Below are 57,240 nucleotides of genomic sequence, written 5' to 3'. Positions count from 1 at the left end.
GCGGAGCCACCGGCCGACGGCTTCACCGGGGACGCGTCGCTGCATGCGGTGACGTTCCGCTACGACGGTGCGGCGTCGAACGCCCTGTCCGACGTCGACCTCGACATCGCGCCGGGGACGTCGCTGGCACTCGTCGGACAGACGGGGGCGGGCAAGTCGACGATCGTGAAGTTGCTGGCCCGGTTCTACGACACGACGTCGGGGTCGGTGCGCATGGACGGCACCGACATCAGGGACTTCACGCTGCGCGGGTATCGACGTCGGCTCGCCGTCGTACCGCAAGAGCCGCACCTGTTCACCGGAACCGTCGCCGACAACATCGCCTACGGGAGGCCGGACGCGTCGCACGCCGACATCGTCGACGCCGCGCGGGGCGTCGGGGCACTGGACATGATCGCGGGACTCGACGGCGCGATGACGCACCGGGTGGGTGAGCGCGGACGCGGCCTGTCGTCGGGGCAGCGCCAGCTCATCGCGCTGGCTCGGGCCGAATTGGTGCAACCCGATCTGATCCTGCTCGACGAGGCGACCGCGACCCTCGACCAGGCGACCGAGGCGCGCGTGCTGGCCGCCGGTGAACGGCTCACGCGCAGCCGGACGTCGGTGATCGTGGCACACCGGCTGGCCACCGCGGCGCGTGCGGATCGGATCGCCGTCGTCGACGGCGGACGGATCGTCGAACTGGGCACCCACGAGGAATTGCTCGCCGAAAACGGTCGCTACCAACAGTTCTGGCGGGACGGTTCGACACCCGACGCCGACACCTGCCCGGTGGCCGCACGAGCATGAAGGTGACACGCAACACTATCGGCAACTTGTGATACCAGCCACTGGGCACAACCGGCAGTCATACGCGTAGCATCCTATGGTGGTTCACCTGCAACGGAGCCACGAGCTTCGCCATGGAAACCACCGCGTACCCGACACGCTTGAGGGAATTGAGGCGAAATACCGCTGTGAGCAGCTCGACATCAGACTTCGGACAGAACACTTGGCTGGTCGAGGAGATGTACCAGCAGTATGTGAAGGATCCCAACTCGGTTGACCCGAGCTGGCACGAGATTCTGAAGGAATACAGCCCGAACGGGACCAACGGCACCGCACCTGCCGCCGCAGCAGCACCCGCTCCGGCCCCGGCCGCAACTCCCGCACCCGCGACTCCCACACCCGCACCCGCAACTCCCGCCGCTGCCCCGGCTGCGCCCGCCACCGCCCCGGCGCCCAAGCCCAACACTCCGGTGACCCTCGACACCGAGCCCGCCCGCGCCACCGCCCCTGCCCGCAAGGCCACCCCGGTCCGCGAGGGCCAGGCCACCAAGGCCGCCTCCGGTCGCAGCATGACCGAGGCCGTCCGGGCGCCCGCGCCCGCTCCCGTGAAGGCACAGGCCCCGACGTCGGGCACCGAAGAGACCAAGGTGCTGCGCGGAGCGTCGGCCGCCGTGGCGAAGAACATGTCGGCATCGCTGACGGTTCCGACGGCCACCAGCGTGCGCGCGATCCCCGCCAAGGCGATGATCGACAACCGCATCGTCATCAACAACCACCTCGCCCGCACCCGCGGCGGCAAGATCTCCTTCACCCACATCCTCGGCTACGCGATCGTCCAGGCGGTCAAGGCGTTCCCGAACATGAACCGCCACTTCGCCGAGGTCGACGGCAAGCCCAACGTCGTCACCCCGGCGCACACCAACCTCGGTCTGGCCATCGACCTCGCGGGCAAGGACGGTAGCCGCTCGCTGGTCGTCGCGGCGATCAAGAACTGCGAGACGATGTCGTTCGCGGAGTTCCACACCGCCTACGAGGACATCGTGCGCCGCGCGCGCGACGGCAAACTGACCGCCGAGGACTTCGCCGGCGTGACCATCTCGCTGACCAACCCGGGCACCATCGGCACCGTGCACTCGGTGCCCCGCCTGATGAAGGGGCAGGGCGCGATCATCGGCGCGGGCGCGATGGAGTACCCCGCCGAGTTCCAGGGCGCGAGCGACGAGCAGATCGCCGAGCTGGGCGTCGGCAAGCTGATGACCCTGACCTCGACCTACGATCACCGGATCATCCAGGGCGCCGAGTCGGGCGACTTCCTGCGGACCATCCACAACCTGCTGATCGACGACCGGTTCTACGACTCGATCTTCATCGCCTTCCACATCCCCTACGAGCCGATCCGCTGGCGCCGCGACATCCCGGCCGGCCTGGTCGACAAGAGCACCCGCGTGCTCGAACTGATCGCCGCGTACCGCAACCGCGGCCACCTCATGGCCGACATCGACCCGCTGATGATGGACTCCGACGCGCGCGCCGCGCACCCGGACCTCAACATCAATACCTACGGGCTCACACTGTGGGATCTCGACCGCAGCTTCCGCGTCGGCGGCTTCCACGGCCAGGAGCGCATGAAGCTGCGCGACGTCCTGTCGATCCTGCGCGACGCCTACTGCCGTCACGTCGGCATCGAGTACACCCACATCCTCGACCCCGCGCAGCAGCGCTGGGTGCAGGAGCGGGTGGAGATCAAGCATGTCAAGCCGCCGGTCGGCGAGCAGAAGTACATTCTGTCCAAGCTGAACGCCGCCGAGGCCTTCGAAACCTTCCTCGCGACGAAATACGTCGGGCAGAAGCGTTTTTCGCTGGAAGGCGCCGAGTCCGTCATCCCGATGATGGACGGTGTGATCGACCAGAGCGCCGAACACGCTCTCACCGAGGTCATCATCGGCATGCCGCACCGTGGCCGCCTCAACGTGCTGGCCAACATCGTCGGCAAGCCGTACTCGAAGATCTTCACCGAATTCGAGGGCAACCTGAACCCGTCGCAGGCGCACGGTTCGGGCGACGTCAAGTACCACCTCGGCGCCGAGGGCAAGTACTACCAGATGTTCGGCGACAACGAGATCACCGTCTCGCTGACCGCCAACCCCAGCCACCTCGAAGCCGTCGACCCGGTCCTCGAAGGCCTGGTGCGCTCCAAGCAGGACGCGTTGGCCACCGATGAGAAGCCGTTCCCGATCCTGCCGCTCATGCTGCACGGCGACGCGGCCTTCGCCGGCCAGGGCGTCGTCGCGGAGACGCTGAACCTCGCACAGCTGCCCGGCTACCGCACCGGTGGCACCATCCACATCGTGGTGAACAACCAGGTCGGCTTCACCACCGCACCCGAGCATTCGCGTTCCACCGAGTACTGCACCGACGTCGCCAAGATGATCGGCGCGCCGATCCTGCACGTCAACGGCGACGACCCGGAAGCGTGCGTCTGGGCCGCCAAGCTCGCCGTCGACTACCGCGAGAAGTTCAACAACGACGTCGTCATCGACCTCGTCTGTTTCCGACGCCGCGGCCACAACGAGGGCGACGACCCGTCGATGACCCAGCCGGCAATGTACGACGTCATCGACACCATGCGCGGCGTGCGCAAGAGCTACACCGAAGCTCTGATCGGTCGTGGCGACATCTCGACCAAGGAAGCCGAAGACGCCCTGCGCGACTACCAGGGGCAGCTCGAACGGGTCTTCAACGAGGTCAAGGAACTCGAGAAGTACACCGCCGAGCCCAGCCCGTCGGTCGAAGCCGACCAGACTCTGCCGTCGAAGCTGGTCACCGCAGTGAGCGCCGAGGTACTCGCCGGCATCGGCGATGCATTCGTCAACGTTCCCGACGGGTTCACCGTCCACCCGCGCGTCAAGCCGGTCCTGGAGCGTCGGCAGAAGATGTCCCGTGAAGGCGGTATCGACTGGTCGTTCGCCGAGCTGCTCGCGTTCGGATCGCTCGTCGAAGAAGGCCGGCTGGTCCGCCTGTCCGGTCAGGACTCGCGACGCGGCACCTTCACGCAGCGCCTGTCGGTGCTCATCGACCGCGCGAACGGAACCGAGTTCACCCCGCTCAACAACCTGCCGCAGACCGCGGGCATCGAGCAGGGAGAGTACCTCGTCTACGACTCACCGCTGTCGGAGTACGCGGTCCTCGGCTTCGAGTACGGCTACTCGGTGGGCAACCCCGAGGCACTCGTCCTGTGGGAAGGCCAGTTCGGTGACTTCGTCAACGGCGCACAGTCGGTGATCGACGAGTTCATCTCCTCCGGCGAGGCCAAGTGGGGCCAGACCTCGGGCGTCGTGCTGCTGCTGCCGCACGGCCACGAGGGCCAGGGACCCGACCATACGTCGGGCCGTATCGAGCGCTTCCTGCAGCTGTGCGCGGAAGGGTCGATGACGGTGGCGCTGCCGTCGACGCCGGCGAGCTACTTCCACCTGCTGCGCCGTCACGCACTCGACGGCATCGAGCGGCCGTTGGTCGTCTTCACGCCGAAGTCGATGCTGCGCAACAAGGCGGCCGTCTCCCCGGTCTCCGACTTCACCGATTCGAAGTTCCTCTCGGTCCTCGACGACCCCAAGTTCGTCGACGGCGGCGATCGCTCGAAGGTGCAGCGAGTTCTGCTGGTCAGCGGCAAGCTCTACTACGAGCTGGCGGCCCGCCGGGACAAGGAGAACCGCGACGACGTCGCGATCGTCCGCGTCGAGCAGCTCTACCCGGTGCCGCATCGTCGACTGCGCAAGACGTTGGAGCAGTACGGCTCTGCCTCCGACTACGTGTGGGTGCAGGAAGAGCCGGCCAACCAGGGACCGTGGCCGTTCCTGGGCCTGTGGCTGCCCGAGGTGCTCCCGGACATCCTGCGCGGCCTGCGCCGGATCTCGCGTCGCGCGATGAGCGCGCCGTCGTCGGGCTCGTCGAAGGTGCACGCCGTCGAGCAGCAGGAGATCATCGACGGAGCGCTCGAGGCGTAGTCGTCGAAACATCTGAACAGCCGATCCATCCCCAGCACCCGAACGGTGCTGGGGATGATCTTTTCCGCGGGGTCTGACGACGAGGTGACTACCCACAGCCCAATGTCGCCGCCGTCGCCGTCGGCACGCCGTTGTCGGTGCAGCTGAATCCGGTGCCCATCGCGATGGCACTCCACCCGCCGCCGGTGTAGCGGAACAGGACTCGCACCGGTTGCGCCGCGCTCGATTGCGTCCGGGCGATGGCCCACTGTCCGTCGCAGATGATGTTCACCATCGAGAACGGTTGAACCAACGAACCGTGATACTGCATATCGGCGGCGTCGTGCAGGGTCGACGCCGTCGCGGTGTCGCAATGCGACGCCGAGGGTGCCGGGGTCGAGCTCGTCGCGGTCGCCGGTCCGCTGCGATCGCCGTAGGCCTGTACGGGCACCGCGCGATCGGCGGTCACCTTGCCGTTGCTCAGCGTGTAGGTCACCACCACCGGCCCACCGGTGGGCTTGGCCGTGACGTCGCCGTCGTTGAGCCAGCGGTAGGTCACCGACACCGAGTCTCCGGACCAGGCCGAGACGCGGGTGAACGCGGTGTTTCGATCGGTGTCGGTCCGCACGAAGCCGTCGGCGTCGAAGAACAGCACCTGCTCGGGGGAACTCCCCGTCGCTCCGCGGATGTGCGCTTCGACCCACATCAGGTTCGGGCAGGAGCCGAGCCGCTCGTCGCTCGACCGGTACACCTGGAAGACGCGTCCGTAATACGAGTCGACGTTGCCTACCGCCGCGGTGACCAGCGGCGACGCCGGATCAAGGCATTTGCCGTGCCCGGCGGTCGCCGGAGTCTTCGCGGTTCCGGTCGAGACCGGTGACACCGACGCCCCGTTCTGCGCCTCAACGCTGGATTGTCGGTCGACGGTCGCCGTCGGCTCCGACGTCGCCGTCGATCCGGGCCCGTCGGGTGAGCACGCGGTGATGGAAAGTGCCATGCTTGCCGCCACCGAAAGTCCGGCCACCAGTCGTTTCATGCGTCGTCTCCGCTCAGTTCGATTGTTCTGCCTTCGACGGTGAGTTCGGGACGCCTGGGCAGTCCGTTAGCGATGTGAACGGTCTGGCATTCGACCGAATGACCCGACGCCGCGTTGGTACCCTGACGCGGTGTCCGAATCGAACCACCACGACGTCGACGTCGCCATCGTCGGTGCCGGACTGTCCGGCCTCTTCGCCGCGCACCAACTGCTGCGGGCAGGCATGAATCCGCTGGTCATCGAAGCGAACGACCGCGTCGGCGGCCGCATCCTCACCGAACACGTCGACGGCGTGCCGGTGGAACTCGGCGCGCAGTGGATCGGCGACACTCACCATCGGATGTTCGCGCTCGCCACCGAACTCGGGGTCGATACCTTCCGCCAGTTCGACGACGGCGAGGCGACATACGAGATCGCCGGTTCGGGGGTGCTGCGCGAGACTGCTTTTCACGAGCGCTTCGCAGCAGAGCTAACCGGCGTCGACCGCGCGCTGCGGCTCCTCGACGACATGTCCGCCCAGGTGCCGCTCGACGCCCCGTGGGACGCTCCGCGCGCGCACGAGTGGGATGCGATCACCGCGGCCCAGTGGCTCACCGACCAGCGCCTGGCGCCCGTCGCCGAGCGGGTCCTGGAAATCTGCACGGTCGGGATCTTGGCGGTGCCGATGGCCGAGGTGTCCCTGCTCGACATGCTGTACAACCTGCGGACCTGCGGCGTCGGGGCCGAGCTGTTCGCCGAGTCCGAGGGTGGCGCACAGACCACCCGGTTCGTCGGTGGATCCAGCCAGATCCCCGACCGCCTCGCGGCCCGACTCGACGGACACATCGTCCTCGATTCGCCGGTCACGTTGATCGAGCAGAACGCCGACGCCGTGACCGTGCATTGCCGCGGCGGCCGGGCGGTGCACGCCCGGCACGTCATCGTGGCGATCGCACCGACCCTCGCCGGACGCATCATGTACGACCCGCCGCTGCCCGGCGTACGCGATCAGCTCACGCAACGGATGCCGCAGGCATCGGCGATGAAGGTCTTCTTCACCTACGACGAACCGTTCTGGCGCGCCGACGGCCTTGCCGGACAACTGATCTCCGACGTCGGGCCGGGCCGGATGTCCAACGACACCAGCCCCGACGACGCTTCCTACGGCCAATTGCTGGTGTTCCTCGAAGGTGAACACGCGCGCACCTACGGTCGCTGGCCGACGGCCGATCGCAAGGCCGCGATCACCGATCTACTGGTGCGCCACTTCGGTTCCCGCGCAGCCGATTTCATCTCCTACGTGGACGGCGAATGGGCGCAACGCCCGTGGACACGCGGCTGCTACAACGCCAACATGGGACCGATGGTGTGGACGCATTTCGGCGCCGCGCTGACGCCGCCGATCGGGCGGATCCATTGGGCCGCAACGGAAACCGCGACGCACTGGAGCGCGTATATGGAGGGTGCGCTCGACGCCGCGCAGCGGGCCGTCGACGAAGTGCTCAGCTGAGCGGCCCACACACTGCGTCAGCGAGCTGCGGCGGTACCCCTCACTGTCCGCCCGACACCGATACCGCGACACCCGCGAGCATCGGCAGTGACCCGGTGATCAACCCGAGCAACTGCTCGCGGTCGACGCCGCCGGCGTCGGCCAGCCACGCCAGCGTCACCTCCTCGACGAACGACAGCCAACCGTGCACGGACATGCGAACCAGCGGGGTCACGCTGATTCCGAGCACTTCACCGTGGTCGAAGATGCGCTGCGCCATCGTCGCACGGGTCTGGGCGAAGACCGCCTGGAATTCCGGGTCGGCGCTGGTCGAGCCGCGCAGGATGGCCCGGTACGCTCCGGCATTGCCGTAGACGAAATCCACGAACTCCGACATCGACGCCCGCAGGATCTCCAGCGGGTCCCCCACCGACATATCGGGCAGCGTCCGTTCCAGCATGACCTGTGCCTGCGCCTTGGCCAGCGCGACGTGGAAGTCCTGCTTGGACTCGAAGTAGTGAAACAGCAGCGCGCGCGACACTCCTGCCGCGTCGGCGATGGCTTCGGTGGTGACCTCCTCCAGCGAGTGGTCGCGCAGCATCTCCATACCGAGGTCGATGAACTGTTCGCGGCGGGCCGCGGGACTCATCCGGGTTCGTTTGGTGGAAATACGCGCTGACGTGGTCACACGTCGATCCTAACGCGCTATTGACTCATGTTCAACAACCTATTGACGAGAATTCAATAGCGCTCTATGGTGAGAACCATGACAACGAGTGATGTACAAGTCGCCATCATCGGCGCAGGGTTCTCCGGCTTGGGCGCAGCCATCAAGCTCAAGCAAGAAGGTATCTCCGACTTCGTCCTGATCGACCGCGGCGCCGACTTCGGCGGTACCTGGCGCGACAACACCTACCCGGGCGCAGCGTGCGACGTTCCCTCGCACCTCTACTCCTACTCGTTCGCGCTCAACCCGACGTGGTCGCGGTCCTACTCGCATCAGCCCGAGATTCACCGCTACATCAACGGCGTGGCCGACACCTACGGCGTCCGCGACAAGGCGCGCTTTCACACCGAGGTGACCAACGCGGCGTGGGACGAGGACACGGCGCAATGGGTCATCGACACCGAGTCCAACGGCGTCAAAGACCAGATCCGCGCGGCCATCCTAGTCGGCGCCGTCGGCCCGCTGTGTGAGCCCAACCTCCCGGACATCAAGGGTTTCAACGACTTCGAGGGCAAGATCGTCCATTCGGCCCGCTGGGACAACGACTACGACTACACGGGCAAGCGCATCGCCGTGATCGGCACCGGGGCGTCGGCCATCCAGATCGTCCCGCAATTGGGCAAGGTCGCCGCACAGCTCGACGTCTACCAGCGCACCGCGCCGTGGATCGTCCCGCGCAACGAGCGGGCCTACCTGTCGGTCGAGAACTGGGCGTTCAAGAACATTCCCGGTTATCAGGCGGCTGCTCGCGGAACCATCTACACCGCAAGCGAATTCGTCGCATTCGGCATGACCTACGCGCCGGGCGCCCTCAAGCCGGTCCAGGCGCTGGCCAAGGCCAACATCGCTCGCGGCATCAAGGATCCCGCACTGCGCGAGCAGGCCACACCGAAGTTCGCGGTCGGCTGCAAACGCATCCTCAAGTCCAACGACTGGTATCCCACCCTGGCCCGCGACAACGTCGAACTCGTCACCGATCCGATCGCGGCCATCACCCCGACCGGCATCCGGACCGCCGACGGCACCCTGCGCGACGTCGATGTGATCGTCGTCGCCACCGGCTTCCACGTCACCGACTCCCCCGTCTTCGAGCGTATCGTCGGCGCCGCGGGCCGCTCGCTGGCCGCCGTATGGGACGAGGCAGGCATGCAGGGATACAAGGGCTCGTTCGTCAACGGCTTCCCCAACATGATGCTGATGGTCGGTCCGTCGACCGGCCTGGGCCATACCTCGATGGTGTACATGATCGAGTCGCAACTGAACTACCTGGTGAGCTACCTCAAGGCGGTCCGCGCCGGATCGATCACCCGAGTCGACGTGAAAGCCGACAACCAACGGGCCTACAACGAGGGCATCCAGCACAAGCTGCGCCGCAGCGTGTGGACCAACGGCGGCTGCGCGTCTTGGTACAAGGACTCGCACGGCAACATCACCACGCTGTGGCCGGGCTTCACCTTCGACTTCCGCCGCATCACCCGTACCTTCGATCTCGACGCCTACGACGTCGTGCGCGGCACCCCGCGTCCGTCGGTCATCGCCGACGCTGCCGTCGAAACCACCGTCTAACGACGAAACACCCACTGTCACTTAAGGATTGATCGCATGAAAGACTTCCGCGGAAAAGTAGTCGTCATCACCGGCGCCGGCTCGGGCATGGGCCGCGACCTCGCCGTCAAACTCGCCAAGCGGGGCGCGAAGATCGCCATCTCCGACGTCGACCCGTCCGGTCTGGCCGCCACCGAGAAGCTGGTCACCGAGGCCGGCGCCGAGGTGCACAGCCAGCTGCTCAACGTCGCCGAGCGCGAGGCCGTCCTGGAATACGCCGACACCGTCGCCAAGCACTTCGGCACCGTCAACGTCATCTTCAACAACGCGGGCATCGCCCACAACGGCGAGGTGGAGAAGATGGAGTTCAAGGACATCGAGCGGGTGATGGACGTCGACTTCTGGGGCGTCGTCAACGGCACCAAGGCATTCCTGCCCTACATCATCGCCTCGGGCGACGGCCACATCGTCAACACCTCGTCGCTGTTCGGCCTGCTGTCCGAGCCGGGTCAGTCGGCCTACAACTCGGCGAAGTTCGCGGTCCGCGGCTTCACCGAGTCGCTCAACCAGGAGATGATCGTCGCCAAGCACCCGGTCAAGGTCACCTGTGTGCACCCCGGCGGCATCAAGACCGCGATCGCCCGCAACGCGACCAGCTCCGGAAACGACCCCAACCACGACAAACTGACCGCGGCGTTCGAGAAATACCTGCTGCGCATGCCGTCGGAGAAGGCGGCCGACATCATCATCCGTGGCGTCGAACGCAACCGTGCGCGTGTGCTCGTCGGCAACGACGCCAAGTTCCTGGACCTGTGGGTCCGCGTGGTCGCGTCCGGCTATCAGGGCATCCTCGCGCGCATCACCGGATTCGGGACCCGCCGCCTCACGAACTGATCAACGATTGAGCCCGTGGGTGAGCACCCAGCGCGCCGCGATGGCGGCGGGGTCACCCGTGCGGGCTTGAGCGACGAGCGTCACCAGGTCGTCGGCGGTCAATTCGCCGGCGACCTTGTTGATCGTCTTGAGCTGGTCGCGGCGCAACGCCGCACTGCGATACACCGGCACGAGTTGCTGGGACGGGCCGCTCGGTTGAGTCGACGCCGGGCCGCCCGACGCCGCGCCGGACAGCCCGGCGAGCGTGACCGTGGTCGGGTCGGCGAGCGAAACTCCTTGTGGCAACGCCTTGTTCAGCGCGACATAGGTTGGGTCGAAATCGGCGCCGGACCCCGCCGCCGCATCGACGATGCGCGAATTCGCCGGCACCAACGACGCCAGCAACCGTCCGGAGAAGGCGGGAAACAGATCGCGCCGCACCGCGCTCATCGCGGTCAGTTGCCCGGCGTCGTCGCCGACGACCACATCGGGCGCCACCGACCACCCGGTGGCGACGAGCACCGCGCGGTAGATTCGCGCCGCCATCTGCAGCGCGGGGTCTGCCGGAGCACCGACGACGAGGGTCCGCGACGCGGTGTCCGGCGTCGTCGGAACCGAGCATCCGGCAAGTCCGACCGCTCCGACAAACGCGGCTACCAGCACGATCGGCCAGTTCAGAAGGTTGCGGGGGCTGGATCGTCGGAACGTGAACACGCCAACACGGTACCCGTCGTGACGGGTACTATCAGCATCTGTGCCGTCGATACCGAGTATCCGAGGAGCCGGCTGGGGTCAGCCCCCGCGCCGTGACAAGCCGCCACTTCCGCGCATCCCCGTACCGGTCTCCCGCGCCATCGTCGACTGCGCCATCTACGTCGACGGCGAACGCCAACCCGGCAATTATGCTTACACCGAGGCGCTGCGCCGCGTGCGGGAGAGTGGCAACGGATTCGTCTGGCTCGGCCTGCACGCCCCCGACGACGGTCAAATGCAAGGCGTCGCAGAGGCTTTCGGCCTTCACGAGTTGGCGGTCGAAGACGCCGTGCACGCCCATCAGCGTCCGAAGCTCGAAGTGTACGACGAGGTACAGTTTCTGGTGCTGCGCACCGTCAAGTATGTGGAGCACGAGTCCATCCAGGCCACCAGCGAGGTGGTCGAGACCGGCGAGATCATGATCTTCGTCGGCAAGGACTTCGTCATCACCGTCCGCCACGGTGACCACACGCACCTCTCCGGGGTACGCCACCGACTCGAAGCTAGGCCCGAGCAACTCATGCTCGGGCCGACGATGGCGATGTACTCCATCGCCGACCGAGTGGTCGACAGCTACCTCGCGGTCACCGAGAAGATGGAGGCCGACGTCGACGCGATCGAGCAGTCCGTCTTCAGTCAGGGCGGACTCGACATCGACCCGGTCTATCTGCTCAAACGCGAGGTCCTCGAGATGCGCCGGGCGGTGGCCCCGCTGATCGGCCCGCTGAGCCAGCTGACCGGATCCAATCAGATACCGAAGGAGGTGCGGCGGTATCTGCGCGACGTCGCCGATCACCTCACCACCGTCATCGACCGGGTCGTCGAATACGACGACGTGCTGTCGTCCTTGCTCGACGCCGCCGCGGCAAAGGTTGCGCTGCAACAGAATACGGATATGCGCCGGATCTCGGCGTGGGTGGCGATGGCTGCCGGACCGACCATGATCGCCGGCATCTACGGCATGAACTTCGACAACATGCCCGAATTGCACTGGCGCCCCGGCTATTACGTGGTGCTGGTGGCGATGGTGTTGCTCACAATCGTATTGGGCCGCAATTTCCGCAAACACAACTGGCTGTAGCTTGATGCCGATGCATCACCTGTTCTCCTACGGCACCCTGCAACTCCCCGACGTCCAGGCGGCCACGTTCGGCCGTCGTCTCACCGGGCGGCCCGATGCGATCGTCGGGTTCCGCAGCGAGCTGCTGACGATCACCGATCCGCTGGTCATCGAGCGCAGCGGCAGCGAGCGGCACCCGATCCTCGTGCGCGGCAACTCTTCCGACGTCATCGAGGGCACCACGTTCACCATCGACGACACCGACCTCGTCGCCGCCGACGAGTATGAAGTGGACGACTACACACGCATCGAGGTGCCGCTGCGCTCGGGTGGAGTGGGGTGGGTGTACGTATTCGCCGGCGAACACGGCAGCGTCCGCGACCAGCCGACGAGCTGATCGCGGACGCTTCGGCGGGACGGTGATCGCCTACGGCGCAGGCCTCACCGTCGATACTGCGGGTACAGGTCGACGTACCCCGTCTGGTGTTGCCACGACAGGTACAGCCAGCGACTCGCGAGGTAACGCCCACCCTGATAGGCCGTCACGGTCAACCCGGTATTGATCGGCAGACGTCGAGCCTGGAAATGATAGCCGACGCGGCCGTTCCGATATTCCCGATAGGTGAACCACGCGGTGGAGTAGTACCCGCTGTTTCGATCGGTGATCTGCACCACCGGCTGTTGGTGCTGGCCGTATCCGTTCTCCCACACCGTGATGTAGGCGGTTCCGCTGTATTGATGCGGACGCGCCTGCGCGGTTGTCGCACTCACTCCGGCTATTCCGAGCAATGCGCCGAATGCGAGCACCGCGACGATAATTCTTTTGATCATTGTTCTCTCCTTCTCATTTTGCTGTGGTCTGAGTGTCACCGGTCGAATAGCCTCGGACAATCCGTTCGAAGTACCACACGCGTGCCTTGTTCGACGCGCCCCGACCGGGTGCCGTGCCTGCGGGAATCCGACCGACCCTCTACTCACCGAATGAATACCGTTGTCGATTCGTCCCTTTTGCGATGATCGGGAGGCAACGGGGACCTACTCTTTTCTCATGTCCAGCGCTGCCCTGCGTGCACTCGAGCTGATGGATGAGGTGCGCAGCGAACGTCTCACCATCACCGAACTGGCGCGCCGCTCCGGGCAGGACAAGGCGGCCGTCTCCCGTACCGTCAGCTCACTGTGCGCACGCGGGTGGCTGGCGAGGGTCGACGGCAAGGTCGCGTTGGGCACGCGCGCGGTCCTCCTCGGCGCCGACCCGGTGCATCGCCACGCGCTCGACCGGACCAGCGACCTCGCGCACGCGGTGAGCGGTTTGACCGGCCTGACCGTGCTGGTGTCTGCGCTGGCCGGCGACACCCAATACCTGCTCGCGGTGTCGAGTGGTCCAGACGGCCTGCCGGACTTCTTCTTCGGCGTCACCGAGGCACCGGTGTGGGCCACCGCCTGGGGCGTGGTCCAGTTGGCGCAGCTCCCCGACGACGATGTGCCGGCGATCATCGATCGCAGGCCGGTTACCGCGCTGACCGGCCGCACTCCCGATCACGACGGAGTCCTCGCGGAGGTCGCGCTGGTTCGCAGGCGCGGCGTCGCGTTCGATCGCGGGTGGTCACACGATGCGGCGCGCTGCGTGGCCGTGGCATACCCGTGGCTCGACGGGATTCCGGCGGCGATGGGCGCGCTCGGTTACGAAGGGATGCACGCCGACCGGCTCTCCTTCACCGAGGCACAGCTTCGTCTGGCCTGTGAGCCGGGTGCCACCCGAACCACCCTGAATCGATGCGGCCGGCCGGCCACGCGACTCGCGCACCGGGGCGTCGACCAGCATGATCGATGTCGTACAGGCCGCGTTTCGCAGTTTCCACAAACCCTACGAACTGGCGCGCAGTCCCCTGTCGCCCATCGACGGGACGGTGGTCTCGCGCGCGACCGTCGTTCAACGCCGGCTGCGGGACGCGATGACGCGCGCATTCGTCGACGAGTCGAGCGATGTCGAACTGCACGCCGTCCTCACCGCCGGCTATCTGACCGCCGGCGCTACGCACGCGTCGGCGATCCGGCAGCTGCACGTGGGCCGCACCACCTATTATCGACGGCTCGCCGAAGCTGTCACCCGCGTCGCGGATACATTAACCGAATTCTGATCAATGCGGATACTGCGGCAGTAGATATGAATGTCGACGTCGCCGAAATCCCGATGTAAAGGGAGTCATCTGCTTGTCCTATTCCGACTGATATCACTTATCCGCGAATCGACGATCACGTCGGAATATCTCATTCTCGGCTCGTGGGAACACACCGGATCTACAGCCGCGCTCCCGACCGAGTCGGATCGGCGACGTCGATGCCCGCCTCGGTCCACGCCTCCCGCAGTGCCGCAGCCCCTTTGAGCCGTACCCAGGCCGCCTCGTTGGCGGTGATCGGCGTCGCCCGCAGGAAGACCACCGGGTCCATCGGGTCGGGAAGAGCGAGATCGGAAATCGGGTCGTCGCCCAAAAGCAGTGCGGTGCACGACGATCCGTCCCACAGCGGCTCACCGAGGTCCACCAGGGCGTCGACCGACAGGATCAATCCCTCGACGGCGGGCGCTGCCGCTATCGTCGCGAGTCGTTTGTGCAATCCCGGCAACGGCGACGTCGGGGCCATCCGCACCACGATCTCGGCGCGCGGGCCGCGGACCGGGTCGGCGTGCAGGTCCGTCGGGTCGCCCATCGGATGCCGTGAACACCCGACCGTCGCGTACAGCAGTTGCCGAACACCGTCGGCGTCGACGACCAGGCGCAGCACATCGATCGGCTCGACGCCCAAGAACGTCACCGACGCACGCTGCGGCTCGGTGTCGCTGAGGGCGCGCAGGTGGTCGGTGACGAGCGCGGCTACGGATTCAGACACGTGCTCGACCCTACGTTGCCCAGACCACGCCCCGAAATCGGCGGATGGTGTCGGACCTACGCCCGGTGCAAGTTCTGACCGCTCGCCTGATCGAAGACGGCGACCTTCGTCGGCTCGTAGAACAGCTCGGCGCGCGAACCCTTCACGACCGGCGATTCCGCATGCAGCCGCGCAACCATCGCGCCGCCACCGAGTTCGACGCCGGTCTCCGCGGAAAGCTCTGCGAGAGTGGCACTTTCGGCAGCCGGCGACGACACGCTGAAATACGCGTACTTGTCCGAGCCGAGCGACTCGAGGACGTCGACATTGACCTGGAAGGTCGTGCCCCGACCGCGCTGCAGCGGATCGATCATCGAGGCGTCCGACAAATGCTCGGGCCGGATGCCGATGATGACCTCACCGTTGCTGTGGGCGTCGCCCGCACGCTTGACGATGCCCTGATAGTCGGGCACCGGGATGGTGCCGATAGGCGTGTCGACGCCGTTGGCGGCGAGCCGACCCGGCAGGAAGTTCATCGCCGGCGACCCGATGAAGCCCGCCACGAACAGGTTCGACGGATCGTTGTACAGTTCGGCGGGCGTGCCGATCTGCTGCACGTGTCCACCGCGCAGAACGACCACCCGATCGCCGAGCGTCATCGCCTCAGTCTGGTCGTGGGTGACGTACACCGTCGTCGTACGCAGTCGACTCTGCAGCCGGGCGATCTCGGTTCGCATCTGCACGCGCAGCTTGGCGTCGAGATTCGACAACGGCTCGTCCATGAGAAAAGCCTTGGGCGAGCGGACGATCGCACGTCCCATCGCGACGCGCTGACGCTGCCCGCCGGACAGATTCGACGGCTTGCGATCGAGGTAGGGACCCAGATCGAGAATCCGTGCGGCCTCGTCGACCTTCTGCGCGATCTCCGCCTTCGACAGTTTCGCCAGCGTCAGCGGAAAGGCGATGTTCTGGCGCACCGTCATATGCGGGTAGAGCGCGTAGGACTGGAAGACCATCGCGATGTCGCGGTCACGGGGAGCCCGCTCGTTGACGCGTTCGCCACCGATGCGCAGTTCGCCGCTGCTGATGTCTTCCAGCCCGGCGATCATGTTCAGCGTCGTCGACTTCCCACAGCCCGACGGCCCGACGAGGATGACGAATTCGCCGTCGGCGATGGCGAGGTTCACGCCCGCGACGGCCACCGAACCGTCGGCATACTGCTTGGTGACGTTGTCCAAGACGATGTCGGCCATGGATTACCCCTTCACCGCGCCGGAGGTCAGACCGGCGACGATTCGACGTTGGAAGATCAGCACGAAGATGATGATCGGAATGGTGATGACTACGGCGGCCGCGGCGATGGAACCGGTGGGCTCCTCGAATTGCGAACTGCCGGTGAAGTTCGCGATCGCGACCGGCGCGGTGATCGCGCGTTCGGTCGAGGTCAGCGACAGTGCGAGCAGCAGGTCGTTCCACGCGAAGATGAACACCAGGATCGCGGCGGTCACCACGCCGGGTGCGGCCAGCGGAGCGATCACCCGCCGAAACGCCTGCCACGGTGTGGCACCGTCCATCTTGGCGGCCTTCTCCAGTTCCCACGGGATCTCCCGAAAGAACGCGGAGAGGGTGTAGATCGCCAGCGGCAACGCGAAGGTGATGTAGGGAATGATCAGGCCCAGCCAGGTGTCGAACAGCCCGACGCTGCGTTCGATGTTGAACAGCGGTGTGACCAGCGAGATCTGCGGGAACATGGCGATCAGCAAGGCCGCGCCGATCAGCAGCTTCTTGCCCGGGAAGTCAAGTCGCGCAACGGCATAGGCCGCCATGGTGCCGATCACCACCGCGATCAGCGTGGTGATCAGGCCGATGCCGATCGAGTTGATCAGCGCACTGGTGAAGGCGCTGGTCGAGAAGATGCCCTTGTAGTTCTCCCAGGTCCACTCGCGCGGGATGAAGTTGCCGTCCTTGACGGTGCCCGACGACTTGAACGACAGACTGACGATCCACAGCAGTGGGATCACGGCGTAGAGCACGACGAGCAGGTTCGCGACGGTCCAGCCGACCTTCTTGTTCACTGAGGTTGCCATTGCGGTTGCCATGCGTCACTTCCCCTCTGCGTCGGAACCCGGTGCGGCAGTGCCGAATCCGATGACGAACACCGCCGCGATGATCGCCACACAGATGAAGATCAGCACGCTGATCGCCGACCCGATGCCGAGGTTGAATGCTTTGAACAGGTTGTCGTAACCGAGAATCGACACCGACGCGGTGTTGTTCGAGCCGTGCGTCAGGACGTAGATGTTGTCGAAGATCCGGAACGCGTCGAGTGTACGGAACAGCAGGGCGACCAGGATGGCCGGCTTCATCAGCGGAATGATGATGCGCCACAACCGAGTCCACGCACCTGCGCCGTCGACCTCGGCGGCCTTGAGCAGGTCGTCGGGCACCAGCGCGAGACCGGCCAGCAACAGCAGCGCCATGAACGGCGTCGTCTTCCACACCTCGGCGAGAATGATCACCGCGAGCGACTGCCACTGGTCGGTCAGCGGCGCGGAGCCGTCGGGCAGCAGGTTCGCGAGATATCCGGTGTCGGGGGTCCACGCGTAGTACCAGGAGAACGCCGCGGCGACGGTGACGATGCCGTACGGAATCAACACCAGGGTGCGGATGGCGCCCTTGCCGAAGATCGTGCGGTGCATCACCAGGGCGATCGCCATGCCCAAGACCAGCTCGATCGCCACCGAGATGACGGTGATGAACACGGTGACGCCCAACGCATTCCACCAATAGGAGTCGCTGAGCACCGTCGCGTAATTGGCGAACCAGACGAACGAACTCTTCCCCGGAGCCGACAGACTGGCCTTGTTCAGCGACAGCCAGAACGCGTAGACGATCGGGTAGCCGGTCACCAGCGCCATCAGCAGCGCCGCGGGGGCGACCATCCAAAACGCGAGGCGCCGTTCACCGGAACGCCCGCCCGACGCCTTCGCCGGTCTACCCGCTCCGCGGACCGACGCGGCCGGGACACTCGCCGCAGGAACATTCGACGCCGGGACATTCGACGCCCCGGGGATACCAGGGCCTGCGGTGGCACCGACCATCGCCGGCTGCCCCGCCGGCGACGGCGACACCGGCTGCGGCGCAGCGGGTCTCGTGGGTTGCCCCCACGACTCCGTCCCGGGCGCCTGCGCCGGGGGCGGCGCCGACCGGCGCACATTCGGCTGAGCTCGGGAATCGTTGTCCGGGAAGTCCGGCATGGCATGGCGTCCGGTACGAGTGACGTCGTCACCCGAATCGTTGCTGCGATCGGTCATGGCACCAGTCCTTTCCCGTCGATCGCCTTGCGCACCTGCTCGACCAACGGGTCGACCATCGCTTCGGGATCCCACTGCCCCACCGGCGACAGCTTCGCCGTCACCAGCGTCGAAATCGATTGGTATACAGGCGATTCCGGACGAACCGGCGGGCCGGGTACTTCGAGTTGAGTGCGGATGTCGTCGCCCATCGGGTATGCGGCCTTGAAATCGGGTTCGTCGTAGATCGACGAGATCGTCGGCGGCGTGCCGCCCGACACCGCGTACTGTTTCTGCGCCTGTGCGTCGGTCAGACACTGCGCGGCACGGAAGGCCAGCTCGGGTTGACGCGAGGTGCTCGCGACGGCGATGTTGATGCCGCCCAGCGGCGGGCGCATCGTCTGATCAGCACTGACGCCCGGATACAGGCCCCAGTTGAACTTGGTGCGAATCACCTTGTTGGGCTTGACGAGTTGGGCGTCGGTCGGCGGATTGTCGGTGTTGGTGAGCAGTGACGCGTAGGGCGCCAGCGCCGGAATCAGCTTGCCGCCGTCGGTGAAGAAGGGCACGTCACCGGCTGCGGCATTGGAGCGCATCGACGCGAAGACGAACGGCCAGTTGATCTCGAACGACGCCTTGCCGGTCTCCATTCCCAGACGTCCGGCGCCCTCGTCGGAGTTGGTCAGCGACGGGTCGTGGCCGGGCGCGGTGGCGACCGCCTTGAGGATCTGCAGCGCCTTCACCGTCGCGGCGCGATGTTCGGGGGTGTCGGCGAGGGTGACCTTGGTGGGATCGTTCGGGTCCAGGATCGCACCGCCCGCGCTGGCGAGCACGGCGGTGAACCAGACCATCAGGCCCTCGTACTGCTTGCCCTGCACCATGATGTAGCTGGGCCCGCCCGCGTCGGTGATGACCTTGTTGTCGGCGAGCATCTGATCCCACGTCGTGGGAGCCGTGGTGCGATGCAGGTACTGCTTCAAGATGTCGGGTCGGTACCAGACGAACTGCGTGTTGGTCCACGTGGGAATCGCGTATAGGCGCTTGCCGGTGTCGCTGGGCGTCTTCCAGCGCGCGGTCTCCAACGGGCCGGAAAGTGTTTGCGCCGAAATGGTTTTCGCCAGATCGTCGGGTACCGGCTGCAACCATCCGGCATCGGCGAACTCGGCGGTCCACACGACGTCCATGCCCATCAGATCCAAGCCGTGGTCGTTGCCCGCGAGCCGTCGGGCCAACTGAAGCCGTTGGTCGTCGGCGGACTTCGGCAGCGGGGTGCTCACGATCCGATATGCCCCGCCGGAGTCGGCCGAACACTTTTCGGCGACCTTCGCGATCTCCGACGCGCCGTCGGCGGGCGGATAGATGTTGATGACCCCGGCCTCATAGCCGGACCCGCAGGCCGCGACGGTCGGAACCGCGACCGTCAACGCCGCCGCCGCGATGACCATTCTTTTGAGCAACCTGCGTTGCACGTGGCCTCCTCACGCGTAGAGAATCACGAGTAGAAATGACGGCTTACAGTATCGGTAGCCGTTCGTGACATGCAACACAATCGGTATAAGCGTGCCGTTTTTGTTTTCGGATTCTCCGACGAGACCTAGATGTTGAGTTTGGCGAGCATGTCACGCGCACGTTCGGCGTCGCGCGGCTCGCACAGCACGTCGTAGCGCCCGGCCACCAACTGCATCGTCGAGGCGAAGTCGCGGGTTCCCCGGGTGGCCGCATACGGGATCGACGTCGAGATGACACCGAACACCATGCCGCCGATCACACCGAGCACGATCGGCAGAATCGGTTGAGTCACAACGAAACTCACCAACAAGCCGAAGAACAGGCCGAGCCATGCGCCGGACACGAGTCCGCCGCCGACCACCTTGCGCCACGTCAATCGACCGATGACCCGCTCCACTTGCATCAGATCGACCCCGACGATCGTCACCTCCTGCACCGGAAAGTGCTCGTCGGACAGGTAGTCGACCGCTCGCTGAGCTTCGGCGTAGGTGCGGTAGGAGCCGATCGGCCAGCCCTGCGGCGGCGTGGGCAGCCCCGGGGTCTCACGTCCCGGCCGCATGGGATTGCTCATCGCGTCGACCTCTCTCCTGTTTCGCAATACGGCCGATGCGATGCGGATGCCCGCACGGGCATTACGCTTAGCCACATGGCATCGGTAAACAAGCTCTTCGTGGCCAGACTAGTCGGCCTCGCAGTCCTTGGCCCCGACGGCGAAGCAATCGGGCGCGTGCGCGACGCAATCGTCTCGATCCGGCTCAACGGGCAGCCCGCGCGAGTACTCGGACTCGCCGTCGAATTGACCACGCGCAGACGAATATTCGTGCCGATGCTGCGCGTCACCACTATCGATCCGCAGGCCGTGACCCTCACCACCGGCACCATCAGCTTGCGACGGCTTTCGCTGCGGCCCGGCGAGGCCCTGGCCGTCGGGCAGATTCTGGAGACCCGGGTCCGCACCGACGACCCCGACCTCACCGACCTGCACGACACCGATCTCACCGTCGTCGATCTCGGCATCGAGCAGACCCGCACCCGCGACTGGCTGGTCACCAGGGTCGCGGTGCGCGGTGGACGGATGCGGCTCGGCCGGCGTGGCGAGACGCACATCGTCGAGTGGTCGCACGTGCAGGGCATCACCCACACATCACTGAACCTGCCCGGACAGGGCGTGGCCCAGGTGCTGCTGCAGTTCGAGGGCATGCGCCCGGCCGACGTCGCACACGCACTGCGCGAGCTGCCCGACAAGCGGCGTGACGAGATCGCCGCCGCACTCGACGACGAGCGCCTCGCCGACGTGCTGGCCGAACTCCCGCCCGACGATCAGACCGCGATGATCGCGCATATGGACCGCAACCGGGCCGTCGACGTGCTCGAGGCGATGGACCCCGACGACGCCGCCGACCTCCTCGGCGAGATGACGATCACCGAAGCCGAGGCCCTGCTGACGCGGATGGACCCGCAGGAGTCCGAGCCGGTCCGACGACTGCTAGTGCACTCCCCCGACACCGCGGGCGGTCTGATGACGCCCGAACCCCTGATCGTCACGGCTGCGACGACCGTCGCCGAGGCGCTGGCGCGAGCACGCAACCCCGACGTCACCCCGGCCGCGGCCAGTCTGGTCTTCGTGGTCCGCCCGCCGACGCAGACTCCCACCGGAAAGTATCTCGGCTGCGTGCATCTGCAGGCCCTGTTACGAGAGCCGCCGGCGAATATCGTCGGCGGCATCCTCGACACCGACCTCACATCGCTGCGCCCCCAAGACTCGATGGAAACCGTGACCCGCTACTTCGCCACCTACAACCTGGTCTGCGGACCCGTCGTCGACGACGACGGGCACCTGCTCGGCGCCGTCAGCGTCGACGACCTCCTCGACGAACTCCTGCCGCGCGACTGGCGAGAGAACGAACCCGACGACGACGCCGACTCGAACCGACTGGAGCCGGGCGCATGAGTTCTGAAACCTCCGGCCGCCGACTCGATACCCCGACGTCGCGCCGCGGCCCGATCTTCCATGTCGACGCAGACATCATCGGCGTGTACGCCGAGCGAATCGCCCGATTCCTGGGCACCGGTCAGTACCTCGCGTATCAGACGGTGTTCGTGATCGTCTGGATCTTCATCAACCTCGTCGCAGTCAGTCTCCGATTCGATCCCTACCCGTTCATCCTGCTCAACCTGGCGTTCTCGACACAGGCGGCGTACGCGGCACCGCTGATCCTGTTGGCACAGAACCGGCAGGAGAATCGCGACAAGATCGCCCTGGAGGAGGACCGGACGCGAGCGGCGCAAACCAAGTCGGACACCGAATTCCTCGCCCGCGAGCTGGCGGCCGTCCGGCTGGCGGTCGGCGACACGGTCACCCGCGACTACCTGCGCAAAGAGCTCGACGACCTACTCGACGATCTGGTCGAGCGTCTCGCGAACCGGTCGGCAGGTGACCAGTCCACCGACCCGGAGTAGCTGATTGACGGGCGGTGCGCATCTCAACTAGCTCGCACTGATAACAATTCCCGGGTTCGCGATACTGCACTCGGTCGCCGACTGTATGGTGGGACACATTCGTGCAGTCTGACTGAAGGGGAACGGGCGGTGCCACCGACCAGCGCGCGCGGGGATCGAGCATGAGCAGGCTGCGATTCTGGCAACGAGCCGACGGGCCGAGTCCTTCGTCGTCGGCTCGGCGAGCCGTGGCCACGGGAGTCGGCGGCGCCTTGATCGCCGCGATCGTGATGGGCGCGGCGACGTCGAGCGCGCATTCCGACGACGCCGCACCCGTCTTGACCGGCGCTCCCGTCGCGGCCCCCGCCGTCGTCGGAGTTGTTCCGGCGTCGGGCAGCGTTCAAGCGATGAACAACTTCGCTCCGCCCGCGCCCCTCCCGGCGTCGTTGATCGCACCGCAGTTCCGGCTCGCCGCCGATCTGCCGTCCGGACCGCTCGGGATTCCCGGCGTCGTGCTGCAGGCCTACAAGCTCGCGGCGAGCCGCCTCGCCGACGAAGAACCGATCTGCAAACTGCCCTGGTTCCTGTTGGCGGGCATCGGTCGGATCGAGTCGAACCATGCGGGCAACGGCAACGTCGACTCGTATGGCAACACGCTGACGCCGATCAACGGTCCGGCGCTCGACGGCACCCTGGCGGGCAACGAAGTGATCCTCGACCATTCCGGACAGGCCGTGCGGGCAATGGGGCCGATGCAGTTCATCCCCAGCACCTGGGCCAAGTGGGGATCCGACGCCAACGGCGACGGCAAGGCCGACCCGAACAACATCTTCGACGCCACCTACTCGGCGGGACGCTACCTCTGCTCGGGCATGGCCGACATCATGGCCGGAAACAACGAGGTGACCGCGGTCCTGCGGTACAACCATTCGATGGAGTACGTGACGAACGTGCTCGGCTGGGCGGCCGCCTATGCCACCGGCGTGATGCCGACCAACCCACCGAAGGATCCGCGGCGCGCGGCGTCGACCACCACGACCGCGAAGACCACGCCGTCGACGTCGGGTACGCCGACCACCCCGACGACAAAGCCGACCACGCAACCCCGACAGAATTGCTTCATCGTGTGCCTGCCGGGCTTCCCGGTGCCCGCACCTCAGCCGAAGCCCAGCCCCAAGCCCGCACCGAAGCCGACGGCTCCCAAGTCACCCGTACCGGTACCGCAGGCCCGTTGATTTCGGTTCGCCGGTAATGTGAGAGGCGATGTCTACCGTCGCCGTCCCCACCGAATCGTCGGTGCGCGCTGCTCTGTCCAAGGTCAACGATCCCGAGATCGGCAAACCGATCACCGACCTCGGAATGGTCAGGTCGATCACCGTCAACGACGACGCCAGCGTCGACGTCGTGGTCCTGTTGACGACGTCGGGCTGCCCGATGCGCAACGAGATCTCCGGGCGCGTGCAGACCGCGGTATCCGACGTCCCCGGTGTCGGGGCCGTCGACGTGCAACTCGACGTGATGGACGACGAACAGCGCACCGAGTTGCGCAAGCACCTGCGCGGGGACAAGGACGAGCCGGTCATCCCGTTCGCGCAGCCAGGCTCGCTGACGCGCGTCTACGCCGTGGCGTCGGGCAAGGGTGGCGTCGGAAAGTCAAGTGTCACAGTCAATTTGGCGACTGCGCTGGCCGCACGCGGACTGTCCGTCGGAGTACTCGACGCCGATATCTATGGCCATTCGGTACCACGGATGCTCGGTAGCGACGCCAAGCCGACCCAGGTCGAACGGATGATCATGCCGCCGATCAGCCACGAGGTTAAGTTCATCTCGATCGGCCAGTTCACCGACGGCAACACCCCGGTCACCTGGCGCGGCCCGATGCTGCACCGCGCGCTGCAGCAGTTCCTCGCCGACGTCTACTGGGGCGACCTGGACATCCTGCTGCTCGACCTCCCGCCGGGCACCGGCGACGTCGCCATCTCCATCGCGCAGCTGATCCCGGGCGCCGAGATCGTCGTCATCACCACTCCGCAGCAGGCCGCCGCCGAGGTCGCCGAGCGGGCCGGCGCCATCGCCCTGCAGACGCGGCAGAAGGTGCTCGGCGTCATCGAGAACATGTCCTGGCTCGAGCTGCCCGACGGCACCCGCATGGAGCCCTTCGGGTCGGGCGGCGGCGAGCAGGTCGCCGAGCGGCTCACCCGCGCCGTCGGCGCGAATGTCGAACTGCTGGGCCAGATTCCGCTGGAAACCGCCCTTCGCGAAGGCGGTGACGCGGGCAACCCGGTGGTGCTGTCAGCTCCGGAGTCCCCCGCCGGCTCGGCGTTGCGTGCGATCGCCGACAAGCTGGCCGTCCGCAAGCGCGGACTGGCCGGGATGAGTCTGGGCATCGATACGACACGACGCTGAGGTCCGGGGCGTACGCGCCCGGATCTATGTCGCGTCCCAGTCGGCGATGTCGTGCCTGCGCGGCTGAGGTGGGTCCTTCTTGGCCATGTCCACCGCCGGGGCGTCGGGCGCAGCGGGTATCGGCGGCCTGCTCGGCGCGGGTCGCTGCGGGGCGGGATCATCGTCGAAATAGGTCTTGGGCGACAGGAACGACGCGTCGCCGTCGAGCAGATGCCTGGTGACGAAGCCGGTCGGCGTCATGCCCCGTAACTCGTTGATATCGGCGAGCGGCTTGCGCAGTTCCTCGAACTCGGGCCCGAGCTCATCCTTGAGCTGGCTCGTCGCGCCGGAGGCGTAGTCGCGCACCTGCCGGACCGACTTCAACGTCCAGGACACCGCGTCCGGCAGCCGCTCGGGCCCCAGAATGATCAGTCCTGCGGCGAGAATGACCATGATCTCGCCCCAACCGATATTGCCGAACATATCCCGTGTCCTAGTCGGAGGCCGGAGTCATGGAGCCGTTGAACGTGCGGCCACCGCGCCAATAGACGAACGGGACAGACTTTCCGATCTGCGACGTGCGCACCGCGACGGTCAGCTCGTCTGCTCCCTCGATCTGCTTCCCGTTGAACGACGTGATGACGTCGCCTTCGCGGACGCCCGCGGCGTCGGCCGGTCCGCCCTGCACCACGTTGACGACCTGCGCGCCGAGCACCTTGGTGTTTCGGACGTCGCGTGCGTTGATGCCGACCTGCGCATGCTGCACCTTGCCGTGCGCTATCAGTATTTGTGCGATGGGAATCGCCTGGTCGATCGGAATGGCGAAGCCGAGTCCGATCGATCCGCCACCCGCGGTGCGCCCGGCCGTGTTGATGCCGATGACTGCCCCGGCGTCGTCGACGAGCGGGCCACCGGAGTTGCCGGGGTTGATCGCGGCGTCGGTCTGAATGGCGTCGAGGACGGCGTCGGTGTCGGACGTTTCGTCGGGCCGCAGCGCGACCGGCCGGTGCAGCGCGGACACGATTCCGCTGGTCACGGTGCGTTCCAGGCCCAACGGCGAACCGAAGGCGATCACTTCTTGGCCGATCTGCAGATCGTCGGAATTGCCGATCTTCGCGACGGTGAGATTGTTCACATCATCGACTTTGACGACCGCGACATCGTTCTTCGGGTCACGCCCGACGATCCGCGCGGGCACCCGGGTCCGATCGAAGAACACCACTTCGATGCGGCTGTTGCCGGGGTCGTTAGCCGCCATCGAGATCACGTGATTATTGGTGAGGATGTAGCCCTCTTTGGCGATGACGAATCCCGATCCGGTGCCTCCGGTGGAGCCGGATCGCACATCGATCGATACGACCGACTTGCCGACCGCGTCGGCCACCTTGGTGATCGCGCCCGCCGGACGCTGATCGTTGGCGTCTCCGGTGGCCAATTCGACGGTGTCGGAGTTCAGCGGTGCGACGACCTCTGCCGTCCAGCGGCCCATCAGGCCGCCGAGCAGGCCGATCGCGAGTGCCAGCACCGCGAGAGTCACCAGCGCAGACCAGGCGATCCCCCGGCCGAACAGCACATCCTTGACGCCCAGTTTGGGCCCGGGAACGGTCGGCTCGGCGCGCCTGGCGGAGTTGAGCGCGGGCGCCGTCAACGACGCGGGGCTGTCCGGATCACGCCAGGGGTCGGGATCGGCGTCGGGTTCGTCGTCGACGCCGTAGCGCGCGTCGGGATCACGCTGCAGCGTTTCGTCGCTGTCGGCCGGACGTCCGAAAGCCTCGGCGAGGACTGGGTCCGGCGCGGCGATCGTCGGCTGGGGTTTACCGGGAAACGGCGTCTTCGACTCGTCGAATGATCCGCTCACCCCCTCAGGACGACCGAACACACTGGCTTCGGTCGGCGATGTCACCCCGGTCAACGCTATCGGCCCCGCCTGGGGTGCAGTGGACCGCGGTTGGTCATGTCGATCTCCTGGGTCGGAATTGCGGCGAGTTGCCCGAGCAGCGACGGCGGCACCGACAACGGACCCGACGACGATCGCAGCATAGTCCGCGCCGACGACTGCGCATCGACCGCACCGCGGCATTCAGCGCACAGTTCCAGGTGGCCGGCCGCGCGGAGGTGCGCATTGACCGTCAGTTCGCCGTCGACGTAGGCGGCGACCGCCTCGGGCGCGAGATGTTCGGTGGCGGCGAACCTGCGGCCACCCGGCGTACCCGGAGCGCGGTAGCGGGGATTGGCAGCGAACGACGTGGTCGCCGGGGTCCATGTCGCGGGGTTCCACGGCGATCGCCGACGCCCGCGCAGATCATTCGCATCACCCGCGAACGGAGCGCCTGCAGTGCGGTCGGACACCTCGCGACCCCTTTCGTTCGTGGGGCCGAACGCCGACTGCGCCCGACCACCTTTCAAGACTATCCGAGGCTACCAACGAACGGCCGGTCGCTGAAGTTCCTGTGCTCGCGGGCTCGCCACATCAGGTGGTTGCGCGACTGACGTGATCGCGCTCGACTTCAGCGCCACCCGACAGCGAGCTAATTGAGCACAGCTCGGGAATCAGTCAGTCCCTGGGCGATCAGGAAGTCCCGGATGGTCTGGCGACCGCGGTGGATGCGGCTGCGAACGGTGCCGAGTTTCACACCGAGAGTCGTCGCGATCTCCTCGTAGGAAAGGCCTTCGATGTCACACAGGACGACGGCGGCGCGGAATTCCGGGGCCAACTGATCGAGGGCGCTCTGCAGGACCGGGTCGAGGTTGGCATCGGCGAAGACCTGCTGCGGGTCGGGAGTGTTCGCGGGGACGCGGTCGTACTCCTCGGGCAGTGCTTCCATCCGAATCTTGTTGCGGCGGCGGACCATGTCGAGGAACAGGTTCGTGGTGATGCGGTGCAGCCAGCCTTCGAAGGTGCCCGGCTTGTAATTCTGAAGGGAACGGAACACCCGGATGAACGTTTCCTGAGTGAGATCCTCGGCGTCGTGCTGATTGCCCGACAGCCGGTAAGCGAGGCGGTAGACACGATCGGCATGCTCACGGACGAGTTCGTCCCACGACGGCATCAGCGTCGAATCACCTGTGGCGTCGAAACCAGCGGTCCCGCCCACGATCGTCGATCCGTCGAGCTCGTCATGTGCTGCTGAAGATCCTGCAGGAGCAGTCATCGTGTGTGGCCAGTCCCTTCCCGGGACGCAGTTTGCGCCCTCTGCACTATGGTGAACGTCACCGTACGCGGCGGTATTCCGTCGTTGGTATAGACCTTCTCCCATCGGCTTGTGGCAGCAGTATGAACAACCTGAGCGTTGCATGAGGATGTCTGCGCGGGCACATCGCCTAAGCTCGACGCTGTGACCGACTCTCGCGCGCGGACGCAGCCGACGGCGGCTGCCGTTCTCGCCTATGCCGAATCCGCGATCGTCGAAGACGACGCCCTGCTCGCCGCCCGGGAACGCGCCGAAGAACTCGGTGCGCCCGCGATCGCCCCGTCGGTCGGCGCATTGCTGTCGTTGCTCGCGCGGGCCACCGACGCGCGAGCCGTCGTCGAAGTGGGCACCGGCGCAGGCGTGAGCGGATTGTGGCTGCTCAACGGGATGTCGGAGAGCGGCGTACTCACCACGATCGACCCGGAGAGCGAGTACCACCGAGCGGCTCGCGAGTCGTTCGGCGGCGCCGACGTCGCGCCGGGCCGCACCCGGCTGATCAACGGAACCCCACGCGACGTGCTGCCCCGGCTGGCCGACGACTCGTATGACCTGGTCTTCATCGACGGCCCGGTGATCAACCATCCACGCTTCGTCACCGAGGCCATCCGCATCTTGCGGCCGGGCGGCATCGTCGTCGTGCACAACGCCACCGCGGACGGCACCGTCGGGGACCCGGAGTCCAACGATCCGGTGACCGTCGCGGCGCGCGAAGCGGCGCTCATCATCGCCGACGACGACAGGCTGTTGCCGGTGCTGATTCCCTTGGGCAGCGGCGTGCTGGCGGCAGCCAAGTCGCGCGAGACATAGGGCCCCTGAGACCTGCAAACACACAGCCCACCGAGGGCAGATTCCCCCCGGTGAGTCATGCAGCGACAGTTCTCAGGGCCGCCGCCGCACCCCCGACCCTAGACGTCGGTGCTGAACCGCACTCCGTTGTCGGGTATCTGCACTCCCGGCCAGACGCGAGCGCCGCGGAGGAGTTCGCAGCGGGCGCCGATGTCGGCTCCGTCGCCGATGACGGTGTCCCGCACCAGGGCGCGCGGACCGAGGCGGGCCCCGTAGCCGATGATGCTGCGCTCCACGACGGCACCTGCCTCGACGATGGCGCCGTCGAAGATGACCGCGCCGTCCAGACGCGCGCCGGGCCCGATTTCGGCTCCGCGGCCGACGACGGTGCCGCCGATGAGAACGGCTCCGGGGGCGACGCCCGCTCCTTCGTGGACGAGGAATTCGCTGTGCCGGTCGCCCAGTGCCGGCGAGGGCGCGATGCCGCGGACCAGGTCGGCCGAGCCGCGGACGAAGTCTTCGGGGGTGCCCATGTCACGCCAGTAGGCGTGGTCGACGTGGCCTTGGACGTGGCGGCCTTGGGCGAGCAGTCCGGGGAACACTTCGCGTTCGACCGATACCGGTCGCCCGGACGGGATTTCCTCGATCACCGAGCGGCGGAAGACATAGGTGCCCGCGTTGATCTGATCGGTCGGCGGGTCCTGGGTCTTTTCCAGGAAGGCGGTGACTCGGCCGGTGTCGTCGGTGGGGACGCATCCGAAGGCGCGCGGGTCGCCGACGCGCACCAGGTGCAGCGTGACGTCGGCGCCCGACGTCGCGTGGGTGTCGAGGACGTCGCGGACGTTGGTACCGCCGAGGACGTCGCCGTTGAAGACCAAGACGGTGTCGGCGGTGAGTTCGGGCAGCACGTTGCGGATGCCGCCGCCGGTGCCGAGTGGCTCGGTTTCGGTGACATAGCGCAGGTTCATGCCGAGTTTGGAGCCGTCGCCGTAGTACTCGCTGAAGACTTCGGCTTTGAAGGAGGTGCCGAGCACGACGTCGTCGATGCCGGCGGCGTGGATGCGCGAGAGCAGGTGTGTCAGGAAAGGCAGACCCGCGGTGGGCAGCATCGGCTTGGGCGCCGACAGCGTCAGCGGCCGCAGCCGCGTGCCCTGTCCGCCGACGAGGATGACGGCTTGAACCTCGGGCCGCTCGGGTGCGTTGGGTTCAGTCGACATTCGACGTTCCTTCCTGATCGTGGTTCGCGGGTGCCGCGTCGGCCTTGTCGAGGGCGCGCCGGGCCGCGGCTACGGCCACTTTGGAGCGCGCGGCGAGTCCGGCGCGCAACGCCAGCCGCAGTGGTGCCCGCCAGGGGCCCGGGTTGCGATCCGCTTGGAAACGGTAAGCGCTCTCGTGGTGCGCGGGCAGCATCTTCTCCGGATTCCGCCCGGCGGCGTGGCCCTTGGTGTGGACGATATGCGACGTCGGGACGAAGATGTTGAGCCATCCCGCCTTGCCGAGACGGTCGCCGAGATCGACGTCCTCCATGTACATGAAGTACCGCGAGTCGAAGCCGTCGACGGCGTCGAATGCGTTGCGCCGCAACAGAAGACACGATCCGGACAGCCACCCGACGGGCCGTTCGACCGGCGCCGACGATTCTTCCCGGTAGGCCGTGGTCCACGGGTTCGACTTCCACACCGCGCCCAGCAGGGCGTGGCCGGTGCCGGAGATCAGGTCGGGGACGCGCCGCGCGGACGGGTAGACCGTGCCGTCGGGTTCGCGGATGAGCGGGCCGAGTGACCCCGCCCGCGGCCAGCGGTGCGCGGCGTCGAGCAGTTCGTCGAGTGAACCGGGTTCCCAGGCGACGTCGGGGTTGGCGATGACGACGAACTCCACTCCCGGGTCCACCTCGGCGACGCCGCGGTTCATCGCTCCGCCGTAGCCGATGTTGCCGCCGGTCCGCACCAGCGTCACGTTGTCGCGTTCCCGTTCGGCGCGTTCGGGTGCGCCGTCGTCGGAGCCGTTGTCGGCGATGACGACGCGGTGCGAGTGCGTGGTCGCGGTGGCGAGGGTGTCGAGAAAGGTCGTCAGATAGTCGCCCGACGAATATGTCACCGTCACCACGGCCAGCTGATCAGTCACCCGCAAAGGGTAGCTAACTCGGCGGTAACCCGGAAAATCCCGCACGCGGCGTCACTGTGTGGCGAGCGCGTCGTCGAGCGCGAGCCGCCAGTCGCGCAACGGCGTGAGCCCAGCCTGCCGCCAGGCGGCCCCGGAGAGCACCGAGTACGCCGGACGTGGCGCCGGCCGGGGGAATTCGTCGGTGGTGCACGGCTGCACCCGCCGCGGATCGAGCCCGAGGTCGGTGAAGATCGCGCGGGTCAGTTCCCACCACGTCGCCTGCCCCGAGTTGGTCGCATGCAGCACGTGCCCGACGACGTCGTCGCGGGCCGGCAGCGTCGCAAGCTCCCAGAGGCCGCGGGCGAGGTCGTAGGCGTACGTCGGTGAACCGGTCTGGTCGTCGACCACGGACAGCGTGTCGCGTTGCGCGGACAGTCGGCGCATGGTCCCGACGAAGTCGCGGCTGTGCTCGCCGCCGGTATATACCCATGCCGTCCGTACGATGGTGACCTGCGGATTCGCCTTCTGCGCCGACCGTTCCCCGGCGAGTTTGGTCTCGCCGTAGACGGTCGGCGGGTTCGACGTCGCGGCGTCGTCCGGTTCGTACGGCTCGGTGCGCGTCGTCGGCGCGCCGGCACCCGCGGCGGGGCCGTCGAACACGTAGTCGGTGGAGATGTGGATGAGCCACGCCCCCGACGCCGCGCACGCACCCGCGAGGTTGGCCGGACCGTGGACGTTGCCCGCCCATGCGCCTTCGCGGTCGGTCTCGGCGCCGTCGACGTCGGTGTAGGCGGCGCAGTTGATCACGATGTCGTCGGGTGTCAGCGCGGCCAGACGTCGTTGCACCGCGGCGTCGTCGGCGATGTCGAGGTCGTGCGACGTCAGCGGTCGCACGGTGATGCCGTCGGGAACGGTTGCGAGCAGGGCTCGGCCGAGTTGGCCACCCGCTCCGGTGAGAAAGACCACACCTGCATTCATATGGATCATCTGAGCATATGGACGTTTCAGAGTGCTCTGCCGGGCGTCGCTTCGGCGTTGCGCTCCCCGACTTTGGTGGACGCACCAGTAGCCTTGGGAGTAACACCAGAAACTTTTGTAACAGCAATAGTCTCAGCCGCAGCGTGCAGTCCGCTGCCCGAACAACGACAGGGAGCAACCGGACCGGTGGATTCTCGTTCCCCTCGTACCCCCGACCAGCGTGCCGCGCAACCGCCGACGCAACGCCCGCCCGTCCGTCGACCGCCCGAGACCCGCGAGGGCGCCCCCCGCAGGCAGCCCACCCGCGACGGTCAGGCTCGACGCCCCATCGACGCCGAGCGAACGCCTCGACGTCCACGGCCCGACGGTGATCGGCCGCGGCCGCAGCGCATCCCCAACGACGGCGAGGTCCGCCGGTCCTCCGGCGAGATCCACACCCGCGACCCGCAACGGTCGGCTGCCCGACGCGGCACTGCTGCGCCCGGAGCGACGCAGACCGGCACCGAACGACGCACCCGGCGCCCGGATGCGCCCGCACCACCTCGGGAGACGTCCGAACGCAGGCAACCGCCGCCGGGCAAGCGTCGGCCTTCCGCTCCGAAGGCCGACGTCAAGCGCGCCCCCAAACCCGCTCCCGCGGACCCGCCGCCGCCCGGCGCGGCGCGGTTGCTGACCGCGATCCCCGACCGCGGGCGCTGGGCCGGCCGGATCGTCGTCGCCCTGCTCTCGGCCGTCGTGCTGATCGCGTGCGGTTACACCTGGAACAGCGTCCGCGGGATCGAGGGCGGCATCACCCAGCTCGGCGGCCTCGACCTGGGTTCCGGCGGCGACGGCGCGGTGGACATCCTGCTCGTCGGCATGGATTCGCGTACGGACGCCAAAGGCAATCCGCTGTCGGATCAGGAGTTGAAATGGCTGCGCACCGGCAATGACGTGTCGTCGAGCACCGACACGATCGTGCTCATCCGCATCCCCAACAACGGGGCGTCGGCGACCGCCATCTCCATTCCCCGCGACGCCTACGTCAACGTTCCCGGGATCGGCATGAGCAAGATCAACGCCGCCTACGGCGCGACCCGCGAGCATGTCCGACGCACCGAGGTGGAGGCGGGAACCGACCCGGCGAAAGCCGAGACCGACGGCACCCAGGCCGGGCGCAAGGCGCTCGTGCAGACCGTCGCCGACCTCACCGGCGTGCAGGTGGATCACTACGCCGAGGTGGGACTGCTCGGCTTCGCGCTGCTGACCGACGCGGTCGGCGGCGTCGACGTATGTCTGAAATCCGCTGTCAACGAACCTCTTTCGGGCGCGCGGTTCCGCGCCGGACGCCAAACCCTCAGCGGCGGAAAGGCATTGGCGTTCGTGCGGCAACGCCACGACCTTCCGCGCGGCGACCTCGACCGCATCACCCGCCAGCAGGTCTTCATGGCCTCGCTCGCGCAGAAGATCCTCTCGACGCACACGCTGACCGACACGGGCCAGTTGTCGAAACTGCAACAGGCCATCTCGCGGTCGGTCGTCATCGACGACAACTGGGACGTGCTCAACTTCGCCGGGCAGCTCAAGGATCTCTCCGGCGGCAATGTGAAATTCTCCACCATCCCGGTGGTCTCCGAGCAGGGCTGGAGCGAGGACGGCACCCAGAGTGTCGTGCAGGTCGATCCGGCGGCGGTCAAGAAATTCACCCAGAGCCTGCTCAGCGGACCGTCGAAGTCCGGCGGATTCGACCGCGGCGACTACAAGGTGGACGTCGTCAACGCCGGCACCATCGACGGACTCGGTGCGAACGTCGCAAACATCTTGTCCGCCAAGGGGTTTCAGAACGGCAAGGTTTCGACGTCGACGGCGAACGACCGCGACAGCGTGATCTACACGCACAGCAAGGGCGACGCCTCGTCGGCCTTGGCCCGCGACCTGGGCATCTCGACGATCCGCGAAGACCCGGCGCTGCCGGCCGACACCCTGCGGGTGGTGCTGACCAACACCTTCGAGGGGCCCGGTTCGATCTCCGACACCGGTCCGTCGTCGGATGCCAGCAAGGCCGCGGCGACGGCGAAACCCAAAGCGCCCTCGGCGATTTCCGCGGGCACCGATGGACCGGTGTGTGTGAACTGATGACGATTACCGCAGCACTGCTCGACGCAGTCGCCGACTACTCCCAGCCGATGCTGACCTACTATCACGACGGCACCGGCGAACGCACCGAGCTGTCGGCCGCGACGCTGGGCAACTGGGCGGCCAAGACCGCCAACTTCCTGCGCGACGAGGTGGGAGTACTCGCGGGCGACGACGTCGTCGTCGACCTGCCCGAACACTGGCAGACCGCGGCGATTCTGCTCGGCGCGTGGTGGGCCGGCGCGCATGTGCACACCGGCAGCTCCGACGTCGGGCACGTGTCGGTCGCATTCGTCACCCTCGACGACGTCGACCGCTACGACGCCGACGAGGTCGTCGTCGCATCGCTGGATCCGTTCGCGCTGCCGCTCAAGGATCTGCCGATCGGCGTCGCCGACTTCGGCAGCGCGGTGCGCGTACACGGTGATCAGTACTCCGCCGCGGGCATCGCCGCCGGATCGGCGTTGGACGGCCGGTCGGTCACCGAAGTCCTCGACGCGGCGCGTGCCGGCGCCGTCGACGCCGGGATCACGGCGGGTTTGCGCGTCCTGACGACGCTGCCCTGGCACGACGCCGACGGGATCGTCGGGCAGCTGCTCGCGCCGCTCGTCGTCGGAGCGTCACTGGTGACGGTCGCCGACCCCGATCCCGCCAAGGTCGAGGCCAAACTGGCCGCGGAGCGCGCGACGTCGAGGATGAGGTAGGGCGGCGAACCGCAGATCCGATACGACGGCTCAGGTCCGACACTGCAATCGTGTCGGACCTGAGCCGTTGTGTCGGATGTGTTCATGCGGGGCGGCCCAGCGCGGGGTTCGCCACCGCGCGGATGGGTGTCGGCGTCGGCAACCGCAAGGTGCGCAGTTGGGCGATCAGCCGTGGCGCCATCCGTTGCGCCACCAGGTCGGTGAACAACCACCTCGTGATCACGATGCCGAGGTCCTGCAACCGGCCTTCCCGCGTTTTCTCCCGCTTGATCACCTGCTCGGGCGATTCCCCCGGTCGCAGATATTTGAGGTACTTGCCGAGTCCGTCGAATTCGCCGACCAGCGTGACGACGCCGTTCTCGTCGACCCAGTCGAAGTCGGTTCGCGCGACGAAGTTCCCTCGCCGGTCGAAGATCTCGCGCTGCAGCGTCGGCGGCGTGATTCCGGCGGCGATCATCTGCGCGCGACTCCACGATTCGCCAGGATTCTCCGACCTGGGATCGGCGAACGCCAGCGCCCGGCGAGCGACTCCGACGCCGGTGCGCGGCTCTCGCCCGTAACCGCTCATCACAGCGGGGTCGGCCCCCATCCGCAATGCCGCGTCGAACACCGCGAGAGCGCCGGCGAAGCCATGTGGACTGGTGCGCGCGACGTCGAACGCAGTCCGCTCGAGAGTGGTCAGCCAGATGCCGTCGACTTCTTCGACGTCGGACGGTTCCAGCGGTCCCGGGTGGATGTGGCGGTGTCGGCGCCGATAGCCGCGGCCCGACGTCGCCGACGTCAGATCGAGCGCGGACAGGTCCGGACTCAGCATCGACAGACCCCTCATCACCGCCGCGGATCCGTGCGAGACGGCCGCATCGGGCGCCGACTGAGCCGCGAGAACACGAGTTCGGTGCAACGCCTCGGGTGTCCGATCCGCCGGTACCGCATAGATTCCCGGGGCGACGGGCACTAGTTCGCCGGCCCGGGCAGCTCTGCTCAGGCTGTGGCGGTCGTATCCGAGACTGATGGCGCGCTCGCAACGGATGTAACCGTCGGCGTCGATGGGAAACTCCATGACACTTAGACGCAGCGGCAGCGCGTTTGGATCCCTCGAATTGCATATCCGACAAGAACGCTCAGGTCCGACACTGAAACAGTGTCGGACCTGAGCATTTGTGTCGGATATGCGGCGAGGTCAGCGCAGCAGTGCGCGGCTCATCACCACGCGCTGGATCTGGTTGGTGCCCTCGTAGATCTGGGTGATCTTGGCGTCGCGCATCATGCGCTCGACGGGGAAGTCGCGCGTGTAGCCGGCCCCACCGAAGAGCTGCACGGCGTCGGTGGTGACCTCCATGGCGACGTCGGAGGCGAAGCACTTCGACGCCGAGCTGATGAACCCGAGGTTCTTCTCGCCACGCTCGGCGCGAGCGGCCGAGGTGTAGACCATCAGGCGGGCTGCTTCGACCTTCATCGCCATGTCGGCGATCATGAATTCGACGCCCTGGAACGAGCTGATCGACTTGCCGAACTGCTTGCGATCCTTGACGTACTCGATCGCCTTGTCCAGCGCTCCCTGCGCGATGCCGACGGCCTGCGCGCCGATGGTCGGACGGGTGTGATCGAGGGTCTGCAGCGCGGTCTTGAAGCCGGTGCCCTCGTCGCCGATGATCCGGTCTTCGGGGATGGTGCACTCTTCGAAGTACAGTTCCGCGGTCGGCGAGCCCTTGATGCCGAGTTTCTTCTCCAGCGGCCCGACCGTGAAGCCCGGGTCGTCCTTATGCACCATGAACGCGGAGATGCCGTTGGCACCCTTGGCCGCATCGGTCACGGCCATGACGGTGTACCACGTCGACTTGCCGCCATTGGTGATCCAACATTTGGAGCCGTTGAGCACCCAATTGCTGCCGTCGCGGCGGGCGCGGGTCTTCATCGATGCGGCGTCGGAGCCCGCTTCGCGCTCGGACAGAGCGTAGGAGGCCATCGCCTCGCCTGCCGCGATTGACGGAAGCACCTGCGCCTTGAGCTCGTCGGAGCCGTTGAGGATCAGGCCCATGGTGCCGAGTTTGTTGACCGCGGGGATGAGCGACGACGACGCGCAGACGCGGGCGACCTCTTCGATCACGATGCACGCGGCGACCGAGTCGGCGCCCTGACCGTCGAACTGCTCGGGAACGTGAATGGCGTTGAAGCCCGACGCGACGAGTGCATCGAGCGCCTCCTGCGGGAAGCGCGCCTCTTCGTCGACGGCGGCGGCATACGGCTCGATCTGCTTCTCGGAGAGGTCGCGGATCGCCTCACGCAGTGCGACGTGCTCCTCGGGCAGCTGGAAAATGTCGAAGTCGGGGTTACCGAAACCCATGACCGGCTCCTCACGGCACTGCGTGCCAAGTTGTTGGTGGGATTCCAGTTGATCACGGCACTGCGTGCCACGTCAACCATCTGGGCGAAGTTTATTGTCCCCGACCACGGCCGTCGGTACGCAGCTGTTCGCGGACTCGGCGGGCGACCTGGTCGGGATCGGCGTTCGCCGGGTACGTGACGACGGTGATCGCCTGCTCGACGCCGACGTCCGCGGCACCGAGTGCCAGGCGAATACGACGCAGCTCGGCACGCAGTCGATCGAGGGTCGCGAACGCTTCGCCGCGGATCATCGCCCGCAGCAGGTAGTTATGCGCACCGGTCACCGCCGCCGCGTATCCGGCGAGGTGAGCCGCCGATTCCTCGGGAAGCCGCGAGCGCAGGTTCTCCTCGAACATTCGCTGATAGCGGTAGGTGGTGACCAACTCGCGGTCACGCAGCGCGGGCACTTCCTGCACGACCCGGAATCGGCGAACCGCCAGCTCACGTGTCGCCAGGAAGTGGGTGAAAACGATCTCCGCGCCCGAACACGGCGCCGCCCACGGGTCCCCTCCGACATCGGCCAGATGCTGCGCCACTCGCTCGAAAAGGGCTTCGTGATCTGCGAAGATCACATCCTCTTTGGACCCGAACTGACGAAAGAAGGTGCGGCGGGAAATGCCTGCGGCGGCCGCGATCTGGTCGACGGTCGTCGACTCGTAACTGTTCTCGGCGAACATTCGGATCGACTCCGCGACCACTCGCAGGCGAAACTCGGCGGGATCGTCGGCCGTCGACTCGGAAGGGCTCACCATGACACTCAGTATCACCGATGCCCGGCACCGCGTGCCCATTTCCGCCCGTAGACGGATCCCCCGATCCAGCCCGATCGCCTATCGTTGGGCCATGAAGATTCCGATGGCCGTTGCACGTTTCAACAAACATGTCACCAACCCGATCCAGGGAATCTGGGCACCGCGCCTCGCGCCGTGGGCTGTCGTCGAGCACGTCGGCCGCCGCTCCGGGACCAAGTATTCGACGCCGGTGCTCGCCTGGGTCAACGGTGACCGACTGTCGATCGTCCTCACCTACGGCCGCAAGACCGACTGGGTACGCAATGTCCAGGAGGCAGGCAACTTCGAGTTGATCCGCAATTCGAAGCGCTTCAAAGTCGTTGGGCCACGGGTCATTCCGTCCGATTCGCCGGACATCGTCAAGGGTGCCCGCCTGCCCGCGAAGGCGTTCGAGTCGGTACTCAACGGAACGCTGATCCCGGCGTGAGCGCCACGATCGATCCGCTCGACGACTTCACCCGCGGCAGTTTCACCCACGACAACGTCACTCATCGCACGTACACCAAGGGCACCGGCCCGGCCGTCATCGTGATGGCCGAGGTCCCCGGCATCACACCGCGGGTCGCCGACTTCGCCCGACGCGTCGCCGACCGCGGTATGACCGTGGTGATGCCCTCGCTGTTCGGCGAAGACGGACTGGATCCGGTGGTCACTCGTCGCGATGAGATCCCCGGCGTCGCCACGGCGATGACGAAGTTCGTCGGGAGGCTCTGTGTCAGCAGGGAATTCACCAAGTTGGCGACCGGGAAGTCGTCGCCGGTGGTGACCTGGCTGCGCGCTCTCGCCGCCGACTCCCACGAACGCTTCGGCGGTCCCGGCGTCGGCGCGGTGGGCATGTGCTTCACCGGCGGCTTCGCGTTGGCGATGTCGGTCGACGACCGCATGCTCGCACCGGTCCTCTCGCAGCCCTCCCTTCCGTTCCGTCCGATCGGCGACGCCCACTGCATCGACATCAGCCCGCGGGACCTCGAGACGGTCAAGACCCGGTGCGCCGCGGGGTTGCAGGTGATGGGCCTGCGGTTCCAGGGTGACAAACTCTCCCCGGCGGGGCGGTTCGACTACCTGCGCGAGCAACTCGGTGATGCGTTCATCGGCGTCGAACTGCCTGACACCGCTGCCAATCCCGAGGCTCTGCTGCCGCCGCACTCGGTGCTCACCGAGCATCTCATCGACGAGCCCGGGCAGCCGACGCATGACACCTTGCTGGAGGTCCTCGACTTCTTCGCGACGAAGTTGGCGGTCCAACCTGCCGGGTAGCGGCGCTACTCTCGCAACGCCACCAGCGATTCGCCGTCCATTCCGCTCGGCGGATCGTAGGTGCCGTGCCATCCGATCAGTGTGCGCTCGTAGTCGTCGACGAAATACGTTGCGCCGGCTGGTATCTCAACTGCTCCCCCGCCGTACGCAACGCGGCGGGTCAGCAGCGCCCGCCGTCGCTGAGCTTGTTGCCAGGCGCTGCTCGCGGGCATCAGCGTCTGGTCCGGTGAGGGCGCCCACAGCCCCGCTCCACGGGCTGCGGCGTCGTCGATCAAGCGCATGACACCGACGTGTCCGCGGCGTCGGGCGACACCGTTGGGCGTCTCGCCCGACGCCGCCGCCGCATCGACGGCCGCGCCCAGCCCGATCAGCGCACGCGCCGCCGGACTGTGTCCGGCATACGCGGCCTGGTGCAGAAACGTCCAGCCCGACGTCGGCTTGACGAACCGGCTGCACCGCGCGGCCGACGTCGGATCTGCGCCGAACCGGATCAGCACCGCGTCCCACTCGCCCGCCTTCGCCTGGTCGTACAGCTGCTCGACCACCCCATCTCCATGTCCGCTCACGTGTGTCCTCCTCATCCGTGATGACATTGCCCACCGAACATAACCCCGCCCCCTGACATACCCGCCGCGCGGCCTTGCGCGACACTGGATCGGTGACATCCGCCCATCCGCTCGACGACCCGATCACCACCGCGCTGTTCGGCCGCCAGTCAGATCTCGCGCAGGTGAAGGGTCGCGTCGCCCGCTACCACCCCGACGTCTCGGTCTTTTACGGGCATCCGCGCGAATTGGCCGACGACGATTGGCACCACCTCGCGGCGCTCTCGGCAGGCAGCACAGTGTCGATGCGCGACCGGCGACAGCCGCTGCCGGCCGACTGGGAACTGCTGGAATCCTTTGACCTGGTGCAGTATTCGGGCGAGAATCTCGACACGACCGATTCCGACGGCATCGGTGACGTCATCGAACTCACCGCCGCCGACGTTCCCGAGATGACCGCACTGGTCACCCTCACCAGACCCGGCCCGTTCCGGCCGCGCACCATCGAGATGGGTACCTATCTCGGCGTCCGCGACGACGACGGCTCTCTTGTCGCGATGGCGGGCGAACGGATGCGCCCGGACGGCTGGACCGAGATCAGCGGGGTGTGCACGGCGCCGTCGGCGCGGGGCCGCGGCCTGGCGTCGACGCTGATCCGTGCCGTCGGCGCCGGTATCCGCGCCGGCGGCGATCAGCCGTTCCTGCACACCACCGCGGGCAATCCGGCCCGAAAACTCTATGAGGCATTGGGTTTCGTGTTGCGGAGCGAAGTGAAGCTGGAGATTCTGCGGACGCGGTGAAGGCGGGATCGGCAGCAATCTGTGACAGCCGTCGACCGGAGACCGGAAACTATTGCCGGACAACTGAACTCGCCCCACCTGCACTCAGACGAACACCGCAACGGCAATCGGGCGCCGCGTCATCGCGCCACCACGTCCGCGCAGACTTGCAGATGCCCGACGTGCTGCGCGATTTCCCGCAGCACGTGCAGCAGCACGAATTCCGGCGTCGACGACGCCGCGTCCCGACGCGTCGTCCCCACGGCCGACGGGTTGCGAATTCCCTCGTGCAGTGCGACCGGCAGCCAGTCGGCGACTCGAGTTCGTGTCTGCGCCACCAACTCTCGCGCCTGCGCCACCGTACCCGTCGCGACGAACTCGGCGGCCCGGTCGCGCGGAATGTCGTGTCCGGCGACCAATGAACCCAGCCAGTAGCCGACCATGCCGTCGATGTGAGTGACCAGTGCGAACACCGAATTGACCCCGTCGACGTCGGGCGTCGCGTTGACCGTGACGTCGTCGACACGCCCCAGCACCGCGGAGATGTCGTCGAACAACTCGCCGGCGATCAGCTCATACGCCGCCGCCAGCGCATCGGGGTCCACGTCGGCGCCGCTCATTCCTCAGTCCTCCAACAACTTTCGGCGCAGCGACTCGTCCTTGTCGAGAACCATGGTTTCCAGATCGCGCTGGAAGTCGGTCATCCGTGCCTGCAGGTTCGGATCGGCGGCGGCGAGGATGCGGACCGCCAGCAGACCGGCGTTGCGAGCACCGCCGATCGACACGGTGGCCACCGGCACACCGGCGGGCATCTGCACGATCGACAGCAGTGAGTCCATGCCGTCGAGGAACTTCAGCGGCACCGGCACACCGATCACCGGCAGCGGCGTCGCCGACGCCACCATGCCGGGCAGGTGCGCGGCACCGCCGGCACCCGCGATGATCACCGAGATGCCGCGCGCCGCAGCACCTTTCGCGTAGTCAAGCATCCGCTGCGGAGTACGGTGCGCGGAGACCACACCGACCTCGAAGGGCACTCCGAATTCGGCGAGTGCCTCGGCGGCCGCCTGCATCGTCGGCCAGTCCGAGTCACTGCCCATGATCAGCCCGACACGCGGGAGCGCGACCGCCGCCGACGCCGCAGCGTCGCCCGCGGTCAATGCGCCTGCGGGAGCGTCGGTTTCGAGTTCTGGTCCAGTGTTCTGTGTCATCTCACTCATCTCGATCGTCGACCGCTGCCGGCCGTGTCCACATCGTCACCGTGCGGGTCCCAGCCGTCGGTCCACACGCCTTGCGACATCCAGGTGGCCGCACGCTCGGCACGCTCGCGCACCGAGACGACATCCTCCCCGGGCCGCCCGACGACGTTGACGTGCCCGATCTTGCGCTCCGGCCGCTCCCCCTTGCCGTACAGATGCACCTTGGCGTCGGGCATCCGGGCGAGCAGGTGATGCAACCGCTCGTCCATCGACATCGCAGGCGACTGCTGCGCGCCGAGGATGTTCGCCATCACCACCACCTCGGAGCGCGCCGCGGTGTCGCCGAGCGGATAGTCGAGGACAGCCCGCAGGTGCTGCTCGAACTGGGAGGTCACCGCACCGTCCATGGTCCAGTGCCCGCTGTTGTGCGGGCGCATCGCCAACTCGTTGACGAGCAGGTCGCCGTCGAACGTCTCGAACAACTCCATCGCCATCACCCCGACGACGCCGAGTTCGGCGGCCAGCGACAACGCCATCTGCTGTGCGGTCTCGGCGGTCTCGGCGGGCAGGTCCGGGGCAGGCGCGAGCACGACCGCACACTGTCCGTGCCGCTGCACGGTCTCGACGACGGGCCACGCCGCGCCCTGTCCGAACGGCGAGCGGCCGATCATCGCCGACAGTTCACGGCGCATCGGCACCTTCTGTTCTGCCATCAGGATCGTCGACGCGTCGGCGGCCGCGGCGTCGAAGGCCGCCAGTCCGGCGTCGCGGTCGTCGATGATCCAGACGCCGCGTCCGTCGTAGCCGCCGCGCACCGCTTTGAGGACGACCGCCCATCCGTTGTCGTCACCGAAGGTGATGAATCGGTCCCGCGCGGCCGCACGGTCGCCGGCGAGGTCGACGAAGGCCGGCACCGGCAGTCCCAATTCGGAGAGTCGGACTCGCATCGCCATTTTGTCCTGCGCGAACTCGAGAGCCTTCGACGGCGGCGCCACATTGACGCCGTCGGCCTCCAGCGCGCGCAGGTGCTCCAGCGGAACGCCCTCGTGGTCGAACGTCAGCGCCACCGCACCGGCCGCCGCTTCACGCAGGGCGTCGAGATCGTTGTGCGACCCGATCACGACGTCGGCGCTGACCTGGGCCGCCGGGTCGGCGTCAGACGCGGCCAGGACGCGCAGGCACTGCCCCAGCGCGATGGCGGCCTGATGCGTCATTCGCGCCAGCTGGCCACCACCGATCATCGTCACGGTCGGCATGTTCTCACTCACGGCGACCAGTCTGTCACGCCCTACCGACACCGCTGAGCGCCAGTCACCTCACCTGCGACCTTGCTTACATTCGCGCCCGACTAAGTTACTCGGCGGTCGAGTTTCGTACACTTGACCCTTGTGCCCTTGATCGACGACGTTGTCTCCGCCCTACCCGAACCGATTCGTCGTCAGGTTCTGCGGCATCACGAACTCATCAAGTTCGCGCTCGTCGGCGGCACCACGTTCATCGTCGACATGGTGATCTACTACGCGTTGACCTTCTCCATCCTGGAGAGCAAGCCGGTGATGGCGAAGATCATCTCGGGCGTCATCGCGACGATTCTCAGCTACATCCTCAACCGCGAGTGGTCGTTCAAGAACCGCGGCGGCCGGGAACGACACCACGAGGCATTGCTGTTCTTCGCGATCAGCGGGATCGGCGTGCTCCTGTCGGCCGCGCCGCTGTGGCTGGCCAACAACGTGTTCATGATGCGGCAGAACATCGCCGGCATCGAACTGCTGATCATCGACTTCGGCCTGAATTACATCATCGGCAACCTGCTGCAGATGGCCTTCCGCTTCTGGGCGCTGCGCAAGTTCGCCTTTCCCGAGGAGCAGCTGCGCGGCGGCGACGCCGGGTCGACCGACCTGCGCGCGACCTTCGACGAACTCATCGATGAGGAGCTCGGTCACGCTTGATCTCGGCGCCCTCCGGCGGTCCGGCGGGCACGACGATCGCGAACACCGTCGGGTGGCGTGACACCAGGTCCAGGCGCCCGCCGTCGGCTTCGATGAGGGCACGGGCCAGGGCCAAACCGACGCCGCTGCCCCGCCCGCCGGTGAACCCGCGACGGAAGATCTGCGTCACCAGTTCGTCGGGCACCCCGCGTCCCTCGTCGCCGACGGTGATCCGCAGCATCGACGCCGACACCAAGCCGGCGGCGCTGATCGTGCACGTCCCCGAACCGTGTTGCAGCGCATTGTCGAGCAGCACCGACATCGCCTCCCGCAGCCTCGACGGCTGCGAACTCCACGCCGTCGCATCGGCCGGAACCCGCACGACGATCCGGCGGTCCTGCGCGTCGTAGGCGTGCTCGAAGTCCTCGCGCAGCGTCGCGACGAGCCTGCTCACATCGATCGGGATGGCGGGCGCATCCGGCGACTCACGCGACGCCGCGACCATTTCATCGAGATCCTTCGACAGCCGGTCCACCTGCGCGGCCGCGGCTTCGGCTTCGACGACGACGTCGGGGTCGGGGTGCATCGACAGCTCGTCGAGGCGCAGTTGGATGGCGGTGAGCCGACTGCGGAGCTGATGCGACACCTCGCCGACGATCTCGCCCTCCCGCTCCCACCGGTCGGCGATCTCGCTGTTGGCATCGCCCAGCGCCGTCGAGAGCCGGTCCAGTTCGGCGATGCCGTAGGTTCGCCATTCGGACCGGAAATCGCCCTTGGCCATCGCGCCCGCACGATTGGCCAGGTCGATGACCGGGTCGGCAAGGCGGCTCGCGGTGATCGCGGCCACCACGGTCGTCACCGCGACCGACGCGACGACCATCATCGCGACGATTCCGATCGCCGCCCACTGGTCGTCGCGCACCGAGTTGCGCGGAATCGACATCCGCAGCACACCGAGGTCGCCGAGGTCGATGCTGTCGGAGAACGTCGGAGCGGGAATCGGGTTGCCGACGAGTACTTCCGGCGCTCGCCCGGCGACATTGCCGACCGCGGGGTGACTCATGACCAGGTACCCGTCGTCGGGTACGAGCAATCGGAAGGCCGGGTCGGACCGGGCCAGCTCGCTTGCATCGTGCGCATGTTCCTGATCGGAGTCCTCGTGCTGGATCAGCAGCACCGACGCCCGCTTGAGCCGGCCTTCGAGGTCTTGATGGGCGTGATCGGAGACCCACCACCACGCGATCACCATCAACGGGATGCCCAGCAGCACGCCGACGCTGGCCACCATAGCGATCATCGACGTCAGGATGCGCTGGCGCATCGACGAGATCTTACGGATCAAAGCGGAAGCCGACGCCGCGCACGGTCACGATATGCCGGGGCCGGTCGCCGGAGTCGTCGCCGATCTTTCGCCGCACCCACGAGATGTGCATGTCCAGGGTCTTCGACGAGCGCAGATCGGCCGAGCCCCACACTTCGCGGACGATGTCCTCGCGGCTGACCACCTCGCCGGGCCGTTCCATCAGGAACCGCAGCAGGTCGAATTCGCGGTTGGCCAGGACCAGATCCTTGCCGTCGACGAGGACGCGGCGGGCCCGCGCGTCGAGCGAGATGTTGCCGCCTTCGAGCACGTCGTCGTCGGCGGTGGGGTGGCGACGCAGCAGCGCCCGCACCCGCGCGAGCAGTTCGGCCAGGCGGAAGGGCTTGCCGACGTAGTCGTCGGCGCCGGCGTCGAGGCCGACGACGAAGTCCACTTCGTCGGTCCGCGCGGTGAGCATCAGGACGGCGAGGTCGGGGCGTTCGACACGCACTCGTCGACAGACTTCGAGCCCGTCCATCTGCGGCAGGCCGAGGTCGAGGACCAGCAGCTCGAATCCGCCGTTGAGCGCTCCGGCCAGGGCGTCGACCCCGTTGGTGACCACTTCGCAGCCATATCCCTCGCGGGTCAACGCGCGTGCGAGCGGTTCGGCGATGGCCGAGTCGTCCTCGGCGAGTAGTACGGCCGTCATCGACGATGCCCCTCTCTGCGGTCCCCGCGTCCGGTCGGGTAGTCCTCGTCGTCCTGTGCGTCGAGCACCTCGTGATAGAGCAGTGCGTGTACCCGCTCGACCTGCGGGATGGCGTGGAACAGCAGCGGGTCGTCGGACGCGGATTCGATGACCAAGGTACCGGTCCGCAGAATGCGGTCGATGACTCCGTGGCGGAACTCGACGGTATTGATGCGACGGATCGGGATGTCGATGCCGGACCGGGTGAAGACGCCCGACCGATAGATGACCCGACGGTCGGTGAGCACGAAATGCGTTGTCTTCCAACGGGTCAACGGACGAACGAAGAACCATAGAAAGACGAGCAGCCAGAGTACTCCGATGACCACGAGCAGCCAGAATTTCACCCCGGAGGGGAATTGTGTCTGGCCGACCATGCCGGCGAGCACTCCCGCGATCAGCGTGACGAGCAGGAACAGCAGGAAGGGACCGAGCAGACTCTTCCAGTGCGGGTGTCGATGCAGCACGATCCGCTCGTCGGGCGCGAGGTTCTCGCGGGGATAGGCCATGTGATCAGCATAGGCAATGCATGGGACCGGTTGTCGGTCCATGGATTGAGCGAGCGCAGCACGCCCCCTGCGGATTGAGCGAGCGCAGCGAGTCGAAATCACCGAATGACACCGGGTTCGCGCAACACGTCACCGTGGACTCGCCGAATTCGTTGCGTCGGTGTGGTTTCGACACGGGCCTACGCTATCGCTCAACCCGGCTCAACCAGCGGGGGTGTCGGCTCAACCAGCGGGGGGTCGGCTCAACCAGCGAGGGTGCCGTCGCGATCAGCTCGAAACCTGCGGAGGTGGTCGTCGGGCAGTGCCTGAGTAGAGTGGATGGTCGATCATGGGCGACGCCGAGGAGATCCCACCGCGATGAGCAACCAGTACCCGAACGACCCCTACGGTCGCGACCAGTACGGAAGAGATCAGTACGGTCACGATCGGTACCGTCAGGATCAGACCGCGCGCTACGACAGTTACCCGCCGTCGCAGGCCTACAGCGCCGCTGACCCCGGCTACCCGCTGCCCTACCAGCAACCCCGCCCGCCGTCGAACAGACCCGCGGCACCGCGCATCAACACCACCCTGTTCATCGGTGGTGTGGTGATGACGGGTGTGGTCACCGCGCTCGCGGCGTGGTTGGCCGCATGGATCCTGCGGACCGTGGTGGAGAAGATCAACGCGACCGGCGAGCTGGGCGTGTGGAATCCGATGGCTCAGGACGAATACTGGTTCGCGGTGGCGGCATTCGTGTGCGCCCTCGCCGCCGCCGCATTGTGGTACGTCCTGCAGATAGTCACGCCCTCGCCCGACCAGTTCTTCGGCTGGACCGTCGGGCTGCTGATCGCCGCCGCGGTCATCATTCCGCTGTTGCTGTCACAGGGCTGGGAGGTCAGCATCGCGACGGCGCTCATTCACCTGGTGATCGGCCTGCCGATCCTCACCCTCATCCCGACCGTCGGCCGCAAGAGCTTCCAGCCGTAGTCGTTCCAGCCCTAAAAGTCTCCAGCGCCTAGTCGCCAGCGCCTAGTCTCCAGCGCCGCAATAGTTCCAGCGGCAGTCAGCGCAGGTGAGTGACGTCGCCCGCAGCGGCGACGACCTTCTCGCTGCCGGTGTTCACGACGATCCGCCCGGCGGCGTCGATCTCCTCGGCGACGCCGACGATCTCCTTGTCACCCGGCAGGATCAGCTTCACCTGCGAGCCCAGGGTTCCACTCTGCGCGCGGTAGCGGGTCGCGATGTCGGGCAGACGGTCGGGCCACAGGGTCAGCAGATCGTCGAGGCTCGTCAACACCGCCACGGCGAGGTCGGCATGATCGACGGACTGTCCCGCCGCCACCGACAACGACGTCGCCGTCGGCACCGGGAACTGCTCTTCGGTCATCGCGGTGTTGATGCCCAGTCCGATGACCGCCGTGCCCGAACCCGCGGCCTGCCCGTCACCCGCGCCAGCCGCGACGAACTCGGCGAGAATGCCCGCGACCTTGCGGTCGTCGATGAGAACGTCGTTGGGCCACTTGAGATTCACCTGACCGGGGGTCTGGCGCAACGGTTCGCACACTTCTTCGATGGCGGCGCTCACCGCGATGCCCGCGAGCAACGACAACCAGCCGAGTGCGGCGGTCGGGCGTGGCACACCGACGGCCACCGACATCGCGAGCTGTGCGCCCGCCGGCGACTCCCATGCCCGCGTGTGCCGGCCGCGGCCCGCGGTCTGTTCCAGCGCGATCAATACGTGTCCGGCGACCGCCGCAGGATCACCAGAGGCGCGCGCGACCAGGTCGGCATTGGTCGAGCCGATCGATTCGACGACTTCGATCCGGCTCCAGCGGCTCCCCCGCATCCGATCGGTGAGTTGAGTCTGAAGATGCGCTGCGCTCGAGTCGGTCATGGTCTGCAAGCCTACGGCGCGGACGAACCCGGAGGTAGCGCACGTCACAGCAAAATGTGAGGAGATCGTCATATTGGGCCGGTTGACGAACCATACCGAGCGATCGCTAGCATCGGTGTTCATGACCACAGCTTCTCGCGACGATGCCGGTGCTCCGGACATCCACACCACAGCAGGCAAACTCGCTGATCTGCGCAACCGCCTCGAAGAAACCCACCACCCGGTGGGTGAGGCGGCGGTGGAGAAGATTCACGCCAAGGGCAAACTCACCGCCCGCGAACGCATCACTCACCTCCTCGACGAGGGGTCGTTCGTCGAGCTCGACGCGCTCGCCCGGCATCGCAGCACCAACTTCGGGTTGGCCGATCGTCGGCCGCTCGGCGACGGTGTGGTCACCGGTTACGGCACCATCGACGGCCGCGAGGTCTGTGTGTTCAGCCAGGACGTGTCCGTCTTCGGCGGCAGCCTCGGCGAGGTGTACGGCGAGAAGATCGTCAAGGTCATGGATCTGGCCATCAAGACCGGTCGTCCGCTGATCGGCATCAACGAGGGTGCGGGTGCCCGCATCCAGGAGGGCGTGGTGTCGCTCGGCCTGTACGGCGAGATCTTCCACCGCAATGTCCGCGCGTCGGGTGTCATCCCGCAGATCTCGCTGATCATGGGCCCGGCCGCGGGTGGCCACGTCTACTCCCCCGCGCTCACCGATTTCGTGGTGATGGTCGATCAGACCAGCCAGATGTTCGTCACCGGCCCCGACGTCATCAAGACCGTCACCGGCGAGGACGTCACCATGGAAGACCTCGGTGGCGCGCACACCCACATGGAGCGCTCCGGCGTCGCGCACTACGTCGCGCACGACGAGGAAGACGCCCTCGACTACGTCAAGGAACTACTCGGTTACCTGCCCAGCAACAACCGCGCCGAGCCGCCGCGCCTGCCGGTCGCGCAACCCGCCGCCGGTTCGATCGAGGAGACCCTCAACGACGAGGACCTCGAACTCGACACGTTGATCCCGGACTCGCCGAATCAGCCCTACGACATGCACGAGGTCATTCGCCGCATCCTCGACGACGACGAATTCCTCGAGGTTCAGGCCGAGCGCGCGCGCAACATCATCGTCGGTTTCGGCCGCGTCGACGGCCGCAGCGTCGGCATCGTCGCCAATCAGCCCACCCAGTTCGCGGGTTGCCTCGACATCGACGCCTCGGAGAAGGCCGCCCGCTTCGTGCGCACCTGCGACGCCTTCAACATCCCGATCGTCACCCTGGTCGACGTCCCGGGCTTCCTGCCGGGTACCGAGCAGGAGTACAACGGCATCATCCGCCGCGGCGCGAAGCTGCTCTACGCCTACGGCGAGGCGACGGTCGGCAAGGTCACCGTCATCACCCGCAAGGCCTACGGCGGCGCCTACGACGTCATGGGTTCCAAGCACATGGGTGCCGACGTCAACCTGGCGTGGCCGACCGCGCAGATCGCCGTGATGGGTGCGTCGGGGGCCGTCGGATTCGTCTACCGCGGCCAGATCAAGGAGGCCGAGCGCAACGGTGAGGACGTCGACGCACTGCGGCTGAAACTGCAGCAGGAATACGAGGACACCTTGGTGAACCCGTACGTCGCCGCCGAGCGCGGCTACGTCGACGCGGTCATCCCGCCGAGCCACACCCGCGGACAGATCGCGACGGCGCTGCGTCTGCTGGAACGCAAATTCGTCAACGTGCTCCCCAAGAAGCATGGGAACATTCCGCTATGACCGACGACGCCGCGACTCCAGCCACCGAGAAGGCACCCGCGCCCTTGTTGCGGGTGGTGTCGGGTAATCCGACCGATGAGGATCTGGCGGTGCTGGTCACCGTATTCGCCGGGGCGTCGGGCGGCTCAGCCGAGCCCGGACCGCAGATCCGCGACGATTGGGGCCACCCGCTCGACCGGCTGCGTCCCACCTGGTCCTCTCCGACCGGATTCTCCAATCAGCGCTGGTGATCTGACCATGTCAGCCACCGATTCCGACGGCGCCGTGCCCCAGGTCATCCTTGGGTCGGCGTCGCCGGCGCGGTTGACGGTCCTGCGCAACGCCGGGCTGGCGCCACGGGTCGTCGTCTCCGACGTCGACGAGGACGCTCTGTTCGAGCGCCTCGTCACCGCCCGCCCGGACGAGATCGTCGTGCGCCTCGCACAGGCGAAGGCCGACGCCATCATCGCCGAACTCGCCGCCGAGGAGCCCGCGCCCGATGCGCAAGCGATTGTGCTGACGTGTGATTCGATGCTGCTCTTCGACGGCGCGCTCACCGGCAAACCCCATCTGCCCGACGTCGCCGTCGCCCAGTGGCGTCGAATGCGCGGACACAGCGGTGAGTTGATCACCGGCCATTGCGTGAGCCTCATGCGCGGCCCCGACGTCGTCGGCAGCGCCCACCGTGCCCACTCGACCGTGATCCACTTCGACGACGTCGACGACGCGAGCATCGATGCCTACGTCGCCACCGGCGAGCCGCTGGAGGTCGCGGGCGCCTTCACCCTCGACGGCCTCGGCGGGTGGTTCATCCGCGGCATCGAGGGCGACCCGTCGTCGGTTCTGGGGATCAGTCTGCCCACCGTCGCCGCGCTGCTTCGCGAGCTCGACGTCGACGTGACGACTCTCTGGCGCGACTAGCGGACTGTCGAGGCTCAGCGGTCGGCGATGCCCGGCGGGAGTTGGGACTGGACCCACGCCGAACATTCACCTGACAACCCGCGAATGCAGCAGCCACACACCCCCACCCGCCCCACCAGTGACGACGAATCGATTCACCCGGCGGGCGGCCGCCGCGTAGCCTTTGTCGGGATGCTTCGTACTGGGGCGAGACCAGACCGTTTTCTGACTACCGCCGTAGTCCGTTCAGAGGACAAAACTTCGAATTCCTCATGAGTTGATTATCTTCGCGACACACGGGCGGCGAAATCAATGAGCGCGGACCTGATCGCACGATCAAGAAATTCGGATCGATCGATCGGAATCTTTATCCGATGACTGAAATCCCTTGCGTCCCTGAACGTTTGACCAACTGGCGCTCGAAGTTACCAACTAGTAGCCTGAGCCGCGTGACGCCTCCCACACTCCTTTCCGACCGTGACGCGCCCACCGTCACGGCCCGGGTCACCGGCGACGACGATCTCTTCATCCGAATGGATCGCGCCCTCGGTGTGCCGCTGGCCAATCAGGTCGTCTGGCGTCTGAACAGCCCCCTCGGCGCCGCCCGCCACGCCGAGATCGGCGCGCGCCTCGCGCGCACCCCACTCAACAGGGTGGTGCGGCGCAACCGAATTCCCTTCGCGCGCGACTCCTGGGTCGACGCCGGACCGGCCGGCGGGATCGTCGGCTACGACACCGAGCCGATCGCCGACGACGACACCATCTCCTGGCTGAATCGTTGCGCCGCAACACAGTTCGACCTGCAAACCGGCCCGGTGTGGCGATTCGACGCGGTCCCTCTAGCCGGCGGCGGCGGGGTGGCGGTGCTGACGCTGAGTCACGCGGTCGGCGACGCGTGGGCCGGTATCGCGAACGTCATCAGCGCCGTCGGACCTGGCCGCGACGGTCCGACGCTGCCCGCGGACGTCCCGTCCGGCGTCGACGACGTCCGCGACGCTTTCGGGCAAATCGGTTGCATCGCAACAAGTCTCATCGACATCGTCCGCGACACCACGCGGCGGGAAAGCGGCGCGGCGGCGTCGCGCCCGGTCATCACCTCGACGTCGATTCCCCGCCCCGGCCCGGTGGCCGACGGCGCCGGCCGGGCCGCTCCCCCGCTGGTGATCGCGAGTTTTCGGACCGACGACTGGAACGACGTCGCGCGCACGCACGGTGGCACACCCAATTCGCTGTTCATCGCACTCACCACCGGCCTGGTCGTCGCGGCCGGGCGAGCCACCTTCGACGACACCGTCCGCATCGTCGTGCCGATGTCGCGCACCGACGGCTCCGACGACGACGTGCGGGCCAACGCGACCACCGGCCTGCCGCTGGACGTGCCGACCGACGCGATCCGGCGCGGCGATCTCGCCACCGTCCGCCGGCTCGCCAAGCAGATGTATCGGCGGGCACCCGCCAACCCGGACCCGCTGCAACGCCTGCAACCACTGCTGCAGAGCCTGTCCGACGCCGTGCTGCTGCGCCTGCACCGCGACGCGGCGACGCCGCTGGCGGTGGCGTCGAATGTCGGCGACCTCGATCCGCGGTTCGCCACCCTCGGCGGCGAAGACGTGAAAGACGTTGCGCTGCGGTCCGTTCCGCAACACGCGAGTCGGCAATTGCTCGCCGAACTGCGTGGCGGCGTCGCCTGTTGGCTCAACGTCACCGGGGCAACCACGACGCTCGCCGTGGGATCCTACGACCCCACCCGGATCGCCACGCGAGCAGATCTGGCCACCCTGCTCGACGCCGAGTGCGCTCGCTGGGATCTCGAGCCCGCCCACTGGTAGGAGTCGCGCCCCACCGCCGACCACCCCGCTTCGACTCCGCTGAGAGCCACGAAAGCCGCACCGGGTGACTCGACTTCTCCAGTCCCCCGCCGAATCCGGCATCGACCATTCCTCAGTCCCATTGAAAGGGCTACTTCCATGCTGCCTCGACCACAGCTGCGGCGAACCATCGGGATCGCCGCGCTCGCGTGTGCTCTGCTGGCCGGACTCACCGCACCCGGGGCGACGGCGTCGCCCGCCGTCGCACACATCGAACGAATAGTGTCCGAGGGCCCCACTCAGTCGGCCGCGTATGTGTACTCGGCCGCCATGCACAAGACCGTCAAGGTGCAGATCCTCACCCCGGCGTCGCACACCACCGTCCCGACGACGTCACCGCGCCCGACGCTGTACATGCTCAGCGGCCTCGGCGAGGAGGACCCGACCAACAGCATCTGGTTACGCAAGACCGACATCGTGAAATTCTTCGCCGGCAAGAACGTCAACGTGGTGCTACCGCTGGCCGGCAACGGCAGCTTCTACACCGACTGGCGCTCCGACGACCCCGTTCTCGGCCGGTACCGCTGGGAGACCTTCCTGACCGAGGAACTTCCCCCGCTGCTGGATGAGCGGTTCGGCGGCAACGGATCTCGCGCCATCGCGGGCCTGTCCATGGGTGCGGGCTCCGCTCTGGTCCTCGCCGCCCGCCATCCGCGCTTCTATCGCGCGGTGGCGTCCTACAGCGGATGCTATTCGGCCACCGACCTCACCGGCCAGGTGTCCACGCGGGCGATCGTGAAGGTGTTCGGCGGCGACGCCACCAATATGTGGGGCCCGATCGGCGACCCGCGGTGGGCCGCTCACGACGTCATCCGCCACGCCGCTGGACTGCGCGGCACCGACCTCTACATCTCGGTGGGCAGCGGTCTGCCGGGTCGGTACGACGCCCCCGGCTACCCCGGCAACGACAACCCCGCCGACCGCACCGTCGTCGGCGGCGCCATCGAAGTCGGGTCGCTGGCCTGCACCCGCAGGCTGCAATCCGCCCTTGCCGCACAACACATTCCGGCGGACTTCCGGTTCGTCAGTCCGGGCACGCACTCCTGGCCGTACTGGGTGGATCAACTCCACAGCAGCTGGCCGGTGATCTCCCGGGCACTGTCTCGCTGACCCCCGCTTCCGCACGAAAGGATCGCTCATGGAATACACCGAGCTCAGCGACTACCCACTGCCCAGTGGGCGGGTCACCGAATGGACCGTGCTCACGCCCGACGACGCCTGGGCCGCCGACGAGCGGCGGCTGTCACTCACGCATCTCGCGCACGCTCGCCGCGCGGTAGCCGCGGGCGACAACTGGCACAGCGAGTGGATCGGCACCGCATTCCACATCGAGCATCCACTCGACGCCGTCGTGCTCGCCCGGACTATGGAGCGCTGGTACGCGCGCCACGAGGTGTTCCGCAGCACGTTGACCCCCGGTTCCGACGCCGACGGTGAGTTCACCAGGCGCACAGTGGCTTCCGAGCGGGTCACCGCGAGCAATCGACTCGTCGGCCGGCACCTGTCGAGCACCGCGGTGTACGAGCACATCACCGAACACTTCGACACGACGGTGTCGCCGCTGCGCTGGCCGCACTGCATCGCCGTCACCGTCGAACCACTTGACGACCCGGACAGCTTTCTGTTCGTCTTCGCCGCCGACCACACCGTGATGGACGCCTACACGCAGGTCTTCGCGATCGACGAGGTCGTCGCACTGTACGAATCGGAGCTCACCGGCACGCCGGACGACCTGCCCGAATTCGGCAGCTATGTCGACTTCAGCGAGGCCGAGCGACGACGCTGCGAACGCACCGACGCCGCCGACCCCGCCGTCGCCGCGTGGTCGGCGTTCTTCGACGCCCACGCCGAAACCGCAGCGGCACAACCTGATCGGATGCCGGCCTTCCCCATGCCGTCATCCGGCGCGACCGGTCCCGTGCTCGGCGACGACACGTCGTCGAGCAGCCATCAGGCGAGCCTGTCGAGCTGGATCCTCGACGCCGAGCAGACCGAGCGATTCCATCGGGTGTGCAAGGCGGCCGGAGCCAACATGCAGGCCGGCGTGTACACCGCGCTCACCATCGCCGCGCGTCGCCACTGCGGCGACCCGCATCTGCGGCTGATCAACCCGGTGCACACCCGCAGCGGCGTCGAATGGCTCGGGTCGGCCGGCTGGTTCGTCGACATCGTGCCGGTGCACCTGCGACCGGGCGCCGCCGAGACGTTCCTGGAGGCGATCGGCACTGTCGCAGCGAATGTCGACAGTGGCCGGAACGACTCTCCCACACCGTATTCGGCCGTCGCCGACGTGCTCGACGATCCCGCAACCGACGTCGCGCCGCAGTTCGTCGTGTCCTACATCGACATGAGAACAGCTGCGGGAGCTCAACATTGGGCTCGACGTAAGGCACGGGTGCTGCGCAGCGCGACCGCACAGGCCGACGAGGTCTACCTGTGGATCAACCGGGTCCCGGGCGGCACCAACATCTCCGCGCGTTTCCCCAGCGGTGCGGCGGGAAACCCGATGAGCGACTTCATCACTTCGTTCACCGGGGTGCTGCGTGAGGTGGCCGCCACCGGCGACGCCGCCTATTCCAGCGCTCCCCGCCCGACGACGGAGGCCGTTCGATGACCAACCCGGCTATCACCGTCGAGAACCCGCTCACCCGCGGCATTCCGCGCGGTGGCGAACTCGTCGAATGGCGGCTGAACAATCCCGAGTGGGTCCGCACGACGGCGAGCCGGCACCCGATCGGGCCGTCGTTCCTGCAGGTCGACCACATCGTCGCGGCCGCTGCCGAAAACGCTTCGGCGCACCGTGACTCGGCAGTCGTGGCGCGCAATACGGCGGTCACCGGCGTCGTGACCTGGGTTCCGCAGCGGCTGAACCGTTCAGCCATGGCCGAGGCGCTCACCGACTTCGTCCGGCGCCACGACGAGTTGCGCTGTTTCTTCGAGATGACCGACGACGGCCCGATCCGCTATCTCGTGCCGCCCGCCGCAATCGAATTCGCCACCGCCAACGTCGGCGCGAGCAGGCTCGGGCATGCGCTCGTCGACCACATCGTCGAGCACATCGAGACGTCGACCGGTTACGACCGCATGCCGGGGTTCACGTTCGGCGCCGCCGACGGGGGCGACGGCTTCGCCCTCTATTTCGGCTCCGACCACGCGCACAGCGACGGATATTCGCAGATGCTCGCCATCGATGAGATCGTCCAGCTCTACCGTCGTCGTCTCGACGCCACCCGCCCGGCGCTGCCGCCGGCGGCCAGCTTCCTCGACTTCGTGGCGAGCGAGCAGGCCCGGGCGGCCATCGCGTCGCCCGACGACCCGCGAATCGACGTGTGGCGCAAACTGTTCGCGTCCACCGACGGGACAGTACCGCGGTTCCCGCTCGACCTCGGGCTGGTCGACGACGAGCCTGTCGCCGGCACCCGGGTACATCGTGACGTACTCACCGCGGAGCAGGCGGCCGCAGTCGATCGTCGGGCCGATTGCCTCGGGGTCGGCTTCACCGCGGTCGTCTATGCCAGCCTCGCGGCCACCGAGTACGAATTGACCGGCCGCACTTCCTATTTCACCGCGACGGTGCTGGCCACCCGCACCCCGTCGCAGGCCCGTACGCAGGGCTGGCTGTGCAATTTCGCGCCGGTCGCCTTCACTCACGACCCGCACGGGCCGATCGACGAGCTGGTGCACACCGCGGCAGCCGCGGTCCGCCAGGCGCGCGAACTGTCGACGCTGCCGGTGCACGCCGCGCTGGCGATCCTCGCCGAAGAGGGCCGCTACCACCCCGAAGCCGGTGCGCCGCAAATGGTCTCGACGATCGACTTCCGCAAGATGCCCAACCGAAACGACCCGGCGATGCGGGCCGCCGAGGCGTTCGCCGGCCTGGGACCCACCCGCAACGCGAACATGTGGATCAACCGCTACGAGTCCGGCGTCGACCTCGCGGCCCAGATCCCGGCGACCGCCGCGGCGCGGGCGTCGACGGCCACTTACTTCGATGGGTTCGTGCGCAGAATGCGGGAATTCGCGGCGGGATAGGTCGTGACCGAAATCGTCACACCCACTGAGTATGCTGAAGGGGTTCCGCCGGGGGCACCCGCTCCAGGCCAGCCGAACGTTTCACAGCCCGAGAGCTTCACCCGAGCAGATGTGGGAGACATCCGTGCCCGTCGAGACCGACCCCAACCCGAGTTTTGCCGACTACGCCCACCCGGAACGGCTGGTCACCTCGCAGTGGCTGTCGGCGCACATCGGGACCCCGGGCCTGAGGATCATCGAGTCCGACGAGGACGTGCTGCTCTACGACATCGGACACATCCCCACCGCGCAGAAGGTCGACTGGCATCTGCACCTCAACGATCCGGTCACCCGCGACTACATCGACGGCGCGCGGTTCGCCGAGCTGATGAGCTCCAAGGGCATCAGCCGCGACGACACGGTCGTCATCTACGGCGACAAGTCCAACTGGTGGGCCGCCTACGCGCTGTGGGTGTTCACCCTGTTCGGCCACCCCGACGTCCGCCTGCTCGACGGCGGGCGCGACGCCTGGGTCGCCGAGGACCGCGACATGTCCTTCGACGTTCCGGAATACCCGCGGTCGAACTATCCCGTCGTCGAGCGCAATGACGCGCTGATCCGTGCCTACGCCGACCAGGTCCTCGATTCGCTCGGCACGCAGCCGCTGATCGACGTCCGCTCGCCGCAGGAGTACACCGGTGAGCGCACCCACATGCCCGACTATCCGCAGGAAGGCGCCCTACGCGGCGGCCACATCCCGACCGCGGTGTCCATCCCGTGGGCCAAGGCGGCCGCCCCCGACAGCCGGTTCCGTTCGCGCGCCGAACTCGACGA

56 protein-coding genes (2 of these 56 cut by a window edge) are annotated in these 57,240 nt (G+C 67.0%); 28 read left to right on the top strand and 28 right to left on the bottom strand.

What is annotated here, in order from left to right:
• Both HH308_RS08090 and HH308_RS08085 read left to right on the top strand, forming a co-directional pair.
• Positions 1–789: the end of an ABC transporter ATP-binding protein gene (locus tag HH308_RS08090; RefSeq protein WP_376767189.1), read on the top strand. 2,898 nt of this gene lie to the left of the window's left edge; 789 of the gene's 3,687 nt are visible here — the last part of the coding sequence; the start codon falls outside the window, past its left edge; it ends in the stop codon at positions 787–789.
• A 167-nt stretch (positions 790–956) separates the two neighbouring features.
• A complete protein-coding gene (locus HH308_RS08085) occupies positions 957–4,772 on the top strand; it encodes a multifunctional oxoglutarate decarboxylase/oxoglutarate dehydrogenase thiamine pyrophosphate-binding subunit/dihydrolipoyllysine-residue succinyltransferase subunit (RefSeq protein WP_170193669.1) in 3,816 nt (1,271 codons plus the stop codon).
• An 88-nt stretch (positions 4,773–4,860) separates the two neighbouring features.
• Here HH308_RS08085 and HH308_RS08080 read toward each other — a convergent pair whose 3' ends face one another.
• Complete coding sequence (locus HH308_RS08080; protein ID WP_170193668.1) at positions 4,861–5,787, bottom strand: LppP/LprE family lipoprotein; 927 nt, start codon at positions 5,785–5,787, stop codon at positions 4,861–4,863.
• A gap of 130 nt (positions 5,788–5,917) precedes the next feature.
• Between HH308_RS08080 and HH308_RS08075 the strand changes: the two genes are divergently transcribed.
• Positions 5,918–7,276 (top strand): flavin monoamine oxidase family protein, encoded by a 1,359-nt coding sequence (locus tag HH308_RS08075; RefSeq protein ID WP_170193667.1) that lies wholly within the window; start codon positions 5,918–5,920, stop codon positions 7,274–7,276.
• A 40-nt stretch (positions 7,277–7,316) separates the two neighbouring features.
• On the opposite strand, the gene HH308_RS08070 is transcribed toward HH308_RS08075, so the two are convergent.
• Positions 7,317–7,904: a TetR/AcrR family transcriptional regulator gene (locus HH308_RS08070; protein ID WP_170193705.1), complete on the bottom strand. Its 588-nt coding sequence runs from the start codon at positions 7,902–7,904 to the stop codon at positions 7,317–7,319.
• Positions 7,905–8,021: 117 nt separating this feature from the next.
• On the opposite strand from HH308_RS08070, the gene HH308_RS08065 reads away from it, so the two are divergent.
• Together HH308_RS08065 and HH308_RS08060 are read left to right on the top strand one after the other, a co-directional pair.
• Positions 8,022–9,548, top strand: coding sequence for a flavin-containing monooxygenase (locus tag HH308_RS08065; protein WP_170193666.1), 1,527 nt, complete (start codon positions 8,022–8,024; stop codon positions 9,546–9,548).
• Positions 9,549–9,584: 36 nt separating this feature from the next.
• Complete coding sequence (locus HH308_RS08060; RefSeq protein WP_170193665.1) at positions 9,585–10,421, top strand: SDR family NAD(P)-dependent oxidoreductase; 837 nt, start codon at positions 9,585–9,587, stop codon at positions 10,419–10,421.
• On the opposite strand, the gene HH308_RS08055 is transcribed toward HH308_RS08060, so the two are convergent.
• A complete protein-coding gene (locus HH308_RS08055) occupies positions 10,422–11,114 on the bottom strand; it encodes a type 2 periplasmic-binding domain-containing protein (RefSeq protein ID WP_312870464.1) in 693 nt (230 codons plus the stop codon). It lies immediately after the preceding gene.
• Positions 11,115–11,163: 49 nt separating this feature from the next.
• Here HH308_RS08055 and HH308_RS08050 point away from each other — a divergent pair, with 49 nt between their 5' ends.
• Entirely contained in the window at positions 11,164–12,234 is a 1,071-nt protein-coding gene (locus HH308_RS08050) for a magnesium and cobalt transport protein CorA (RefSeq protein ID WP_312870468.1), read from the top strand.
• Positions 12,235–12,244: 10 nt separating this feature from the next.
• Positions 12,245–12,610 (top strand): gamma-glutamylcyclotransferase family protein, encoded by a 366-nt coding sequence (locus HH308_RS08045; protein ID WP_170193663.1) that lies wholly within the window; start codon positions 12,245–12,247, stop codon positions 12,608–12,610.
• Positions 12,611–12,654: 44 nt separating this feature from the next.
• Here HH308_RS08045 and HH308_RS08040 read toward each other — a convergent pair whose 3' ends face one another.
• Positions 12,655–13,044: a hypothetical protein gene (locus tag HH308_RS08040; RefSeq protein WP_170193662.1), complete on the bottom strand. Its 390-nt coding sequence runs from the start codon at positions 13,042–13,044 to the stop codon at positions 12,655–12,657.
• A 217-nt stretch (positions 13,045–13,261) separates the two neighbouring features.
• Here HH308_RS08040 and HH308_RS08035 point away from each other — a divergent pair, with 217 nt between their 5' ends.
• Complete coding sequence (locus HH308_RS08035; protein WP_170193661.1) at positions 13,262–14,410, top strand: MarR family transcriptional regulator; 1,149 nt, start codon at positions 13,262–13,264, stop codon at positions 14,408–14,410.
• 101 nt (positions 14,411–14,511) lie between these two features.
• Here the strand turns inward: HH308_RS08035 and HH308_RS08030 are convergent, their stop codons facing one another.
• From HH308_RS08030 to HH308_RS08005, 6 genes are all read right to left on the bottom strand, one after another.
• Positions 14,512–15,099: a suppressor of fused domain protein gene (locus HH308_RS08030; RefSeq protein ID WP_170193660.1), complete on the bottom strand. Its 588-nt coding sequence runs from the start codon at positions 15,097–15,099 to the stop codon at positions 14,512–14,514.
• A 56-nt stretch (positions 15,100–15,155) separates the two neighbouring features.
• Positions 15,156–16,331, bottom strand: coding sequence for an ABC transporter ATP-binding protein (locus HH308_RS08025; RefSeq protein ID WP_170193659.1), 1,176 nt, complete (start codon positions 16,329–16,331; stop codon positions 15,156–15,158).
• Positions 16,332–16,334: 3 nt separating this feature from the next.
• A complete protein-coding gene (locus HH308_RS08020; RefSeq protein ID WP_170193658.1) occupies positions 16,335–17,165 on the bottom strand; it encodes a carbohydrate ABC transporter permease in 831 nt (276 codons plus the stop codon).
• 15 nt (positions 17,166–17,180) lie between these two features.
• Positions 17,181–18,392, bottom strand: a complete 1,212-nt coding sequence (locus tag HH308_RS08015; protein ID WP_246284364.1) for a carbohydrate ABC transporter permease — start codon at positions 18,390–18,392, stop codon at positions 17,181–17,183.
• Positions 18,389–19,816 (bottom strand): extracellular solute-binding protein, encoded by a 1,428-nt coding sequence (locus HH308_RS08010; protein WP_170193702.1) that lies wholly within the window; start codon positions 19,814–19,816, stop codon positions 18,389–18,391. Before HH308_RS08010 ends, HH308_RS08015 begins: the two co-directional genes overlap by 4 nt.
• Before the next feature lie 149 nt (positions 19,817–19,965).
• Positions 19,966–20,451: a YflT domain-containing protein gene (locus HH308_RS08005; RefSeq protein ID WP_170193657.1), complete on the bottom strand. Its 486-nt coding sequence runs from the start codon at positions 20,449–20,451 to the stop codon at positions 19,966–19,968.
• A gap of 75 nt (positions 20,452–20,526) precedes the next feature.
• Here HH308_RS08005 and HH308_RS08000 point away from each other — a divergent pair, with 75 nt between their 5' ends.
• The 4 genes from HH308_RS08000 to HH308_RS07985 all read left to right on the top strand — a co-directional run bounded on the left by HH308_RS08000 (position 20,527) and on the right by HH308_RS07985 (position 24,725).
• Positions 20,527–21,831: a magnesium transporter MgtE N-terminal domain-containing protein gene (locus HH308_RS08000; RefSeq protein WP_170193656.1), complete on the top strand. Its 1,305-nt coding sequence runs from the start codon at positions 20,527–20,529 to the stop codon at positions 21,829–21,831.
• A complete protein-coding gene (locus HH308_RS07995; protein ID WP_170193655.1) occupies positions 21,828–22,340 on the top strand; it encodes a DUF1003 domain-containing protein in 513 nt (170 codons plus the stop codon). Before HH308_RS08000 ends, HH308_RS07995 begins: the two co-directional genes overlap by 4 nt.
• Before the next feature lie 161 nt (positions 22,341–22,501).
• Positions 22,502–23,554, top strand: a complete 1,053-nt coding sequence (locus HH308_RS07990) for a lytic transglycosylase domain-containing protein (RefSeq protein ID WP_170193654.1) — start codon at positions 22,502–22,504, stop codon at positions 23,552–23,554.
• Between the two features lie 28 nt (positions 23,555–23,582).
• Positions 23,583–24,725, top strand: coding sequence for an Mrp/NBP35 family ATP-binding protein (locus HH308_RS07985; protein ID WP_170193653.1), 1,143 nt, complete (start codon positions 23,583–23,585; stop codon positions 24,723–24,725).
• A gap of 24 nt (positions 24,726–24,749) precedes the next feature.
• On the opposite strand, the gene tatB is transcribed toward HH308_RS07985, so the two are convergent.
• The 4 genes from tatB to sigE all read right to left on the bottom strand — a co-directional run bounded on the left by tatB (position 24,750) and on the right by sigE (position 27,856).
• On the bottom strand, positions 24,750–25,187 hold the full coding sequence (gene tatB / locus HH308_RS07980; protein WP_170193652.1) for a Sec-independent protein translocase protein TatB: 438 nt from the start codon (positions 25,185–25,187) through the stop codon (positions 24,750–24,752).
• A 10-nt stretch (positions 25,188–25,197) separates the two neighbouring features.
• On the bottom strand, positions 25,198–26,607 hold the full coding sequence (locus tag HH308_RS07975) for a S1C family serine protease (RefSeq protein WP_312870460.1): 1,410 nt from the start codon (positions 26,605–26,607) through the stop codon (positions 25,198–25,200).
• 11 nt (positions 26,608–26,618) lie between these two features.
• Complete coding sequence (locus HH308_RS29705; RefSeq protein ID WP_312870459.1) at positions 26,619–27,053, bottom strand: hypothetical protein; 435 nt, start codon at positions 27,051–27,053, stop codon at positions 26,619–26,621.
• A gap of 179 nt (positions 27,054–27,232) precedes the next feature.
• The gene (gene sigE, locus HH308_RS07970; protein ID WP_170193650.1) at positions 27,233–27,856 is read right to left on the bottom strand and encodes an RNA polymerase sigma factor SigE; all 624 of its coding nucleotides are present in this window, start codon (positions 27,854–27,856) and stop codon (positions 27,233–27,235) included.
• A 183-nt stretch (positions 27,857–28,039) separates the two neighbouring features.
• Here sigE and HH308_RS07965 point away from each other — a divergent pair, with 183 nt between their 5' ends.
• The gene (locus HH308_RS07965) at positions 28,040–28,702 is read left to right on the top strand and encodes an O-methyltransferase (protein ID WP_170193649.1); all 663 of its coding nucleotides are present in this window, start codon (positions 28,040–28,042) and stop codon (positions 28,700–28,702) included.
• Positions 28,703–28,800: 98 nt separating this feature from the next.
• Here HH308_RS07965 and HH308_RS07960 read toward each other — a convergent pair whose 3' ends face one another.
• Genes HH308_RS07960 through rfbD form a run of 3 tightly spaced genes read right to left on the bottom strand, consistent with a single transcriptional unit; the run spans position 28,801 to position 31,762 of the window.
• Positions 28,801–29,898 (bottom strand): mannose-1-phosphate guanylyltransferase ManB, encoded by a 1,098-nt coding sequence (locus HH308_RS07960; RefSeq protein ID WP_170193648.1) that lies wholly within the window; start codon positions 29,896–29,898, stop codon positions 28,801–28,803.
• Complete coding sequence (locus HH308_RS07955) at positions 29,888–30,805, bottom strand: glycosyltransferase family 2 protein (RefSeq protein ID WP_170193647.1); 918 nt, start codon at positions 30,803–30,805, stop codon at positions 29,888–29,890. The genes HH308_RS07960 and HH308_RS07955 overlap by 11 nt, the downstream gene beginning before the upstream one ends.
• A 51-nt stretch (positions 30,806–30,856) precedes the next feature.
• Positions 30,857–31,762, bottom strand: a complete 906-nt coding sequence (gene rfbD / locus HH308_RS07950; protein ID WP_170193646.1) for a dTDP-4-dehydrorhamnose reductase — start codon at positions 31,760–31,762, stop codon at positions 30,857–30,859.
• Positions 31,763–31,948: 186 nt separating this feature from the next.
• On the opposite strand from rfbD, the gene HH308_RS07945 reads away from it, so the two are divergent.
• Positions 31,949–33,877: an LCP family protein gene (locus tag HH308_RS07945; RefSeq protein WP_312870458.1), complete on the top strand. Its 1,929-nt coding sequence runs from the start codon at positions 31,949–31,951 to the stop codon at positions 33,875–33,877.
• Positions 33,877–34,581 carry a TIGR03089 family protein gene (locus tag HH308_RS07940; protein ID WP_170193645.1) on the top strand — a complete coding sequence of 235 codons (705 nt, stop codon included), beginning with the start codon at positions 33,877–33,879 and terminating at the stop codon, positions 34,579–34,581. Before HH308_RS07945 ends, HH308_RS07940 begins: the two co-directional genes overlap by 1 nt.
• 82 nt (positions 34,582–34,663) lie before the next feature.
• Here HH308_RS07940 and HH308_RS07935 read toward each other — a convergent pair whose 3' ends face one another.
• From HH308_RS07935 to HH308_RS07925, 3 genes are all read right to left on the bottom strand, one after another.
• The gene (locus tag HH308_RS07935; protein WP_170193644.1) at positions 34,664–35,641 is read right to left on the bottom strand and encodes a type IV toxin-antitoxin system AbiEi family antitoxin domain-containing protein; all 978 of its coding nucleotides are present in this window, start codon (positions 35,639–35,641) and stop codon (positions 34,664–34,666) included.
• A gap of 120 nt (positions 35,642–35,761) precedes the next feature.
• Positions 35,762–36,925, bottom strand: coding sequence for an acyl-CoA dehydrogenase (locus HH308_RS07930; protein ID WP_170193643.1), 1,164 nt, complete (start codon positions 36,923–36,925; stop codon positions 35,762–35,764).
• 91 nt (positions 36,926–37,016) lie between these two features.
• The gene (locus tag HH308_RS07925) at positions 37,017–37,718 is read right to left on the bottom strand and encodes a TetR family transcriptional regulator (protein ID WP_211188275.1); all 702 of its coding nucleotides are present in this window, start codon (positions 37,716–37,718) and stop codon (positions 37,017–37,019) included.
• 91 nt (positions 37,719–37,809) lie between these two features.
• Between HH308_RS07925 and HH308_RS07920 the strand changes: the two genes are divergently transcribed.
• Positions 37,810–38,184: a nitroreductase family deazaflavin-dependent oxidoreductase gene (locus HH308_RS07920; RefSeq protein ID WP_170193642.1), complete on the top strand. Its 375-nt coding sequence runs from the start codon at positions 37,810–37,812 to the stop codon at positions 38,182–38,184.
• Positions 38,181–39,014 (top strand): dienelactone hydrolase family protein, encoded by an 834-nt coding sequence (locus HH308_RS07915; protein WP_170193641.1) that lies wholly within the window; start codon positions 38,181–38,183, stop codon positions 39,012–39,014. Before HH308_RS07920 ends, HH308_RS07915 begins: the two co-directional genes overlap by 4 nt.
• A 5-nt stretch (positions 39,015–39,019) precedes the next feature.
• On the opposite strand, the gene HH308_RS07910 is transcribed toward HH308_RS07915, so the two are convergent.
• Positions 39,020–39,580, bottom strand: a complete 561-nt coding sequence (locus HH308_RS07910; RefSeq protein WP_170193640.1) for an ankyrin repeat domain-containing protein — start codon at positions 39,578–39,580, stop codon at positions 39,020–39,022.
• Between the two features lie 92 nt (positions 39,581–39,672).
• Here HH308_RS07910 and HH308_RS07905 point away from each other — a divergent pair, with 92 nt between their 5' ends.
• A complete protein-coding gene (locus HH308_RS07905; RefSeq protein ID WP_170193639.1) occupies positions 39,673–40,359 on the top strand; it encodes a GNAT family N-acetyltransferase in 687 nt (228 codons plus the stop codon).
• Positions 40,360–40,478: 119 nt separating this feature from the next.
• On the opposite strand, the gene HH308_RS07900 is transcribed toward HH308_RS07905, so the two are convergent.
• Genes HH308_RS07900 through HH308_RS07890 form a run of 3 tightly spaced genes read right to left on the bottom strand, consistent with a single transcriptional unit; the run spans position 40,479 to position 42,805 of the window.
• A complete protein-coding gene (locus tag HH308_RS07900) occupies positions 40,479–40,958 on the bottom strand; it encodes a DinB family protein (RefSeq protein ID WP_170193638.1) in 480 nt (159 codons plus the stop codon).
• A 3-nt stretch (positions 40,959–40,961) separates the two neighbouring features.
• A complete protein-coding gene (gene purE, locus HH308_RS07895; protein ID WP_281362944.1) occupies positions 40,962–41,558 on the bottom strand; it encodes a 5-(carboxyamino)imidazole ribonucleotide mutase in 597 nt (198 codons plus the stop codon).
• Entirely contained in the window at positions 41,555–42,805 is a 1,251-nt protein-coding gene (locus HH308_RS07890) for a 5-(carboxyamino)imidazole ribonucleotide synthase (protein WP_312870457.1), read from the bottom strand. The genes purE and HH308_RS07890 overlap by 4 nt, the downstream gene beginning before the upstream one ends.
• Positions 42,806–42,925: 120 nt before the next feature.
• On the opposite strand from HH308_RS07890, the gene HH308_RS07885 reads away from it, so the two are divergent.
• On the top strand, positions 42,926–43,486 hold the full coding sequence (locus HH308_RS07885; protein WP_170193637.1) for a GtrA family protein: 561 nt from the start codon (positions 42,926–42,928) through the stop codon (positions 43,484–43,486).
• Here HH308_RS07885 and HH308_RS07880 read toward each other — a convergent pair.
• From HH308_RS07880 to HH308_RS07870, 3 genes are read right to left on the bottom strand one after another with little or no spacing between them, the layout of a single operon-like run.
• On the bottom strand, positions 43,458–44,786 hold the full coding sequence (locus tag HH308_RS07880; RefSeq protein ID WP_170193636.1) for a sensor histidine kinase: 1,329 nt from the start codon (positions 44,784–44,786) through the stop codon (positions 43,458–43,460). The genes HH308_RS07885 and HH308_RS07880 overlap by 29 nt on opposite strands.
• Before the next feature lie 10 nt (positions 44,787–44,796).
• Positions 44,797–45,474 (bottom strand): response regulator transcription factor, encoded by a 678-nt coding sequence (locus HH308_RS07875; RefSeq protein ID WP_170193635.1) that lies wholly within the window; start codon positions 45,472–45,474, stop codon positions 44,797–44,799.
• Positions 45,471–46,022 carry a PH domain-containing protein gene (locus HH308_RS07870; RefSeq protein ID WP_170193634.1) on the bottom strand — a complete coding sequence of 184 codons (552 nt, stop codon included), beginning with the start codon at positions 46,020–46,022 and terminating at the stop codon, positions 45,471–45,473. Before HH308_RS07870 ends, HH308_RS07875 begins: the two co-directional genes overlap by 4 nt.
• Before the next feature lie 357 nt (positions 46,023–46,379).
• On the opposite strand from HH308_RS07870, the gene HH308_RS07865 reads away from it, so the two are divergent.
• Complete coding sequence (locus HH308_RS07865; protein ID WP_170193633.1) at positions 46,380–46,991, top strand: DUF6069 family protein; 612 nt, start codon at positions 46,380–46,382, stop codon at positions 46,989–46,991.
• Positions 46,992–47,067: 76 nt separating this feature from the next.
• On the opposite strand, the gene HH308_RS07860 is transcribed toward HH308_RS07865, so the two are convergent.
• Positions 47,068–47,898, bottom strand: a complete 831-nt coding sequence (locus tag HH308_RS07860; RefSeq protein WP_170193632.1) for a biotin--[acetyl-CoA-carboxylase] ligase — start codon at positions 47,896–47,898, stop codon at positions 47,068–47,070.
• A gap of 82 nt (positions 47,899–47,980) precedes the next feature.
• Between HH308_RS07860 and HH308_RS07855 the strand changes: the two genes are divergently transcribed.
• The 8 genes from HH308_RS07855 to HH308_RS07820 form a co-directional block, all read left to right on the top strand.
• The gene (locus tag HH308_RS07855) at positions 47,981–49,648 is read left to right on the top strand and encodes an acyl-CoA carboxylase subunit beta (protein WP_376767187.1); all 1,668 of its coding nucleotides are present in this window, start codon (positions 47,981–47,983) and stop codon (positions 49,646–49,648) included.
• Positions 49,645–49,878 (top strand): acyl-CoA carboxylase subunit epsilon, encoded by a 234-nt coding sequence (locus tag HH308_RS07850; RefSeq protein WP_170193630.1) that lies wholly within the window; start codon positions 49,645–49,647, stop codon positions 49,876–49,878. Before HH308_RS07855 ends, HH308_RS07850 begins: the two co-directional genes overlap by 4 nt.
• A gap of 7 nt (positions 49,879–49,885) precedes the next feature.
• Positions 49,886–50,548 carry a Maf family protein gene (locus HH308_RS07845; RefSeq protein WP_170193629.1) on the top strand — a complete coding sequence of 221 codons (663 nt, stop codon included), beginning with the start codon at positions 49,886–49,888 and terminating at the stop codon, positions 50,546–50,548.
• A 428-nt stretch (positions 50,549–50,976) separates the two neighbouring features.
• On the top strand, positions 50,977–52,356 hold the full coding sequence (locus tag HH308_RS07840) for a hypothetical protein (protein WP_170193628.1): 1,380 nt from the start codon (positions 50,977–50,979) through the stop codon (positions 52,354–52,356).
• A gap of 138 nt (positions 52,357–52,494) precedes the next feature.
• Positions 52,495–53,505, top strand: a complete 1,011-nt coding sequence (locus HH308_RS07835) for an alpha/beta hydrolase (RefSeq protein ID WP_170193627.1) — start codon at positions 52,495–52,497, stop codon at positions 53,503–53,505.
• A 28-nt stretch (positions 53,506–53,533) separates the two neighbouring features.
• Positions 53,534–55,009 carry a condensation domain-containing protein gene (locus HH308_RS07830; protein ID WP_170193626.1) on the top strand — a complete coding sequence of 492 codons (1,476 nt, stop codon included), beginning with the start codon at positions 53,534–53,536 and terminating at the stop codon, positions 55,007–55,009.
• Positions 55,006–56,427, top strand: coding sequence for a condensation domain-containing protein (locus tag HH308_RS07825; RefSeq protein WP_170193625.1), 1,422 nt, complete (start codon positions 55,006–55,008; stop codon positions 56,425–56,427). Before HH308_RS07830 ends, HH308_RS07825 begins: the two co-directional genes overlap by 4 nt.
• Before the next feature lie 124 nt (positions 56,428–56,551).
• Positions 56,552–57,240, top strand: partial view of a sulfurtransferase gene (locus HH308_RS07820; protein ID WP_170193624.1) — the 5' portion only. 208 nt of this gene lie beyond the right edge of the window; 689 of the gene's 897 nt are visible here — the first part of the coding sequence; it begins with the start codon at positions 56,552–56,554; the stop codon falls past the right edge of the window.

Origin of the sequence: Gordonia asplenii (assembly GCF_012933505.1) — a bacterium.
Classification (GTDB): Bacteria; Actinomycetota; Actinomycetes; order Mycobacteriales; family Mycobacteriaceae; genus Gordonia; species Gordonia asplenii.
Note: the sequence above shows the minus strand (reverse complement) of the source record. Positions and strands in the feature narration are given on the sequence as shown.

Coding starts and splice junctions, on each gene's coding strand:
- HH308_RS08080 (WP_170193668.1), bottom strand. CDS start 5,787: ATGAAACGACTGGTGGCCGGACTTTCGGTGGCGGCAAGCATGGCACTT.
- HH308_RS08070 (WP_170193705.1), bottom strand. CDS start 7,904: ATGAGTCCCGCGGCCCGCCGCGAACAGTTCATCGACCTCGGTATGGAG.
- HH308_RS08065 (WP_170193666.1), top strand. CDS start 8,022: ATGACAACGAGTGATGTACAAGTCGCCATCATCGGCGCAGGGTTCTCC.
- HH308_RS08060 (WP_170193665.1), top strand. CDS start 9,585: ATGAAAGACTTCCGCGGAAAAGTAGTCGTCATCACCGGCGCCGGCTCG.
- HH308_RS08045 (WP_170193663.1), top strand. CDS start 12,245: ATGCATCACCTGTTCTCCTACGGCACCCTGCAACTCCCCGACGTCCAG.
- HH308_RS08040 (WP_170193662.1), bottom strand. CDS start 13,044: ATGATCAAAAGAATTATCGTCGCGGTGCTCGCATTCGGCGCATTGCTC.
- HH308_RS08035 (WP_170193661.1), top strand. CDS start 13,262: ATGTCCAGCGCTGCCCTGCGTGCACTCGAGCTGATGGATGAGGTGCGC.
- HH308_RS08025 (WP_170193659.1), bottom strand. CDS start 16,331: ATGGCCGACATCGTCTTGGACAACGTCACCAAGCAGTATGCCGACGGT.
- HH308_RS08020 (WP_170193658.1), bottom strand. CDS start 17,165: ATGGCAACCTCAGTGAACAAGAAGGTCGGCTGGACCGTCGCGAACCTG.
- HH308_RS08015 (WP_246284364.1), bottom strand. CDS start 18,392: ATGACCGATCGCAGCAACGATTCGGGTGACGACGTCACTCGTACCGGA.
- HH308_RS08010 (WP_170193702.1), bottom strand. CDS start 19,816: ATGGTCATCGCGGCGGCGGCGTTGACGGTCGCGGTTCCGACCGTCGCG.
- HH308_RS08005 (WP_170193657.1), bottom strand. CDS start 20,451: ATGAGCAATCCCATGCGGCCGGGACGTGAGACCCCGGGGCTGCCCACG.
- HH308_RS08000 (WP_170193656.1), top strand. CDS start 20,527: ATGGCATCGGTAAACAAGCTCTTCGTGGCCAGACTAGTCGGCCTCGCA.
- HH308_RS07995 (WP_170193655.1), top strand. CDS start 21,828: ATGAGTTCTGAAACCTCCGGCCGCCGACTCGATACCCCGACGTCGCGC.
- HH308_RS07990 (WP_170193654.1), top strand. CDS start 22,502: ATGAGCAGGCTGCGATTCTGGCAACGAGCCGACGGGCCGAGTCCTTCG.
- HH308_RS07985 (WP_170193653.1), top strand. CDS start 23,583: ATGTCTACCGTCGCCGTCCCCACCGAATCGTCGGTGCGCGCTGCTCTG.
- tatB (WP_170193652.1), bottom strand. CDS start 25,187: ATGTTCGGCAATATCGGTTGGGGCGAGATCATGGTCATTCTCGCCGCA.
- sigE (WP_170193650.1), bottom strand. CDS start 27,856: ATGACTGCTCCTGCAGGATCTTCAGCAGCACATGACGAGCTCGACGGA.
- HH308_RS07960 (WP_170193648.1), bottom strand. CDS start 29,898: ATGTCGACTGAACCCAACGCACCCGAGCGGCCCGAGGTTCAAGCCGTC.
- rfbD (WP_170193646.1), bottom strand. CDS start 31,762: ATGAATGCAGGTGTGGTCTTTCTCACCGGAGCGGGTGGCCAACTCGGC.
- HH308_RS07940 (WP_170193645.1), top strand. CDS start 33,877: ATGACGATTACCGCAGCACTGCTCGACGCAGTCGCCGACTACTCCCAG.
- HH308_RS07935 (WP_170193644.1), bottom strand. CDS start 35,641: ATGGAGTTTCCCATCGACGCCGACGGTTACATCCGTTGCGAGCGCGCC.
- HH308_RS07930 (WP_170193643.1), bottom strand. CDS start 36,925: ATGGGTTTCGGTAACCCCGACTTCGACATTTTCCAGCTGCCCGAGGAG.
- HH308_RS07925 (WP_211188275.1), bottom strand. CDS start 37,718: ATGGTGAGCCCTTCCGAGTCGACGGCCGACGATCCCGCCGAGTTTCGC.
- HH308_RS07920 (WP_170193642.1), top strand. CDS start 37,810: ATGAAGATTCCGATGGCCGTTGCACGTTTCAACAAACATGTCACCAAC.
- HH308_RS07900 (WP_170193638.1), bottom strand. CDS start 40,958: ATGAGCGGCGCCGACGTGGACCCCGATGCGCTGGCGGCGGCGTATGAG.
- purE (WP_281362944.1), bottom strand. CDS start 41,558: ATGAGTGAGATGACACAGAACACTGGACCAGAACTCGAAACCGACGCT.
- HH308_RS07880 (WP_170193636.1), bottom strand. CDS start 44,786: ATGCGCCAGCGCATCCTGACGTCGATGATCGCTATGGTGGCCAGCGTC.
- HH308_RS07875 (WP_170193635.1), bottom strand. CDS start 45,474: ATGACGGCCGTACTACTCGCCGAGGACGACTCGGCCATCGCCGAACCG.
- HH308_RS07870 (WP_170193634.1), bottom strand. CDS start 46,022: ATGGCCTATCCCCGCGAGAACCTCGCGCCCGACGAGCGGATCGTGCTG.
- HH308_RS07865 (WP_170193633.1), top strand. CDS start 46,380: ATGAGCAACCAGTACCCGAACGACCCCTACGGTCGCGACCAGTACGGA.
- HH308_RS07860 (WP_170193632.1), bottom strand. CDS start 47,898: ATGACCGACTCGAGCGCAGCGCATCTTCAGACTCAACTCACCGATCGG.
- HH308_RS07850 (WP_170193630.1), top strand. CDS start 49,645: ATGACCGACGACGCCGCGACTCCAGCCACCGAGAAGGCACCCGCGCCC.
- HH308_RS07845 (WP_170193629.1), top strand. CDS start 49,886: ATGTCAGCCACCGATTCCGACGGCGCCGTGCCCCAGGTCATCCTTGGG.
- HH308_RS07835 (WP_170193627.1), top strand. CDS start 52,495: ATGCTGCCTCGACCACAGCTGCGGCGAACCATCGGGATCGCCGCGCTC.
- HH308_RS07830 (WP_170193626.1), top strand. CDS start 53,534: ATGGAATACACCGAGCTCAGCGACTACCCACTGCCCAGTGGGCGGGTC.
- HH308_RS07825 (WP_170193625.1), top strand. CDS start 55,006: ATGACCAACCCGGCTATCACCGTCGAGAACCCGCTCACCCGCGGCATT.